This window comes from Acinetobacter sp. V102_4, from assembly GCF_031799005.1.
Classification (GTDB): domain Bacteria; phylum Pseudomonadota; class Gammaproteobacteria; order Pseudomonadales; family Moraxellaceae; genus Acinetobacter; species Acinetobacter calcoaceticus.
The window spans coordinates 57,672-115,342 of sequence record NZ_JAVQNR010000033.1 but is presented as its reverse complement, the minus strand read 5'-3'; the positions used below and the strand labels follow the sequence as shown (position 1 = coordinate 115,342).

The window sequence follows — 57,671 nt, the reverse complement described above, 5'->3', positions numbered from 1 at the left end:
CAAGGTTGGCGCGCGCTTGGGCTAATCGTGCAACATTGTCCTGATTATTCAATCTCACTAAAACTTGGCCTTTTTGTACCTTTTGGCCAACATTTGTAGTTACAGTGGTCGCCGTGGCGCCCACTTGAGCCTGAATTGAACTTTGCTGAACTGCACGAATCGTTCCTGTAAAAGCAGTTTGAGAGTCAAGCGCTCCCTCTTTAACTGCAATCAGATCTTGAGGAATGAGTTCAATTTTTGCTGGAGCTGGTGCCGTTGTTTTAGTTGTTTCTTGCTGATTACATGCAGCTAAAATCAAACATAAACTAATAATACTCAGTTTAAAAATAGTGGAAGGGGTGAGATGCATTTTGTGCATACAGCATCATCCTATAATTCAAATTTTATTTTGCCCCTATTCTTGATAAACCTTTACAGTTATTCAAGCTTTTTTAAACGTTCGATAATATTTTCATACTCGCTATTGGTACGGTTGTAGGTCTTGGAAAGTGTTTCAAGTGTTTGTTTGACCCTGTAAATATTATTTAGATTGTTTTCAATCAACGTCTTATGGCGCTCAGGAATAACTTCTCTATTTCTGAAATATTCCATTTCTTGACGTTTAAATAAAATTTTGTCTTGTTGTAACTGGTCGAGTTGTTCCTGTTGATAGTTAATTTGCTTCTTTATGGCAAGTAATGCTTGATCTCTTTTAATCGTGGCTGTCTTACTATTGCTATAGGCTTTTTTTAATTTGATATCTAGTTCTCTATGTCGTGCTGATAATGCTCTTTGACTTGATTGATTTAAATCAGCCTGCGCATTATAAGAATGGTTTCTTTTAATCACTTGCATATTTTGATCTAGAACTTCATAACCATAACGAATATGAGCAGGTGTGACTGATGTACTGATATTGGCCGTACCCTGTTGATCATAATAACGATACCAGACCACTTTAGAAGTATCGGCTATAGCAAGGGTGGAAGCCCAGAAAAAGAGTGAACCGAAGGAAATAATGCCTATAGATACAGACAAGCAGTTCCTATAAAAGGCATATTTCATCCAATCATTCATTGAAAATCCCCAGAAAAGAAAGCTAAATCGCTTATTTTTAAATAATTAATCTTTATTATATTAGTTATTATTTAGCTGAATAAAAATATAGTCATTATAAAAAAAATGATAATTTCAATTAAAGTGTGATGAGGTTAAAAGTTATTGTTTATAAATGAGAAAGTAGACAAAAATGCCTCATTGAAAATAGACCGTGAGATATGTTAAAAATGCTTATAAATGCGTAAAAACAAATTTAAGTTAAATTGCATTTATATTTTATATTTATTGGGGATGGAAGATTAAATGGAAGATGCATTCCAAAATCTGAAAGTAATGGTAATTGATGACTCAAAAACCATTCGCCGTACAGCCGAAACTTTATTACAGCGAGAAGGCTGTGAAGTGATTACTGCGGTGGATGGATTTGAAGCTTTGTCCAAAATTGCAGAAGCAAATCCAGATATTGTTTTTGTCGATATCATGATGCCTCGTTTAGATGGTTATCAAACTTGCGCTTTGATTAAAAACTCTCAAAATTATCAGAACATTCCCGTTATCATGCTCTCTAGTAAAGATGGTTTATTTGATCAGGCAAAAGGGCGTGTGGTAGGTTCAGATGAATACTTGACGAAACCTTTTAGCAAAGATGAATTGTTAAACGCGATTCGTAATCACGTAAGTTCATAATTAAGTAATTTAAGGGCAAAGAAATGACACGTATTCTCATTGTTGATGATTCACCAACAGAAACTTTTCGTTTTAAAGAAATTCTAACCAAGCATGGTTATGACGTACTTGAAGCATCTAATGGTGCAGATGGTGTAACTTTGGCAAAAGCAGAACAGCCTGACTTAGTGTTAATGGATGTTGTCATGCCTGGTGTAAATGGCTTTCAGGCAACCCGTCAGATTACCCGTGATGAAGACACTAAGCATATTCCTGTGGTAATCGTGAGTACTAAAGATCAGGCAACTGACCGAGTATGGGGCAAGCGTCAAGGTGCAATCGACTATCTGATTAAACCTATCGAAGAAAAGCAATTGATTGATGTAATTAAACAATTTCTAAAGTAACTCATCCATCCATAAAAACATAAATAACGGGGTTATATGCCCGTTTTATAGGATCGAGTATGGCAGCGAATGGATTTATCGAGTTACTTCGTTTGTCTAAACGGGGTAATAAGAATTACGCTTCAGTTCAAAATGAAGCACAGCGATGGTCAGGGATTGCTTTTGAAATGAGAGGGCAATACTTCGTCGCACCACTTGGGGAAGTGTCAGAAGTTATCTATCCACCGAAATATACGCCAGTTCCAAATGCTCAAAGTTGGGTGAAGGGTTTGGCGAACATTCGGGGGCGGTTGCTTTCGGTTTCTGATTTGGCTCATTTTATTTCAGGGCAACGAAGTACATTTTCGTCTGCCCAAAAAGTGTTATGTATTAGCCATCACGACCAGTATGTGGGGTTGGTTGTGGATCAGGTCTTGGGGATTCAGCACTTTAATAAAAAAAGTTTTTTTTCTCAAAGCTTAGACTTAGAGGAAAATCTAAAAGATTATTGCCAAGGTTATTTTCACCAACATAACCAGCATTGGCATGTCTTTTTATTTAGTCGTTTATTGCAAAACCCACATTACATGAATGCATCGACAAAATTTATAAACTAATTTTTACGCTGTGAAAAACAGAGTATTTTCTGGGGAGAAGCTATGGGCTTTAAGCTTAAAAAGAAAGGCGGCAATCGTGTTGCGTCCGAAAAATCGGGTCTCAATTTTATTGCAAAAATCCAGTCGGAAATTGATCAATACGCCAGTTTATTTGGGGAAAGTAAAAAGTCCAAGCCTATCCTTTATGTAGCGTTGTTATGTTTAGTATTTGCTTTAACTTCGCTCGTTTATTTATTTTATAGCGTACCTCGACATAACCAATTAACACGTAGTTTGGGTGAGTTGCGCTTATTGTCACAAACTATTTCTAGACAGGCTACAGAAGCAACGGCTTCTGGATCACCTAAAGCCATGAAAGACTTGGCTGAATCAAATAAACTTTTTGCAGAAAATATGAAAGATGTTGAAAATATTTATGGTACATCTTCAAAAGAATACAAAAAGGTTGCGGTCCTGTGGAAAGCTTTGTCTTATGACATTAACTTGATCTCGTCACATCAGGACGTAATTAATCAGTTATACAACATGAATATCTCGATTAGTGACTCTATTCCTGAGATTCAGGCTGAATATAACTTGATGGTCGATAAGATGGTTCGCGAAAAAGTAGCGAGCAATCAGGTGATTATTGCTAAAAACCAGGTATTTATTGCAGAACGTATTTTACGCTCTATTAACTCCGTTTTGGTTGGTACAGAAAACTCTCAGACCTCAGCACATGATTTTGGTGTCGATATTGAGACCTTTGGTGTGTATTTAAATGCACAGCTAAATGGAAATGCTGAATTGGGTGTTGCTAGAGTTGAGTCCCCAGAAGTGCGTGAGTCTTTGGAAGGTATTAAATCTGAGTATGATCAAGTTTTAAAATCTGCAGCGGCATCAGTTCTTAAACATACGGATCAGATTGTAAACGTACGTCAGTCATCAGGTGAGATCTTCTCAGAATCTGATGAGATGTTATCTGCATTGGGTAATCTTTCTGAGCAAACACACTATGGTTGGAAAGCCTTTACTTTAGTTACACTTCTTACATTGTCACTTCTTGGCTTAATTAGCTCGGTCTTAAAGCTTTTATCACTTCGTAGTAAAGCAGATAAACAACGTGTAGCTACCTTGCAAGAAGAATATGACCGTAACCAAAACGCAATTTTACGTTTACTAGATGAAATCGCCGACTTGGCAGATGGTGACTTGCGTTCATATGCAACGGTATCTGAGGACTTTACTGGAGCGATTGCCGACTCGATTAACTTCGCGATTGACCAATTACGTGATCTTGTATCCCGAATTCATGAAACTTCACAGGAAGTTGCCCGCTATACGCAGGATACACAAAATATTACTAACCAGTTGGCAGAAGCATCAGAGCATCAGGCACAAGAAATTGCTGGCGCATCAACCGCAATGAATGAAATGGCGCAATCAATTGACCAAGTATCTTCAAATGCATCTGAATCTACCGAAGTAGCAGAACGTTCGGTACAAATTGCTTCTAATGGAGCACAAGTAGTAAACCGTTCAATTGAAGGTATGGACACGATTCGTGAACAGATTCAGGAAACCTCTAAACGTATTAAACGTTTGGGTGAGTCTTCACAAGAAATTGGTAACATCGTATCGTTAATTAATGACATTGCAGACCAAACAAACATTCTTGCATTAAATGCAGCAATTCAAGCATCTATGGCAGGTGAAGCAGGGCGTGGTTTTGCCGTGGTTGCAGACGAAGTACAGCGTCTTGCAGAACGTTCTGCATCGGCAACTAAACAGATCGAAACTCTGGTTAAAACAATTCAGACCGATACGAATGAAGCTGTTATTTCAATGGAACAAACAACCACTGAGGTTGTGCGCGGAGCGAACTTGGCAAAAGATGCAGGTATTGCCTTGGACGAGATTCAAAAAGTATCTGGTGACTTGGCAAACTTGATGGCCAACATTTCTGATGCAGCAAAACTTCAGTCTGCATCTGCGAGTCACATTGCGACAACCATGACCGTCGTACAAGAAATTACTTCGCAAACGACAACTGCGACATTCGATACAGCGCGTTCTGTTTCTGAATTAGCAAATATGGCAGAGTCATTACGTGAATCGGTAACGGACTTTAAATTACCTGATTAAATTGGGGACGAGGATAGCTGTTTCTATACTAGCTATTCTTCTAAAAAGTATTAACAACACCAGATAAGTATTGGGGACACAGCTATTTATCTGGTGTTGACTCTGTCGTTTTTCTCCATTTAGGGGACAAGCAAAAGAAGCCTTTGCTATGAAAGAAATATTAAAAACTTTAACTGAAGCAATGATGCTACCGGAAGATAGCTATTCTCAACAAGATGCTGAATTTCTTGATATCTTCGTTGAAGAAATTGAAGAAATTTTTGTTGAATTGCAATCTTTGATTCATGAATGGATGCAATCTAAAAATGTTGCTACGCTGACTGAGATCCGTCGCCATTTTCATACCTTGAAAGGTTCAGGGCGAATGATTGCAGCGAAATCCTCTGCTGAGCTTGCTTGGACTGTAGAAGATACGCTTAATCGGGTAATCAATGAGAGTCTCACATTAACTCCTAACATCCAACAATATGTTCAGTTGGTATTTAAGTTCTATTTCTTTAAATTAGTAGGTGACTTTAAATCTAAAAAGGAACATGCAGTAGATTTTAGACCTCTTATTTTATTGGGACAACAATTACAACAACAGCAAAGTCTAGAGCCTGCTTTAGAAGAACTATTATTATTGTCGGATACTCTCACTGCGGAAACTAAGACTGGTTTAGAGGTGGATGATTTAGAACAGGAATCAGATAATTTAACTCTAGAAACCGCCATAGAAAGTGAACATAACCTTGCTGAAACCTTAGTTTTATTTATGGAAGAGGCGGAGGAACACTTAGCGACCATCGATCAATTCTTAGAACAAGAAATACATCAGCACGAGAGTTACAATGCGCTAATCCGTGCATTACATACGTTGCGCGGCAGCTCGGCAATGGCTCAGGTAGAAGCAATTTTTGATGCTAGTACTAAAGTTGAGCATTTATTTAAAATTCTATTACAAGAAGAGCTATCTTCTCATTCAGAAGAAATTTTACTACTCCGTGATTACCGTCAATTTATTCGAAATTGTTTAGATCTATTGGCTGCGCATTGCTCTAATGAGCAATTAGACTCTAACCTGAAACAGTTCAATCAGGTTTGGGATGCTTATATGGAGCAGCATGGGGAGCATGCGAGCCCGCTCACGCCTCCACATGGTCTAGTATCTCAGCTGTTACAGCTCGATGTTTCAGAATTACTTGATGCAGAGTTAGATTTTGAGAAAGGAATTCGTTCTGAGTTTCCTCATTATCTTGAACGTTTAATTGAACAAGCTGATTTGTTATTGCAACATACTCAGTCGCAGGCCATGGTTGGTTTATATGAATATACGAACCAGCTGAAAGATAGCTATGACGTATTGCTTGATCGACCTGATTTATTGCAATCAGATTATGTTTTTGAAATTTATCAGAAAGCGCATCAACAATTAATTCAGTTATTTGATGCATTAGCTGCGGGTCAAAGAGTTAGTATTATTGAGCAACACCAAAATATTTTGGAAGAGCTAAAACTATATACTCAATATATTCCAAGCCTTAATTCTGAACTATTAGACACTCATCAGGAAGTCGTTGAGTCACTCTTTAGTGCTGATATAGAACAAACAGCAAATGAATCTTCAGCATCTATCGAAAGTGTATTAACTGATCATGTAGTGATGAGTCAGAGTGTGCATTTAGATCGCCAGTTCATGTCTACTGAGCACGTAAACCGTTATTTTGATCCAGAACTGTTAGATATTTTTCTTGAAGAAGCCGATGAGTTGCTTGAAGGAATGGATACAGATCTTAATATTTGGGTTAATGATCAAGAGAACTTTGCTGCTCTTAATAATCTGATGCGCTATTTGCATACCTTAAAAGGTGGGGCAAATATGATTCAGGCAAATTATATTGGTTTAATTGCACATGAGTTAGAAAGTATTTATGAGCGTCTAATTCAAAGACAGTTAATTACTTCATCTGCTCTCATTGATTTTATTCGTTTGGTTCAAGATGATTTAGCTGATCGCCTACAAATAGTACGTGAACAGCACCTAGATTATGCTGCTTCTCATACTATTCAAGCGCTTAGGAATGCAGGTAAGGTATATAATTCACTCGGGTCTACTGCTAAAGAGATGCAAGCAGAGTCTGAAACAGATGTTGTACCAGAATCAAGTGTTGAAGTATTACAACAAGAAGCTATACACAATACTGCGTTAAATCTCCATGAGTTAACTTCTAATTTTGAGCAGATTGTTGAGTCTAATAATAGACTTGTTGAGTACACAGAATTACAAGTTTTTGATGCAGAAGGCTATACAGACAGTATCCAAGATCAGGATATTGACTCTGTTGTCGAGCAGACCTTTATGGAGGAAGCGGCCGAGCTGTTAGAGATGGCCGATCACCTATTAAAGCAGTGGTTTGAGCAGCGCACCAATCGTAGTATCTTGCTTCAGCTACAAAGGGCAGTGCACAGCTTGAAAGGTGGTTCCCGTATGGTGGGACTTGAAACCGTACAAGCGATTGCCTATCAACTTGAAAATGCTTTTGAAAAATTTGCGCTTTATCATTTTAGCTCAAATATTTATGACAACTTGTTAGAGAGTGCGATTGTTTGGTTAAAAGAGGCAATTTTCAAGCAAAATTATCAACATTTCGATGGTTTACAACAAAGTTTAGAAAATATTCAGTTTATTGAAACTGCAATACAAATTCCAAGTAAGTTGACTAGAACTGATCTATTTAGCACTGAACCTGTAATGAGCTTTGTGCAAGGTGATGGTGCAGAACCACCACCAATGATGGGGGCATGGGAACAAGCACAGCATCTTGAACAAAATAATGAGATGATCCGGGTTTCGGCAGATTTAATTGAGAAAATGATTGATTTGTCTGGTGAAAATTCGATTAACCGTTCACGAATTGAAATGGATCTCAGTCAATTTGGTCATACGTTAGTGGAAATGGAATTAGCCATTCAACGACTAGCAGATCAGTTACGCCGAATGGAAGGCGAATTAGAAAGTCAGATTATTGCAAAACACGGTATTGAGCACTCTCGTTATACAGAATTTGATCCTCTAGAGATGGACCAATATTCTTCATTGAATCAATTATCGAAATCACTTGCCGAATCTGCATCGGATTTAGTGGATTTTAAAAATACATTATCTGAAAAAATCAGAGACACTGAAAGTTTGCTGGTACAGCAGTCACGTATTCAGGCCGAAATTCAAGAAGGCCTCATGCGAACACGATTAGTACCATTTTCTCGATTGCTACCTCGTTTACAAAGAATTGTGAGGCAGACTTCTACTGCATTGGATCGACCAGCAGAGCTTTTTGTTAATAATACCGAAGGTGAATTAGACCGGACAATGCTAGAGCGTTTGGTTACGCCACTTGAGCACATGCTTCGAAATGCAATTGACCATGGTTTAGAAGATCGTGTGCAGCGTGAACAAGCGCGAAAACCAGAAATTGGACGTATTGAACTGAATATTCATCGTCAAGGTACGGATGTTGTTGTTACATTTAAGGATGATGGCCGAGGTATTGATATCGAGAAGGTCCGTCAAAAGGCCCTATTGTCTGGTTTGATTAATCCTGAACAAGTATTAGAACATCAAGATATTTTACAGTTGATTTTCCATCCAGGGTTAAGTACGGCCGATCAAGTCACTCAGATTTCAGGTCGTGGTGTAGGACTAGATGTTGTACAAAGTGATATTAAAGCTTTGGGCGGACATGTGAGTGTGGACTCTGTGTATGGGCAAGGAACAATCTTTACAATACGCGTTCCGACCACAGTAGCTGTTAGTGATGCCTTAATGGTTAAAGTTGCTGATCAACAATTTGCAATTCCATTGGCCCAAATTGATCGAATTGTTCGAGTTTCACCAACATCATTAGAACAGTATTTTGGAAGTGCACAAGAATTCTTTGAATTTGAAAATAAACGCTATCCATTACGTTATTTATCTGAGTTTGTTGGTAATCAACCAATTCCACGTTTAAGCGGGATGATGTATTCATTACCAGTATTAATGATTAAGACCAATAATGGACAAACAATTGCATTATTGGTTGATCAGCTTATTGGTTCACGTGCGCAGATTGTAGTCAAGCCAATCGGGCAGCAGTTCTCTAGTATTGGTGCGATTGCAGGCGCAACTATTTTAGGTGATGGTCAAGTTTGTCTAATTTTAGATGGACAAAATATTGCTCGCCAAATTCAGTCTAGCCGCCGACATAAGCAGCTGAATGAAGCTATCTATAGACAACGTGAGTCTGATGAACGCCGTCTCATTATGATTGTAGATGACTCTGTCACAGTCCGTAAGGTAACGACTCGTTTACTAGAACGTCAGGGCTATGACGTAGTCACTGCTAAAGATGGTATTGATGCAATTGAGCAGTTGGAAAATATTAAACCAGATCTGATGCTGCTTGATATCGAAATGCCGCGAATGGATGGCTTTGAGGTACTTAACCTCGTGCGACATCATGACCTACATCAAGATATGCCAGTCATTATGATTACATCTAGAACTGGCGAAAAACACCGTGAACGAGCATTTGCTTTAGGGGTGAACCAATACATGGGTAAACCTTTCCAAGAAGAAGACTTACTTCACAATATTGATGCTTTTTTCACGACACGTGAAGAGGAACTTGCCTAATGAAGAGTCATATCAGTACATCTTTAATTAATGAAATGGATCAGCAAGAACTTCAACATTTAATTACTGTTTCAACTGGTTTTATTGATGCATATATTATTGAATGCGATCAGCAAGTGCCGATGCTATTGCCACAAAACATAGTGTTATCAGCTATGGATGTTAAAAATGGTATCAAGCATATTGAATGGCATGATGTAAAACTTCCAGTCTATACAGTGCATAATGAAATTGATTCGCGAGCGGTGGCATTAGTTATTGAAAGTGAAGATATCAGCCAACGTTTTGCACTCATATGTAAATCGATGCCACTTTCAGTTCGTCTGCGTATTTCTGAAGTCGTAGATGAAAACGAAGATATACAGGATTCTTTACAGCACCCAACTGTATTTAAATATGTGCGTATGGAGAATCAACGCTACCACGTTCCTAATTTGCAATATATCCAAAATTCACTTTATTTATAAAAAAAAGGAACTCAATTTGAGTTCCTTTTTAATTTTTATTTAGCTAATAAATTTTCTAAAATTTGCTCATAAATATCAGTCAATGGATCGAGGTCATGTACGTCAACATGTTCATTAATTTGATGAATTGTTGCGTTAAGAACGCCTAACTCCAATACCTGTGCGCCAGTTGGAGCAATAAAACGTCCATCAGAAGTACCACCACTTGTTGAAAGCTCAGTTTCAGTGCCAGTTACATTTAAAATAGCAGTTTGAGCCGCATTAACGAGTTCACCAACTGGAGTCAGGAAAGGCAAACCAGAGAGATTCCAAACGATTTCATATTGTAAACTGTGTTTATCTAAAATCTCATGAACACGTTGTTTAAGTTGTTCAGCAGTCACTTCTGTTGAATAACGGAAGTTAAAAGTAACTTCTAAAGTACCTGGAATTACGTTGGTTGCACCAGTTCCAGCATGAATATTTGAAATCTGAAATGATGTTGCTGGGAAATATTCATTTCCATTATCCCAAACGCTTTGGCATAGCTCTGTTAAAGCTGGTGATGCTTCATGAATTGGGTTTAGTGCTAAATGTGGATAAGCCACATGACCTTGTTTACCTTGGACCTTTAATACTGCATTGAGTGAGCCACGACGCCCATTTTTAACAATATCACCTAATTTATGAGTACTTGAGGGTTCGCCGACCAAACACCATTTAATTTTTTCATTACGTTCTTCAAGAGTCTCAATAACCTTGACCGTACCGTTAACCGCAGGGCCTTCTTCATCAGAAGTAATCAGAAATGCGATAGATCCTTTATGGTCTGGGTGTTTTGCTACAAAACGCTCAGATGCGACAACCATAGCTGCCAAAGCTGTCTTCATATCTGCCGAACCGCGACCATATAATTTTCCATCGCGGATTTCAGGTGCAAATGGGTCTGAATTCCATGCTTCTAATTTACCTGTCGGGACTACGTCAGTATGACCTGCAAAACAAAATACAGGTTCTTCAGTTCCACGACGTGCCCAGAGATTATCTACCTCACCAAAACGCATTGGTTCAATATGAAAACCAACTTGGCTTAAACGGTCTGCCATGATGGTCTGGCAAGTATGATCAATTGGAGTAACAGAAGGTTGTTGTAAAAGTTCTAGGCTAAGCGAGAGAGTATCTGAATGGTTCATACCGGAAATTGCGTGCTGATCAGGTGAAATATAGTCCGATATAATAGGCGAATCTCTACGTGATGGGTACGTAAAAATAAAAAAACCTTATCGGAATGATAAGGTTTTTTAGTGACAACTCTAACTTACATTTTATCTTGTGTTTTTTCAGCAGTATTCGTTACAGCATCACCTGCTTTAGAAACATCTTTACCAAAACCCTTAAACGTATTACAGCCTGTTAAAACAACAGCAATCATTACAGAAGCAGCTAAAACTTTTTTCATCATTTTCTCCGTTTAAATTTAATAATGAAGTAAATTTAGATTAAAAAACAAACGGAAAAAGAAACATGACTGTTTAATAGTAAAAACGTTATAAAATGTGTCTAGAATCTTAAATTTATTGTTAATTATTTAAATTTCTGCATGTTGGACTTCAATTTTAAGTGTGAAGGGTGTCTAAACATATAAAACAGAACTTCCTGACCATTTTTACAATATAAGCCATCTGTCCACCAGTGTGCTGGGGCGGAACTAGGCTGTTTATTTGGACACAGCCATTCGTGCCTTTCTAATCGATAAAAAGAAGAATGAGGAATTGTGGTGCCCCAATAGCCCAAACGACGCTTTAAATTGATCCAGTCAGGTAGAGGCTGCTGTAAATTTAACTCTAAAGGCAGATAAAGTTGTCCCTTTAAAACTGCAAAGCGTTGATGAATTTCAAAGTTTAATGCTTCAAGAAATTGAAATTGTTTGTTGGTAAAGTGGTAAAGCTTTTTGCTTAAAGTATCCTGACGGTTCAGGCCAATCCATTGTTCTAAATGTAAATCTGCCTCACCGAGATAATATTTTAAGGCGACCTCCCAATGTTCAATTTTTTGAGTGTCTTTATTTAAAATTAAAAAATCCAGCTCGCCTAATGTTTTTGCCCCCTCAATTTTTTGAATACTATGTCCCAATAATTGGTAGGGATGGTACTGATCCTCTTGTAGCCAAAACCAGAGTAGATGCTCAAAGCGCAAACCTAAACGTGTACTTTTAAGCTGAGATAAAAACTGAATTAAAGGCTCTGGGGACTGATCGAGCTCTTTTAAACGTGGCAAATAATTTTGAAAATGACTTTCCCATACTTCGGTTGGATGTAGCTTAAAATGATGTTGTATATATAGACTTTTTGGTAGTTGGGAAAGTAAATTTGGACTAGCAATACAAAATGCCAGCTGTCGAACTATAGGGTGTTGAAATTGTAGCCATGGTTCGAAATAGGACGTTTTAACTGAGGCAATATTCATACATTTAATACTCGAAGTAATTCATCCTAATTTCATAACGGATCAACGAAAAACATTAGAAAAACACTTTATACTAACGCCAACAGCAGGTTAAGGTTTATATATGCGAACATTGTTCTGGCGCTCTTTAGTCGTGATTTTTATCACGCTAGGCATTATTGGAGCAATTTTACCAGGTATGCCGACAACAGTGTTTTTGATTCTGGCTGCTTGGGCTGCTTCAAAAGGCTGGCCACAAATGGATGATTGGTTGTTAAACCACCCTAAATATGGACCAACATTACGTGATTGGCGAGCCAATGGCACAGTACCTCGTAAAGCGAAGTGGATTGCAAGCATAATGATGGCAATTAGCGGAATTATAATGCTATTTACTTCAGCGCCACTTTTGGTCAAGGCTTTTACTGATATTACTATGTTCATCGTTGCAGTTTGGTTATGGCTACGCCCTGAGCCAAAATAAAAGATTGATAATCTTTTATTTTGGCGCAAGATAAGCAGTGAAACTGCGCGTAGAGTGAAACTGCGCGTAGATAGAAGAAGATGGATAATCTTTTATTTTCAGTGCAAGAGAAGCCCTTACAATAATTTTTTAGTTAAACTCAAAATATTTGAGTTGATATAAGAGAATAAGTTCAATGTCTCAATTTAAGTTCGAAGATGCTGATGTTCTCATCGATTTAGCAAACCAAACATTAACTTTGCCTAAACATAATAAGTTTTATGTCATTTCTACAGGAAAGAATGGAATTGGTGAGCAGGAAAACACGGGTAGAACACCACGTGGATGGCATAGAGTGGCGAAGAAAATTGGTGCAGAGTCTCCCCAAAATGCAGTTTTTATCGCGCGTAAGCCAACAGGGGAGGTTTATAGCACTGAGTTAGCTGCGCAATATCCTGAGCGAGACTGGATACTTTCTCGTATTCTCTGGTTAGATGGTCTAGAGACCGGGTTTAATAAAGGGGAAGGCCACGACACTATGCAACGTTATATCTACATTCATGGAACTCCAGACACGCAACCAATGGGGGTGCCAATGTCACATGGGTGTGTTCGAATGCGTAATGAAGAAATCATTGAGCTATTTGATTTAGTTGCCGAAGATGCATTAGTTTATTTATCTGAACAATCTTTAACCTGAGTACGAGTTTTATCTATTCTTGATTAGCGGTGTAAATGCAGAAAATATTGAAATAAGTGTTTAAATAAAATACAAAAAATTGTTTTTTACTTAATAATGACTTATTTTTAATCATTCATTCGCATTTTTTTAAAAAGAAGTCGAAAAGCGTTTGACACCTGTTAAAGATTCTCTATAATGCACCTCACAAACGATGAAGACGTTAAAGGGCGCTTAGCTCAGTTGGTAGAGCGTCTGCCTTACAAGCAGAATGTCGGCGGTTCGATCCCGTCAGCGCCCACCAAGCCTTTACGTTAAGCTCTCAAGTGCAGCGGTAGTTCAGTTGGTTAGAATACCGGCCTGTCACGCCGGGGGTCGCGGGTTCGAGCCCCGTCCGCTGCGCCACTTAAGACTTAACATCGTTTTACCCCACAATTTCGATATTGTGAAAGTGCAGCGGTAGTTCAGTTGGTTAGAATACCGGCCTGTCACGCCGGGGGTCGCGGGTTCGAGCCCCGTCCGCTGCGCCACTTTTCAGTTCGAGTTGTGTTTGGAAGATGATTTGAGATGTAAAAATCTTATATCAAAAAATTAATGAATAATTAATTTTTCTTCTTGGGGCGCTTAGCTCAGTTGGTAGAGCGTCTGCCTTACAAGCAGAATGTCGGCGGTTCGATCCCGTCAGCGCCCACCATATATGTGACCATACTTTATTTTAAAGTATTGTAGTGCAGCGGTAGTTCAGTTGGTTAGAATACCGGCCTGTCACGCCGGGGGTCGCGGGTTCGAGCCCCGTCCGCTGCGCCATTCTCTTGATTCCCTTGTCTAGAGAATGTAGAGTATAAAGATACATTCGTTATCTTTTCTCATTAAGGGCGCTTAGCTCAGTTGGTAGAGCGTCTGCCTTACAAGCAGAATGTCGGCGGTTCGATCCCGTCAGCGCCCACCATTATTTCATTCCGAAAGTTAAATTTTTCCAATATTTAAATTGCTTATTTATTTGTAATTCTTAATCTTTATTTGAATTCTTTATCTAAGTCACTCTAAATTTAGTTTTTCTATTCTAAAGCTCAATGTTTATATCTCCAATTGACTGAAAATCATTAGTTAAGTTATTTCTTATTTGGATAAATGACTTTTGTGTTATTTAATTTGGGGCTATAGGTTTAAAACCTAACTGTGTTTAAAAGTGATTGCCTGAGTTATAGACTGAAATTATTTCACATAAAATTTTCTTAAAAAATTTATTTTATATTTCTATTGGATAAACTTTTCTCATATTAAATTTGCCATGTAATGACTCAAATAGAGCTTTATATATTTCTTAACCTGCTAAATCTATTTGTAAGTAGTGACGATACTTTCTTGCGTAAAAAAAAACTGCTATTTGTTAATAGCAGTTTTGAAATAAGTTAGTCTTAATATTCGTTAAAAAACCATCCACTTGCAAAAGCGAAATATTCTCGTAACCAAGAATTGTAGCGAGTAGCTAATGGTGTTTCAGCCGCCACTGTATAAACTTGCGTATAACCTTGTTTTTTAGCAATAGCTGCTGCTCGTGGAGTGTGAAAATCGCTTGTCACAATAGCAATCGGTTGGTCGAGGGTAATGTGGTGCTGTGCTAATAGTGGTTTACTATTCATTAGATTGAGTTCAGTACTTGTACTTTTATCTTCAAGTATCATTCGTTCTTTTGCTAAATGATAATGTTGTTCTAGATAACGAGACATTACTAATGCTTCGCTTTCCTTTTCTGAAAAATCAAGACCTCCCGTTACAACAACTTTTGCTTGGAGCTGTTTTAGAGCAATAGGGGCGGCCGTATCTAAACGTTTTGCAAGAGTTTTAGAGGGCTGGCCATTTTCAACGCCACTACCTAATACAATGATTGCATTTACTGGAGGGAGATTTTGACTTGTCTCTTTATTCTCTTTAATAAAATCAAAGAAATAGCCTAAGCTAATTAACCATATCCAGAGGCATAACCATCCAAAACGCCAAAGTGTGTGTAAGCGATAGTGATAGAAGAAGAAACGCTCTAAATGATAATAAAATAAAGAATAGAGACAGAAGAAGGCGCCTAAAATTAAAGGAATAATTGTGCCAACATTAATTTTATTGAGACAAATTAGAACCAATCCATCTAGAAATAAAATCGAACCAATGATTGCTAAGAAAATACGGATCCACTTACTGACTTGCATTGTGTTTACAGTTGCAATTTAAATTGCAGACAGTTTATGCAAAATCATTCTGAATGCAATAAAAAACCGAGTAAAGCATCTGTGTCATTACTCGGTTTTCTGATTTATTGGCCTTTAATAAACATCACGGCGATAACGGCCTTGTTGTCTTAATTCATCTACCTGTTCATCACCTAGAATTTCAACCAGTGCTTGGTCGACTCCACTTGCCATACCATCAATGCTACCGCAGACATAGAGAACAGCGCCGCGTTCTATCCAGCTTACTAGTTCTTCTGCATTTTGACGGATTACATCTTGAACATACACGCGTTGTTCTTGATCTCTGGAAAATGCTAAATCTAAACGTTTTAACATTCCTGTTGTTTGCCATGCTTCAATTGTTGATGCATAGAAGAAATCACATGCTCTTTGACGTTCACCAAAGATTAACCAGTTTTCAGTGTAGTCATGACGAGTACGTGTATGTAACAGGCTCATTAGACCTGCAATACCGGTTCCGTTACCAATACAAATAATAGGGCGGTTGTCATCAATAAGATGGAATGATTCATTGGTACGAATACGCAAAGCAACGTCATCATTGACTTGCGTATGTTGAGTGAGCCAACCTGAACCTAAACCTAAGTTACCGGATGCGTCATATTGTTGACGAACAACTAAACGAAGTACTTGCTGAGAAGGAATACTCGCAATTGAATATTCGCGTGTTGGTAGAGTAGGGAGCTGTTCCAATAAATGATCTAGATTAGCAAATGGTTCAATTTCACCAGTTAAGTCTTTATTCCAAAGTGCTTTCTCAATTGAAATCTCTAATGAGTCAACTTTTGCATTTTTAAGAATATGATGCTTCTGCAAGAATGCATGAATACGTTCAGGACTATTACCAGGCTGAATTTCAGCAATATCACCCGCTTGCCATATTGCTTCGTGCTTTGCGTTAAGCTCAATATTATAAGCAGGTTGCCCTAAGCTATTTGGATTGAGTAAGTCACGTTGTTGTAACTTCCATGTATCAAAAACTTTTTCTAAATTTACAGCATGCAAATCTAATTTAGTTGCTTTCGCAAGTGATTGATTCCAATTTTGAATATCCGATAGGTTTACATTATCAACTTCAATTGTATTAAAGAGAGCATGAGCACCATTAGTTTTAAGCCAAGCATCTACTGCATGACCAAAACTACAATATGTATCAGGATATTCTTTAGAACCTAGCGCCAAAACAGCATAGTTCATGTGCTTAAGATCTAGATTTGCTTTTAAAAGCTTTTTAGCAAAGCTTGTAGCGAGGTCGGGAGCATCACCAGTGCCGTATGTACTGATTACAAATAAAACCTGCTCATGCTGCTCTAAATCAGATTGTGTTAGCTGCTGTACAGGTTTAACCAGAACTGGTTGATGAGCTTCTTGTAAACTTGTTGCTGTACTCCAAGCAAGTTGTTCTGCTACACCAGTTTGAGTTGCGTAGGTAATAAGCCAAGGCTTTGCATTTGGATCAATGTATTGCCCAGCTAAAGACTGACGAGCTGCCTGTGTTAACTTTTTCTGTTTGCGGCGTTTAAGATAAAGCATCAACCCTGTAACAAAGAATAAAGGCATTGCCAATGAGGCAAGCATCGCAACGAATTGATAAATTGGTCCAAAGAAGCTACCACGGTGTACAGGTAACATACTGCTCATGATTTTTTGATTAAGCTTTTTATCTTCGTAGAGCTCCATCTTTTCGATAGTGCCAGTTTGATAATTATAGATGGCTTGGTTGCGTGCACGTTCGTGTTGCGGGGTAGCATCGACAAAACTTAATTCAATTTTTCCATCATCTTTTTTCGGTAAGTTTAATGTTAGTGTCGAATAGTCACGCCCGACCTGACTATTGAAGCCACTCCATGTTTGATTAAGTGCTGTAATGAGCTGAGTATTATCTAATTGAGGCTCTGATTTTTTATCGTTATTATGCTCAGATCGTTTATTTTGTTGCATTCCTCGATTTTGAGGAGCGGAGCCATGACCTTGTGGTTTGGGTTGTTCAACTCCCATCACTTTGAACATGCCGCTGCGCCACCAGTCATAAGACCAATATAGACCTGTACATGCGAATAGTAGATAAAAAACAATAACCCATGTCCCAACAACAGCATGTAGATCCCAAATAAAATTTCGGCCTTTCAATTTTGGTTTAACCGCGAGCCATTGACGGGCAGAATGCTTTTTAGGCCAGCGTAAATATAATCCACTCAGTACAAAGTAAATTAGCATTAAGGCGCAAGCACCAGTAATTTGCTTACCAACTTCGCCTGCGGTTAAATTACGATGAATTTGTTGTATTAATAACAACAGTTTTCGGCCTTTAACATCCGGCAGAACCTGAGCGTTATAAGGATTCACCATCATATTATAGCCACGGCGTTCACCTTCTTTTTCAATATTGACAGTAGAAGAGGTGGTCGGATCCTTGGCAATCGTAATGCTATTAATTTTAATTTCAGGCTGAGTCGTATTGAAATGTTGATATAGCTGAGCAGGCGTTAATTTTGGAGTGCTTTCAGCTTGAACAACATAACTATCAGAATTTACCCATTTTAAAATTTGTTGGTCATAAGAATAAATTGCACCTGTTACACCCATAATGGATAAGATTAGGCCAGCAGTAATACCCAGAAACCAATGAATTTGAAATAAAATTTTTTTAAACATGGTCGAAAATGTGAATATGATGGAGATCTTGTAAAGAAGTATAGCCGAAGATTGAGTAGATAATATGGATTTTGGAGATAATATTAATTTTCATTATCATTTGTTTTTACTGCAATAAAAAACCTCCATAAGGAGGCCTTTTATGAAATCAAAACTTACAGAGTTTTCGGTTCGCCTACAGCTTCTTTTAAATGCGTGCGAATCGTATTGAACGAGAAGTTTTTAGAATCCATACGCTTAGGTAAAATATAAGCACCTTGTTGTTCTTGGCCTTTTGGATCTTTTACTTTGAAATTTACCAAGATGAAATCAGGTCCATTGTACCATTCGTAGATATTTTTCCATCCAATTGTACCAACGCCTTCTTGTTGGCCCATTTTTTGGCGCATCACAATACCATGAGGCTGCACGCCTAAACGAATACCTTTGATTTCCTGTACCGGAAATTCATTCATTTTGCGTTTAACGTACCATTCTAATCCGTATTTACGACCTAGGTAGTAAAGTACTACAGCGACAATAGCAACCCAGCAAAAAACAGTAGAGTAGTTCTTAATAAAAATAAGACCTAATATAGCTAGGGCTAAAACTACACCCATAATTGCCCAAATTTTTGTGCTGATTTTATTGGTGCTGCGCCAGATAAGAAGCTGTGCATTACGTTGTTCAGCTTCTGACACGTCATAGTGAACAGGCTGAAGCGTATAAGCGTATAAAGTTTTCGCGGTCATAGTGCAAATAACAAATTGTAAACTGTTTTAAGTTTAGCACTAATTGGCATAAGTCAGGAAAGGATATTATGCCAATTTGATACTAAATTCCGACTCAAATTTATAATGATGCAAGCTCACTGGCATCATTATCAAGATCATGACTTAGACGTTGTTTTAACATACTAAATCGGTTCAACACGCCAAGCATGAGTGAGAGCTGCTGTAAAATAATGAGTGATTTTTGGTCATTTTCATCATTTTGACTTAGACGCTGACGTATCGTTTGGAGCATATTTTGTGCTGTAAGATCAGGCATCTCATCTCTTAAGAGAGCTCCTTGAATATCATCTAGCGCTTGGTCTAATAATTTAAGAACAGCTTGATCCTGAAGGCTTTCTCGATGTGCCCCAAGTGCCGCGATATAGCTTAAAAATGTATGGTTTAAACATAAAAATTCAAAAATATCGGATTTACGAGTTGGGTCAAAGTCTGGCTCAGTCGCTAAAGTGGAAATAAGTGAAGCTACTTCAGCATCTGTATTGTGTGCAGCTCGACGTACAATTCGGTAATTGAGCGCATGATTACGGCCTTCATGATACTGTTTCACAACTTCAGCTAAATAATTACATTGAGCTTGTAATGAACGTCTGATGTTGCGAGGTAAACGACGGAACTTCCAGTCGGGCCAAATAAATGTCACGCCAAACCAAGCTAAAGCACAACCAATTAAGGTATCTAAAAATCTTGGAATGGCCGCAGCCATTGCTGAACCGTCCAGATTAAAGTTAATTAATGCAAGAATTGTGATAAAAGCGGTTGCTTGCGCATATTGCTTACTGCGTAATTCAAAAAACAGGACTCCACTTAATATCAACATGAATAGTTGCCCTTCAGTTGAAGGAATTAAGAAGATAATCGCAAGACCTACAATAATCCCAATTAATGTTCCAACAATTCGTAGACGTAAGCGGCGTTTGGTCGCGTTAAAATTAGGTTGGCTTACAAATAGAGCTGTAAGCATAATCCAATAACCATATTCAATATTGGTCATTTGGATGAGCACATATCCAATAAATAAAACAATCGATACACGAATCGCGTGGCGGAACAGCACAGATTCGGGAGTTAAATTTTGTTTTATTCGAACAACAATATCATTCCAGCCTTGTAAATCATCATCTTTAAGCTGGTTTTCGGCTTGTTTCACTTTATCAGATTGAATGTGTTGCTCTGTTTCCAGATTGAGTAACTGGGAATCGATAGATTTTAAGTTTTGGTATAAAGCGAAAAGCGCATTTACCCATAAAAGGTCATAATGTTGATCACGACGTAACTTTTCTAATGAGAGGCGTAGGTTTTCAAAGCTTTGTTTAAACCTTTTATTATGGTTATAAGGTTTACGTTGTAAAATACATTCATTTAACTCTTGGCAAGCTTTGCCTTGGATCGCCAAAATTCGCTGGAATCTAAATAAAATATCACTGTGCTGAAAAATTTTGGCTAACTTTTGATAGTCGATATGAGCGGAGTCAGCACGCTCATGAATGTCTTGAGCGACAAAATAATAATGTAAGCTACGGCGTGTATCTTTTTGCCCACGGTCGCCTTTTAAACGAGTCAATAAAGCTGTTTTTAAGTCATTAAAAATCGTAATTAACTTACCGTTTTCTAATGACAGTTCGATCATACTTTGCTGATAGCTGGCAGGAGTCATATCTACATCAAACAAATTTGATTTTGCAAAGAGAAAATCGCCTAGGGATGCATAAGACGCGGCCAGTTTGTCTTGTAGTTGTCGAACCGGAAATAGTAAAAAACTAATAGTTGCAATTAAGCCATACCATGCAGCACCTGCAACTAAAAGGGCAGGTTGGATGTACCAGTGGTCAAAGAGGTGAACGCCCAACATGGTATATACTGAAACAACCAAACATCCATAAGAGATGGTTGCGTAACGACGTCCTAATGAACCCAGTAAAATCCAGCCAATACACGAAGCAATCAATCCCAAAGCAAAAGCCATTGGGTAGGGGAAAAGTAATTGTACGGAAGCTGCAGTAATGAAGAACCCAATATAAGTATAAATCAGGTTCATGATTCGTACTGAAAAGCGATCATCAATATCGCTTAAACCGGCTGCAACCACACCTAAAGTAAGTGGAATTGTTGCTAATTGATAGCCCAGAAAATAAGGCACGAAAGCAGTTCCTGAAAAGGCTATCAGCATTCGCACGTTATACATAAATGTTGTGTTATAAGTCGCTCTTTTTAGGCGTTTAAACCAAGATTTCAAAGGAAGTCCTTGCTGATCAACCTGAGGATAAAGGATTTGTGTATTTCTACACCAATGTTGCACAAATCATACGATAGACAGTGTAAGCTTGTCTGTATGCAAATGATTGAAAAATGAAATATCGTTATGTCTGAACAAACAGCCCAGCGTCAATACTCTATTGGCTGGATTATGTTGCTCGCTTTACTTACGGCTTTAGGGCCATTATCCATCGATATGTACTTACCTGCTTTGCCACAAATGGCGCATGATTTTGGGGTAAGTACACAAATGGTGGCCAATACACTACCAGCTTACTTTTTTGGTTTAGCTGTTGGGCAGTTGGTTTATGGTCCTCTAAGCGACCGGATTGGTAGAAAAAAACCACTTTATTTTGGCCTCGCACTTTATGCGGTCGCAAGCTTATTTTGTGTATTGGCTACAAATGAATGGGGCTTGATTGCTGCTCGTATTTTGCAAGCTTTAGGTGGCTGTGTTGGTGTGGTTATGGCCCGTGCAGCCATACGCGATAAATTAGATGTTCAAGGCTCGGCACAAGCTTTTTCAAGCATGATGATTGTAATGGGACTTGCACCAATTTTGGCGCCGATGATTGGAGCATGGATTTTAATTTGGTTTCCGTGGCAAGCGATTTTTATTGCGCTTTCAATTGTGGGAGTTATATGTTGGTTGTGCGTACATTTCTTCTTTAAAGAGACCTTGGCAATCGATAAAAGACTCAAGCTGTCACCATATCAGGTAGTTACCCTCTATGGAGCTATTTTCAAAGATGCGAGTTTCCGCTTACCTATGTTTGCAGGTTGTTTAACAGGGGCTGCGCTATTTTGTTATATCAGCTCAGCACCAGCAGTTTTTATGGATCAATACGGACTGAATCAGCAAGAGTTTGCTTATGCCTTTGGACTAAATGCTTTTGGCATTATGTTGATGTCATCTTTAAATAAGCATTTAACATCACGTGTTGAAATCACTAAACGGTTAAAGGCCGGTTCACTTGTACAAGTGACTGGAGCCATTATCGTATTTATTGCGGGTTTAATTCCTGCTGCGCCTTTATGGCTTGTTATGTTAGGGCTATTTTTAGCTATTTCAGGCATTGGTTTAACAGGACCAAATGCAATGGCACTAGCAATGTCCAAACAAGGTGCCCGTGCAGGAACTGCCAGTGCAATTATGGGAAGTATGCAATTCGCTTGTGGCCTCTTGGGTGGCGTGCTGCTTAACTTCCTCATTTGGTCTGCATCGCTCAACATGGGCGTGATGATGGTGTTATTTACGCTGAGTGGGTTCGTTGTCGTTTTAAAAGCGGCGCAACAAGTAGAAACCAAGCCATTCTCATAGTTTTAAAAGAATGGCGACTTAGATCTTATTCGTCTAGAAAAACTGTGAAATTTTCGACAGGTTCTCTAGGTGTAATGAAGGTATTTACAATGTGATTAGGATCAGCATGACCTAACGCAATTGCACAAACTAGCTCTTCATCATCTGATGCACCCAAGATATCTAAAACAATAGGGTGAAAATGGTTCCAAGCTGCTTGTGGGCATGTATCTAAACCTCGTGCCTTGGCAGCAACCATCACGTTTTGGATCATCATTGCGATATCCATTTTAGACCCGATTCCCATGGTTTTATTTACTGTAAAGAAAAGGCCGGCTGGTGCATCAAACAGTTTAAAGTTACGTAACTGTTGTTCAGCCATTTTTTCTTTTTCGCCCTTTTTAATTTCGAGTAGACCATAGAGTCCCCAACCATTTTCGCGGCGGCGGTCAATAAAAGGGGATATCCATTTTTCAGGGTAATAGGCAAAAGTTTCTTTATATTGTTCTGCAAGTTCCGGGTTTTTTGAAACTTCGATTTGTGCTGCACAGACACGTTCAACCATTTCATTACGCTTGTTGCCTGTTATTACATAGACTTTCCACGGTTGAGTATTTGTTCCAGAAGGTGCTCGACTTGCGACTTGTAATATATCTTTAATAACTCCTGACTCAATTGGAGTATTTAAAAAAGCGCGGACAGAATGTCGAGAAGTGATAGCTTCATCAACGAGACGAACTTGTTCCAGATTCATGAGATACTCCTCTATATCTTTGTCTTAAATATTTTCATACTTTTTGAAGCTTAATTTCATGTTTTGAAAGTACTTCATTTATAAGCAAAAAATATTAGAAAAGAGATATTCTTACAGGTATGATAATTTAATTAGTTTAGACATATTGTCTGATTAATCATAATTCGAATATGCCACTTTAGATTTAAATAGACAAAATAGTATGATTTTGTCGGTTATAAAAATAAAAGCATAACAGTGAGTGGGTGAAAAATATTCAATTGAAAAAAAGGTATAATATGTTTAAAAACAGTACAAAACGGATAGTTTTATATAAAATATGACCATTTTTTATATAAAATTTTAATGAAAAATATACACAAAACTTTAAATTTCTGCATAATACCGACTTTTTTACGCAGGTATGATTTCTCCATACTCACGTTAGGAAATAGTGGCTGCAAACAAAATCCCTTTACAAAAAGGATTTAGGTGCAGAAATGGAGAAATACACGAGGTATAGGAGCTTTACATGAGTCTACCACTCATCAACAAGCAGTTCATGAAACAAGGATTGGCGATTACCATTGCAACCATGAAAATGAACGTAACTCACGCAGCTACTGAGCCACAAAAAATACAACAGCTTAGTACAGATCTAAACGCACTCTTCTTTGATCATGGAGAAAAGGGCGCAGATAGTCGCGTTATGGCGATCGCTTGTTACAGTCTTTGAAATTTATATCCAGTTTAGACATTTGCTCAAAAGTATATGTAAATATGCTTATTGGCTTAAATCCAGATTTTGTATAACTCGCTTAATTGATGGGAATCATTAGACGAGTTTATTTAGCGGTGGTCATTTGTTAGTTTCCAAGTTTGTAGCTGAGTCGATGCATACTGTTTTTCCAAAAGCGGAAATTTTCAGTAGTGCAATGATATTATTTTGTCTGAAGGTCGCTTTCTCTCATGCAACCTTCAAAGGCTTAGTGTTGGGCATGATGTTGCTTAAACTTGTGACGATAATTGCTATTCAATTGACATTAAAAGTTTTTTCTTGAATTTACTGAAAAGTCCCGGTTTCTAGGGGCTTTTTTGTTTATTGCAGTATTTTGGCATGTGCTTTTAGCACATTAGCAAGGAACGTAAGCGGACCGAGTATGAATGAACAACTCAATGCCACACTGATGTCGTGGGTAAAATTTTTTAATGATCCTTTATGGGACTTTTTGGTTATTTTCTTGTTGGCTGTAGGTGTTTTTTATACGGTCTTAACAGGAGCAGTGCAAATTCGCATGTTCTTGCAAAGTATCCGAGTGATGAAAAGCAGTCGTACAGAAGGCGAAGATGAGCATGGTCTTACACCTTTTCAGGCGTTTGTAACAGGCCTTGCGAGCCGTGTTGGGGTAGGTAATATTGCTGGTGTAGCAATTGCCATCGCAATTGGTGGTCCTGGTGCAGTGTTTTGGATGTGGGTAACAGCTGTTCTTGGTATGAGCTCTGCTTTTATTGAGTCTACGCTTGCTCAGCTATTTAAAGTTAGAGATAGTAAGACTAAACAGTTCCGCGGTGGACCAGCCTACTATATTACTCAAGGTTTACGCAGTAAAACCTTTGGTGTGGTCTTCGCACTTGCATTGATCTTTACCTACGGTTTTGTATTCAACTCAGTTCAAATCAATGCGATTGCTAATGCATCTTCACATGCTTGGGGTTGGGACAAAGCTAATCTTATTGCTCATTTAGGTGGCGTTGATCTAGAAATTTCATGGGTTGGCCTTGCTCTTGTAGTTTTAGTGGCATTAGCAATTTTTGGTGGTATTAAGCGTATCGCTAAATTTGCAGAGATGTTTGTACCTTTAAAAGCAGGTCTTTATCTAGCTGTTGCTCTATATATTGCAATCAGTAACTATGCAATTTTGCCTGATATTTTAAAGCTGATTGTGACTGAAGCTTTCAATTTTAATTCTGCAGCAGGTGGTTTCTTTGGTGCGGCAGTGTCAATGGCAATGATGCAAGGGATTAAGCGTGGTTTATTCTCTAACGAAGCAGGTATGGGTTCTGCACCAAACGCAGCGGCTGCGTCTGATGTAAAACATCCTGTAAACCAAGGTTTGGTACAAATGCTCGGTGTATTTGTAGATACTTTCATTGTATGTACAAGTACTGCAATCATTATTTTGGTTTCTGGCGTTTACCAAGATGCAGGTTTTGTCGGTGTTGAATTAACACAGCGTGCCTTAGAAACTCAAGTTGGACATTGGGGCTCAGACTTCCTTGCAGTTCTATTATTCTTATTCTGTTATTCAGCTGTACTAGGTAACTATGCCTATGCAGAAGGTAATGTACAGTTTATTAATAACAATCCGAAAGTCATGTTCATCTTCCGTATTTTTGTATTGGTGATGGTGTACTTCGGTGCGATTGGTAGTGTTCCACTCGTTTGGTCTATGGCTGACTTGTTTATGGGTATCATGGCAACCATTAACTTGATTGCAATCTTATTGTTAACGCCGATGGCACGTACATTATTGAAAGATTACCGTGAACAATTGAAAAAAGGCATTAAAGAGCCTGAGTTTAAAATTGATAAGTATCCAGAATTGAAGAAAAAAGTTGATTCAGATATCTGGTAAGTTAAAAAAGGCCTCTTATAAATAAGGGGCCTTTTTCATAGGGGGATAGATAAAATACTTGAGTCTAAATTTTAAACATGACAAATTAAATAAATTCGATACAGCTTTTCACAAGACTAGCAACTAAAATTGCAATCCGAACTTAAACCTCATAGTGCGAAGATAGGCCATGAAACAGCTTAAATTGTGGGTTCTCGGACTCTCTATGGTGTTGGCAGGATGCCAGACCACTACACACTTGTCTGCTGCTCTAAAACCGCAAACAGCGGAGGCTTATGCCCGCTCTGTCGATCAGCCATTTGCACGAATTAAAAAACAGCAAAAACGTCCAGTTGTTGCGCTCGTACTCGGTAGCGGTGGAGCACGAGGTTATGCTCATATAGGTGTCATTGAGGTTTTGGAACAACATGGTATTCGACCAGATTTTATTGTAGGTACCAGTGCTGGTAGTATTGTTGGAGCACTTTATGCAAGTGGTAAAAGTCCTTCTGAATTACGTGATACTGCATTAAAAATGAAAGCCGGCGATGTGCGTGATATTAGTATCGGGCTAAAAGGTTTTTTTGATGGCAAAAAAGTAGAAAACTACGTTAACGAGCAAGTAAACAACATGCCACTCGAAAAAATGAAAATCCCAATGTATGTGGTTGCAACCGAATTAAAGCATGGCACTAAAACTGTGTTTAACTATGGCAATACTGGGCAAGCCGTAAGAGCCTCGGCTTCAATTCCAAGTATGTTTGTACCAACTAAAATTGGTAAATCTGAATATGTCGATGGCGGTTTAGTGAGCCCTGTACCTGTTGAAGTCGCTCGCGATTTAGGTGCTGATGTCATTATTGCTGTTGATATTTTAGCTCAGCCTATTTACACAGAAACATCGAATGTCTGGGGGCTGTTTAACCAGAATATTAATATTATGCAAGGTCGTCTAGCGGCAGAAGAATTGCAATATGCGGATGTTGTTATTCAGCCAGATTTAAGAGAAAAAGCGCATATTTTTGATGTGAAAGGCCGTGAAGCTACTATGAAATCCGGCATAGATGCAGCTAATGCCAAACTTTCCGATATTCAATTTGCAATTGATGAAAAAATAGCTGAACAAAATCTATCTACGGATGGTTTGAGCGCACAAACACAATAATTTAACGTTAATCTTTTGAAAATTAAATAAAAAGCCTGAGCAGGGCTTTTTTTATGCGAGTTTAAATCCTTAATTTTTGGAATAAAAATTTTTGTATATTAGGTACATGTTGGATATGCTGAAAACTCTGATGACCAATATAAAATATTGATGTCATTTTTAAAAAATAATTGATTTGTAATGTATTGAGGCTGACTAGATAAATGATACAGCAACAGGTTAAAAATGGGTTTCCAACATTAGATGATGTTCATGCTGCCGCAGAGCGTTTGGAAGGTTTAGTCGTAAAAACTCCTTTTGTTTTCTCAGAAACCATTTCTAAAACCTTAGGGGCTGAAATGTGGCTGAAATTTGAAAACTTACAATTTACAGCTTCTTTTAAAGAGCGTGGGGCACTGAATAAACTGTTGTGTTTATCTGACCAAGAAAAACAACATGGTGTTATTGCAGCTTCGGCAGGCAATCATGCACAAGGCGTAGCATATCATGCTCAGCGCACAGGTGTAACAGCGACCATCGTGATGCCGAAATCTACACCTAATGTAAAAGTACAGCGAGTGCGTGAATATGGGGCACGAGTGATTTTACATGGACAAGACTTCTCAGAAGCTGCTGCTGAAATGCACCGTGTTGCACAAGAAGAATCTTTAACGATTATCCACCCATTCGATGATGCAGAAATTATTGCAGGTCAAGGAACCATTGCGCTTGAAATGCTTGCAGCTGTGCCTGATCTAGACATTTTAGTTGTGCCAATTGGTGGTGGTGGCCTAATTTCTGGTATTGCGATTGCTGCTAAAGCCATAAATCCAAAGATTAAAATTATTGGGGTGCAATCAGTTGTATACCCAAGTATGGCAAAACTACTTTGTAATTATCAACATGCGGTTTCAATGGGTTCTACTGTTGCTGAAGGTATTGCGGTAAAAACTCCAGGTGAGCTTACGACCCAAGTTGCTAAAGAATATGTTGATGACATTGTTGTTGTCACTGAAGACATGATTGAAGAGGCAATTGCGCTATTACTCAATATTGAAAAAACGGTGTGTGAAGGGGCAGGTGCAACAGGTATTGCTGCAATTATGTCTCGTCCTGATCTATTTTTAGGCCATAAATTGGGTGTGGTGCTGTCTGGTGGCAATATTGATACACGCGTTATGGTTTCAGTATTACAACGTCATTTAACGCGTACAGGTCGTATGGTCCGTATTCGTGTTGAATTGCCAGATAATCCAGGTGCTTTAGCTCGTTTAACCGCAATTATTGCTGAGCAAGGCGGTAATATTTATGAACTACGCCATGAGCGCTTTGCGGCAACAAGTCGTGCAAAAGAAAGTGCCGTGAGTGTTGACGTTGAGCTTAAAAGCGCCTCAGACCTAGATTTGCTCATTCAGGCAATGCAGTTGGAAGGTTATATTGTTCGTAAAGAAGAGATTTAATCTCTGATATTGCTGTGTTATAAAAGCCGTATATGGCTCTATCGAGGGTCATATACAAGGCAATTTAAATGGATTAAATTGCTCAAAAGGGATGAATTTACAAAAAAACGATCAAATCCTTCAATGAAACGAGAAAAACTGACAATTCTCTAAACTTTCCCCTTCACAATTTTAAGGTTTAGGTTTTAGTATTCTTCTCATTGTAAATTTGAAGAAATATAAGGATATGCACGCTTAATGTTCAAATCATTTTTTCCATCACCACGATATTTTTTTATATCTGCGGTTATTTGGATCGCATTAAATATGGTGCTCTGGTACTCAGGTGGAAACACATGGGGAACTTTTATCGGGTTTGCTAAGGGCTACCATGACGCACAACTACCTGTTGGTGTCAGCCGTTTTTGGTCTCCAACTTTCTTATGGTTTTACGTTTGGTTTTTAGTTTCTACAGCACTCTTTGCCGGCTTTTGGAAAATTATATCGAACAACCCATGGCAGCGTTGGTCTATATGGGGATCGGCATTTATTTTGTTTAATATCTGGTTTGGAGTTCAGGTCAGTGTTGCGATTAATGCTTGGTATGTACCATTTTGGGATTTAATTCAAAAAATGCTTTCTGATGGAGGTGGTGACCTCTCGGCATTATATAGTGAAACCCTAGTTTTTCTTTATATTGCAATGGTTGCAGTGACTCTAGCCGTGATTAATGCTTTTTTCACAAGCCATTATGTATTTCGTTGGCGTACGGCAATGAATGAATACTACACTGAGCATTGGGAAAAACTACGTCATGTTGAAGGTGCTTCACAGCGTGTGCAAGAAGACACCATGCGTTTTGCAACGATTATGGAAGATTTAGGTGTTGAGCTGGTAAAAGCTGTCATGATTTTAATTGCATTTTTACCTATTTTATTTCAACTATCTAAACATGTTCCTGTTTTACCCATCGTTGGTGAACTAGAGCATTCGTTAGTATGGGCCGCAATTGTGTGGGCAGCTTTTGGTACAGTTTTATTAATGGTAGTAGGTGTTAAATTACCAGGCCTTCAATTTAATAATCAGAAAGTAGAAGCAGCGTATCGTAAAGAACTCGTTTATGGCGAAGACCATGCAGATCGTGCAAGACCAGCTACTTTAAAAGAGCTTTTTACTAGAGTCCGTAAAAACTACTTCCGACTCTATTTTCATTATGCTTACTTTAACTTGGTCGCTACATGGTATAAGCAGTTAGATATTTTATATAGTCTGGTTGTTTTGTTCCCTGCGATTGCAAGTGGAAAAATGACTCTAGGTTTAATTAACCAAATTGGTGGTGTATTCGATAAGGTTCGTGAATCTTTCCAATACTTAATTAGTTCATGGAAAACAATTATTGAACTACTTTCAATTTATAAGCGTTTAAAAGCCTTTGAATCGATATTACACAAATAAAAGAAAGCCCGCGAAAGCGGGTTTTTTTATGAGTTTTGGTTTAATGAGTTGCGTTATAAAAGTTGAGAATAGGGCCAACTAAAGACTGTTGCGATTTATCTAAGGTCACTTGAATCTCTTTATAGTTAAACGTGTCTTCGTCGTAATATTTCGCAATACCATGTGTTTTATTATTGATTTGGGGAATTTGATAACTAAAAAAAGCTATTTTCTTAGAGGGATGAACAATATTGATCAGTTTTTTAGGGTCTTTATATCCACCAAACTCATTTTCAATACTTTCTTTTAACAGTTCAGGAAAGTAGAGCGTTGCATTTGGCAATCCACATCCAACACAAAATGAAGAATCATAAAGCTCTATCGCTTGTTTTTGATCTGGACTCATTATTAGAGCAAAACCACTACCGTTGGCACCTGCATTTGCTTGCACATCTTGCCAATTTCTAGGCACAAGCACTAACCCTGTTTCAGGTAATGCCAGAAGCTTAAGCTGCTTGGCATGTTGAGCATCAAGCTTAAAATTAAAGCGGCAATTTTTTAGTGTGCATTTTTCAAAATCTTTAAGCAAACCATCATCTGTTGGACTCAGCGCAGTAACACCATAAAATGGCACGGTAATACCATTTAAAAATTTTGCCTCTCCGAGAGCGTAGAACTGGTTATCTGCTTTTCGGGTTGCAGCAGAGCTATAAAACTTTGGGAAATGAGGAGTAAAGCTTTTTACTTCAGCATGTGTAATTGAAGCTGTACTCACTAACGCGACACATAGTAAAAAATATAGTTTTTTCATTTTTAAAAAGTAATCATTTAAATTTTCTATCAACCTAGCATATTCTTTTAAACTAGACGGTAACCCAAAATTTTATACTGTTTTTAACTTAATAATAAAAACAGATCTATAGAGACATGAAAAAATGAAAAAAATGCTTTCAATCTGCTGTTTAGCAGTAATGAGTTCTTATAGTTTTGCTCAAGACATAAAAGGCATTTCATTTTCACATCAAGAGTGGGAAATCTCTTGCAGTAATACGGGAGCATGTAAGGCCGCAGGGTATCAAAATGAAGAAAATGGTGATAATCCAGCGTCGCTGCTATTAGTGCGTAAAGCGGGTCCAAAGCAACCTGTACAGGCTGAATTTGCTTTATCAGACTATGAGCAAAGCTTGCCTGCAAGTCAGCTTAAAAATATCCACTTTTATGTGAATGGCAAAGATTTAGGCACTGTCACTGTGGATGGTGTCGAGCTGCCATTAATGGGGAAACTGAATAACTCACAGATCAACGCTTTACTCCAGCAGTCAAAGCAGAAAACTGAAATTATATTTAAAAATGCGCAGCATGAATGGACCATTTCCGATGCAGGAATGACTGCTGTGTTGCTAAAAATGGATGATTTTCAGAAGCGGATCGGAACTGTTGGTGCTTTAGTCAAAAAAGGGCCGGCTAATGAATCAAAAGTGCTGGTAGTCCAACCCAAATTAATTGTAAAGCATGTCAAAACAGCGGCTAAGCCATATTTGACGTTGCAACCAAAAAGTAAGTCGTATCAATCTGTTTATCATAGTTTAATGTCAGCTCAAACGAACCCAAAAGAAGAAGGATTTTGTGAAGGAATCTATGGTAGTAGTGATGGAGCTGAACCACAAAAAATCGAGTTGTATAAACTGACCAATAAGAAAGTTCTGGCGACCACTCTATGTTGGAGAGGTGCCTATAACGAAGGGTATGGTGCTTGGGTACTTGATGAGTCTTTGACTAGTAAAGCAACATTTGTAACTGAGACAGCATCGGATTTTGATAGAGGTATGATTAGTAGTGCTCAAAAGGGAAGAGGCATCGGCGATTGCTGGGCGAGTGAGGAATGGGTGTGGGATGGTCAGAAGTTTGTACATACGAAAGATATGTGGACAGGCATGTGCAAAGGTTTGGCAGCAGGGGGCGTGTGGGAGCTTGATAAAATTGAGTCTATTGTCAAATAGCTTAGTGGTCGACTAAAAATATTTTTAGGAAAAGAATAAATGATTAAAAGGAAAATAGAGATAGCTTTCTTGGTTGTAGCTGGAATGTTTGCTTGTTTTGCTAATCCTACTTTTGCTGCAACTTTAGATATTTTAGAGTTTAAAAAAGATCAATTGCCCCAAATTGAACAGAAACAACTATGTGAGCAAATAAGAGATTTATGTCTGCAAGGCGTGCAATGGCGTAGCCTAAAAACTCCAGACCAGAATTTATGGATATTATCGAGTCGTAATGATATCGCACAGTTTAAATCTACATCTACGGGTTTTAAATTGGTCCGGAAATGGAATATTGTGACAATAGCAAGCGAAGATGATCTTCATAAACAATATATATTTCCCAAGCTTTTTCCACTCACTCAACAGCGTTATGCAATTGCAATAATTGATCAGTTTTCTGAAATGTATTCAGGAGGTGGTGCAAATATTGAACGGGCTAGCTTTTATGAGTTACAGGAATCAGGCAATGAGCGTCCCTTTATTAAAAATTATCCATTTAGTTTTAGTCGGATGATCAGAGCCTGTTTTTCTGAGCAAGACTATGAAAGTTCTAAAGGGAATTGTCATGATGAGGATTCTTTAAATCTGGATATTCGTCCAATCAAACCGTTATTGTGGCAATTTCGCTATCGTTATAGTTTAGGTGTATCACCGGCCTCAGATTCAGGTGAGAAATCATATAAGGGCAGTAGAAACTTAAATATTGACTTAAATAAAGCACCAGAACAGCCAAATATTCCAGAAGCATGGAATTATGCCGGAATGGGTTAAGGATTAAATCAGTTGATAAATTTGAAGAAGTAGACGATTTACAGAGTCATAACAGGTAACTCCACTCGCTCTGTGATACAAAGAACAGATTGTTTATTGGAGCTAGACCTATGTCACGTCATGTTTATGCGATTGCCCGCCGTAAGTTTTCACATTTGAGCCGTTCAGTTTGTATGGCTGTTACTGTACTGGGTACAACACAAATTGCGATGGCTGGCCCAACGGTCGATCAGTTGAGTGACTGTTTAGTTAAGGCCACAACCACTTCAGACAAGACCACTGTACTTCAATGGACATTTACGGCTTTAGCTGCCCATCCTGATTTAAAAGCATTTAGTAATGTAACGCCTGAGCAAAAAGATCAGTTAGACCAAAAACTGGCACAGGTTTTACAGCGGGTGATTGTAGAGCAGTGTTCTGCCCAAACTAAAGCTGTGATTCAAGCGGAAGGTGTGAAGGCTGTTGGAGAGGCTTTTCAGCAGTTAGGTCAAAGTGCTGGCGAAGATATTGTGAAAGACCCCGCAGTTAAACAGCAGTTGCAGGGCACGTTGCGTTATATCGACTTAAATAAATTAGTAACGACGTTTTTAACCCCAGAGATTTGGAATAAGTTGGGAATTACGAGATAGTAATTTAGCTTTCTGCTTCTCAAATAAATGAATATAACCTGCTATTAGATGAAATTGGTCTCTAACTAATAGCAGGTTTTATTTTGAGTGGCTTTAATGGCAAGACCTGCTTAAATACTAATCGTCGCCCCTAAAACTTTTACAAACTGCGCTAACCAAGCTGGATGTGCAGGCCAAGCCGGTGCAGTCACCAAATGTCCATCTGTAACAGCTTCGGTCACAGCAATATCTGCGTATTGTCCACCAGCTAATTTTACTTCGGCAGCACATGCTGGATAAGCCGAACACAATCGGTCCTTTAGTACGTCTGCCGCAGCAAGCAACTGAGCACCATGGCATACAGCTGCAATTGGTTTTTTCACTCGATCAAACTCACGCACAATTTCGATAACACGTTCATTCATGCGTAAATATTCTGGTGCACGACCACCCGGAATGACTAAACCTACATAGTCTTCAGTATTAACCGCCTCAAAATCATAGTTAATGGCAAAATTGTGACCGCGTTTTTCGCTATAGGTTTGGTCACCTTCAAAGTCATGAATAGCAGTAGCAATATGGTCGCCGTTTTTTTTATTTGGGCAAACAGCATGTACGGTATAACTTAAACCAGTTAAAAACTGAAAAGGAACCATAGTTTCATAGTCTTCAGCGTAGTCACCGACCAACATTAAAATCTTTTTAGACATGATTTATCTCTCTTTTTAAAATATAAGTTATCTAAATTCTTAATTTAAATTAGCACAGTCACTGTGTCATTTTTTAGAAAAAAGTGCATTCTTTAGTCGAAGGATATTTCATAAGTGATGTAAAAAAGCCCCGATAAATCGAGGCTTTTTCTTGAGTTAACTAATGAAATTAACCAATCAACTTCTTCATTAATTCATTTACTTGAGCAGGGTTAGCTTTACCTTTAGAAGCTTTCATGACTTGACCAACAAGACCGTTAAAGGCTTTTTCCTTACCAGACTTGTACTCTTCAACCATTTTTTCATTGGCTGCAAGTACTTCTTTAATGATTGCTTCAATTGCCCCAGTGTCAGTTTCTTGCTTTAAGCCTTTTTCCGCAATAATGTCATCGGCAGATTTACCCTCCGATTCCCACATAAAGCCAAAGACTTGTTTCGCAATCTTACCGCTAATAGTGTTGTCAATAATACGTGCAATCATGCCACCAAGCTGTTCAGCAGAAACAGGAGAGTCAGCCAAATCTAGGTTTGCTTTGTTTAACGCGCCTGAGAATTCGCCCATCACCCAGTTTGCAGATACTTTACCTTGTACAGCACCGCCCGCAGCAGCCACAACAGCTTCATAGAAGTCCGCCATTTCGCGTGAGAGCGTAAGTACATGTGCATCGTACTCAGTTACACCAAAGTCTGCGATAAAGCGTGCACGGCGTGCAGCAGGTAGCTCTGGAAGCGCAGCACGAGCAGCTTCAATTTGCTCATCTGCAATAATCACTGGTAACAAGTCTGGATCTGGGAAGTAGCGGTAGTCATTCGCTTCTTCTTTAGAACGCATTGAACGCGTTTCCATTTTGTTTGGATCGAACAAACGTGTTTCTTGGTCGATGCTTCCGCCGTATTCCAAAATTTCCATTTGGCGTTCAATTTCAACATTGATCGCTTGCTCGATGAAACGGAATGAGTTGAGGTTTTTTAGCTCACAGCGTGTACCAAATGGCTGTCCCGGACGACGTAAGGACACGTTACAGTCCGCACGAAATGAACCTTCAGCCATGTTACCGTCGGAAATACCTAACCAACGCACAAGTGTGTGAATTGATTTGATATATGCTACAGCTTCTTCAACTGAACGCATATCTGGTTCAGACACGATTTCAAGCAAGGGTGTACCAGCACGGTTTAAGTCAATGCCAGACATGCCTTCAAATTGGTCGTGTACAGATTTACCCGCATCTTCTTCAAGGTGAGCACGAGTTACACCAATACGTTTAGTCGTGCCATCTTCAAGTTGAATGTCGATGTGACCCAAGCCCACAATCGGGTTGTCCATTTGGCTAATTTGGTAGCCTTTTGGCGAGTCAGGGTAGAAGTAGTTTTTACGAGCAAATACAGATGCTTGGTCAATGTAGGCATCGATCCCCAAACCAAAGCGAATCGCAAGATCAACTACTTTTTCATTGAGAACAGGTAAAACACCCGGCATTGCCAAGTCTACAAGGCTTGCTTGTGTGTTTGGGTCTTGACCAAATTCAGTCGATGAACCAGAGAAAATTTTAGAATTGGTTGCAAGCTGAGAGTGAATCTCGATACCAATAACGACTTCCCAACCGTCAATCAATTTCAACTTTTGAGCTTCAGCCATTATGCATTCTCCTCAGCAATTGCCGCACGTTTGGTATGCCAGTCAGTGTTTTGTTGGTATTGATGAACAATCGACAACAGTTGTGATTCTGACCAATAGTTACCAATTAACTGTAAGCCGACAGGCAAGCTGTCTTTGTCAAAACCAACTGGAGCATTAATCGCTGGTAAGCCCGCTAAGTTCACTGCAAGTGTATAGATATCGCCTAAATACATTTCAGTTGGACTTAAGTTTGCACCAATTTTATAAGCAGTCGTTGGTGCAGAAGGTGCAGCAATCACATCCACATTTTCAAATGCTTTTAAGAAGTCTTGTTGAATTAAACGACGAACTTTTTGTGCTTTCACATAGTAAGCATCGTAATAACCCGCAGAAAGAGCATAGGTACCAATTAAGATACGACGTTGAACTTCTGGACCAAAACCTTCTGAACGTGAACGCTTGTAAAGATCCATCAGGTCAGCTGGGTTTTCACAGCGATAGCCGTAGCGAACACCGTCATAACGAGACAAGTTAGAAGATGCTTCTGCTGGTGCGATGAGGTAATACGTTGGAACATAGGCTTCAGTCATATTGAGATCAATCTCAACAAGCGTTGCGCCCATTTCTTCAAGCTTTTTCAAAGACTCTTCAACGCGTGCTTTTACATCAGCATCTAAGCCTGCAACGTTAAAGTACTGTTTAGGAATACCAATACGTAAGCCTTTTACAGATGTGCCATTTAAGTTCGCAACGTAGTCATCAACTTCTTTTTTAACCGAAGTCGAGTCTTTTGCATCATGGCCTGCAATTACATTCATAAGGTAAGCACAGTCTTCAGCAGAGCGTGCCATTGGACCTGCTTGGTCTAAAGATGATGCGTAAGCAATGATACCGAAGCGAGATACACGACCATAGGTTGGTTTTAAGCCTGTTAAGCCGCAGAAAGAAGCAGGTTGGCGAATTGAACCACCTGTATCAGTACCTGTAGCGAAAGGCGCTAAATCAGCTGCTACAGCCGCAGCAGAACCACCTGATGAACCACCAGGAACATGGTCAAGTGCCCATGGGTTACTCGTTGCGCCAACATATGAGCTTTCTGAAGTTGAACCCATCGCAAACTCGTCCATGTTCACTTTACCTAAAGTGACTAGACCAGCAGCTTTCGTTTTTTCAACAACCGTTGCATCGTAAGGAGAGATAAAGTTATCAAGAATTTTTGAACCAGCAGTCGTTTTAATGCCTTTGGTACAAAAGATATCTTTATGAGCAAGAGGAATACCCGTTAAAGCTGTTGCATTACCCGCTTTTAATGCAGCATCGGCAGCATCTGCTTCTGCAAGCGCTTGTTCAGGTGTAACCGTCACATAGCTTTTAACTTGTGAATCGAGTTTCGCAATACGTTGCAAATAATGTTCAGTCAGTTCGCGAGATGAAAACTTCGCTTGGCTTAAGCCCTCAGCAAGTTCACGAATTGATAAGCGATGTAAATCAGTCATGATTAAAATTTCTTTACATTCAAAATAGGGAAGATGGGTTAATTGAGTGAAAGTTATTCAATCACGCGAGGAACAAGATACAAACCATCTTGAGTTGCTGGTGCAACTGCTTGGTAGTCATCTCGATGATTGCTTTCAGTTACCACATCAGCACGTAAAGGTTGAGGATTATCAAAAGGACTCTTTAAAGGTTCTACGCCTTCAGTATCAATGCCTTTTAAGGTTTCCATCATGCCTAAAATTTTATTTAGACTTTGAGCATATTCAGCAGATTGCGTATCATTGAGCGACAATCGAGCAAGATTGGCGATTGCTGAAACTGTTTGTGCATTTAAATCTGCTGAATGCTGTGCATCCGATGTAGACATAACATCACCTAATCAGTATTAAAAATTTTCAAAATATCGTGCGTTATAATAAGCGATTGACTTGTTCAAATCATCACATTTAGTTTAAAGTTGCCACCTTGCATCCACATGAAAGTTTAACTGAGAACGAACCGTGATTCTAAAACGACTAATTGGCTTGTTTTCGCCGGATCTAGCCATTGATTTAGGTACAGCAAATACACTTATTTATGCACCAGGCCGCGGCATTATATTAAATGAACCAACAGTTGTGGCAATTCGTCACAGTGGTTCACAAAAAATTGTTGCTGCAGTAGGGCTGGACGCGAAACAAATGTTAGGCCGTACACCTGCGAATATTTCTGCAATTCGTCCAATGAAAGACGGTGTAATTGCGGATTTTGAAGTGACTGAAACCATGTTAAATCAGTTTATTGGTAAAGTTCACGAAAAACGTTTGTTCCCACCTGCACCTCGTGTGGTTGTATGTGTACCATGTAAATCAACTTTGGTCGAGCGTCGTGCGATTCGTGAAGCAGTATTTAATGCTGGTGCACGTGATGTTCGTTTGATTGAAGAGCCTATGGCTGCTGCAATTGGCGCAGGTATGCCAGTTGAACAGGCGTGTGGTTCTATGGTTGTGGATGTTGGTGGTGGTACAACAGAAATTGCAATTATTTCATTGCAAGGTTGTGTCTATGCTGACTCTTTACGCATTGGTGGTGATGTTTTTGATGAGCAAATCATCAATTATGTTCGTAAAGCTCATGGTTGCGTGATTGGTGAAACCACAGCAGAAATTATTAAAAAAGAAGTAGGTATGGCTGTTTCTGATGGCACAACATTAGAAATCGAAGTACGTGGTCGTAACCTTGCAGAAGGTGTACCTCGTGCGATTACTGTAACTTCTGACGAAATTACTCAAGCAATCTCTGATCCGTTACAAAACATTGTAAGCGCAGTAAAATCAGCACTTGAGCAAACTCCTCCAGAGCTTTCTTCTGATATCGCCGAGCGTGGTATTGTGTTGACAGGTGGTGGTGCGTTACTTCGTAACCTCGATAAATTGTTAGCTCAAGAAACTGGTTTACCAGTTGTGGTTGCTGAAGATCCTCTTACTTGTGTTACCCGTGGTGGTGGTAAAGTATTGGAGTTCTTTGACAATCCGAACCATGACATGCTTTTTGTTGGTTAAGTTTAAGGATTAGGCGGTGCAACCGAATATTTTTTCAAGACAGCCGCCATCTTTCCGCTCGTTTATTATTGCGGTCATTACATGCTTGGTTGTGCTATTTTTTGATTGGCGCATGCCGTATGTGATTCAGCCAGCAAGGGATGTCTTGTACGCTGCATATAACCCAATTTATGCATTGGCCAGTTATCCAGTACTGTCGAGAGAATGGCTGAATCAGCAAACAAAATCTGAAGCACAACTGCGTCGTGAAAATACTGCGATGCAGGCTGAGCTTTTACAAGCTCAAGTCCGCTTACAGAAGCTTTCTGAACTATCTGCCGAAAATACCCGTTTGCGAGGTCTCCTTGATACACCATTAATTATTGATGGACGTATGGAGATTGCAGAAGTGATCGGGACAGATGCAGACCCATTGCGTCATATCATCATTGTTAACCGCGGCTCTATGGATCATTTAAAGGTCGGTCAAACGGTTCTGGATGATAAGGGGATTATGGGGCAGATCATTAATGTATATCCTCATAGCTCACGTGTAATGTTGTTATCAGATAAAGAACATTCACTTTCGGTACGTCTTGAACGCACTGGAATGCGGGCGATTGTTTCTGGTACAGGTGATTTGGGTCGCTTGAAAATGGAATATGTGCCGACTAGTGCGAATGTTCAAGTGGGCGATAAAGTGTTTAGCTCAGGTTTGGGCGAACATTTCCCAGCAGGTTATGCCGTAGGTACAGTTGCCAAAATCAAACGTCATAACTCAGGTGAGTTTGCGGAAATTGATGTAACACCAGCAGCGCAATTAGCAACAGGACACCATGTAGTTGTACTTTTTTCGGATTCATTAGCAAAGGAGCAGCCATATGCCAATCGCTAAACTGAAACGAGAAAAGCGCAAAGATCCATTATGGGGGATTATTATCTCCGTTATCGTGGGTTCTGTGCTCATGGTTTACCCGCTGTCCTACGATATTTCAGGTTGGCGCCCATTATTCATGTTGATGATTATGCTGTTTTGGGTGGTATGTCAGCCAACGTGGTGTGGGGTCTGGTTTGCATTTGGAATGGGGATTTTTACAGACTTATTGCTTGATGCACCTTTGGGCCTCAATGCCCTAAGTTTTGTAATTATGACTTTTCTTACCCGGTTTTTAATTCGTGAACGCCGTATCTTAACCTTTGGTAATTTATGGACGATTGCAACTCTGGTCATTATTGCTCATTTAGCGTTTATGTGGGTAACCCAGACCATGGGTGGAATTCATTTTTCGATTGCTAGACACTGGCAACCATTAATGACAAGTATCATCACTTGGCCAATCGTCTATTATTGTTTGGCAAAATGGCGAATATAGTTTTAGCATCTAGCTCTCCTCGTCGGAAGGAGTTGTTACAACAACTGGGTTTGGATTTTGAAATCTATAGCCCTGATATTGACGAATTTGTTCATGAGAATGAATTCGTTCATCATTATGTTGAACGTTTAGCTAGAGAAAAAGCGCAAGCTGTATTAAAACTTTTTCCAGAAGCAATTGTTATTGCTGCCGATACAAGTCTAGGGCTGGATGGCCAAATAATTGGTAAGCCTGAATCTAAAAGCCATGCTTTTGACATATGGAAACAATTATCTGGGCGTTGGCATGACGTGTTTTCTGGAATATGTGTTGCTACTCAACAACAAATGTTGAGTCAGGTTGTACAGACACAAGTTGAGTTCCAACATCTGACTACGCAAGATATGGAAGATTATTGGACCACAGGAGAGCCTGTTGGGAAGGCCGGTGGATATGCAATTCAAGGGATTGCTTCTCAATATATTCCCCAAATTCAAGGAAGTTATAGTAATGTGGTAGGACTTCCTTTATACGAATTTGCACAGTTATTAAAAAGAGTAAAGACATAAGGGGTTGTTATCATTCTTAATTGAATAGCATTGTCGATGAACACTAGACAAAGTTAAAGTTAACAGCTTCTCTGACTCTTTAATAAAAATTTTATAATGCTTTGAGTTTATGTATGTCAGAAGAATTACTTATTAATGTCACGCCTATGGAGTGTCGGGTGGCATTAATCGAAAATGGAACGGTTAATGAGCTGTATGTCGAGCGTACAGTCAAGCGCGGTCTAGTCGGCAATATTTACAAGGGTAAAGTCGTGCGAGTGCTTCCGGGCATGCAAGCTGCTTTTGTTGATATCGGTTTATCCCGAACAGCCTTTTTACATATCAATGATATGGTTTGGCCTCGTTCACAGCCCACCCCAAACGTTTTTGAACTCTTACATCCCGGTCAAACCCTGACCGTTCAAGTCATGAAAGATATGTTAGGAACGAAAGGGGCACGTCTGAGTACAGATCTCTCAATTCCTTCTCGTTATCTGGTTCTCATGCCATATGGTAACCATATTGGCGTATCGCAGCGTATTGAGTCCGAAGAAGAGCGAGATCGACTACGTAATATTATCGAAAGTATTCAATCTGAACATAATCTGCCGGGTAGCGTGATTGTACGTACAGCTGCCGAAGGTGTGGATGAGGCAGAAATTGCACGGGATATGTGCTATCTGAGTAAATTATGGGAATACATCCAACGTAAGCAGATTGATGTTGCAGTTCCTTCCTTAATTTTTGAAGAGCTTCCATTACCTCAGCGCATTATTCGAGATTTAGCAAGCGAAGAGACTGCAAAGATTTATGTCGATTCGAGAGAAATTCATGCCAAGCTTCATGAGTTTGTTGAAGAGTTTGTTCCGAATATGCAAAGTCGACTCATTCATTATCCGGGTGAGCGACCACTATTTGATCTCTATAACGTCGAAGAAGATATCCAGAAAGCCCTTCAAACACGTGTTGCTTTGAAATCGGGTGGCTATCTAATGATCGACCAGACTGAAGCCATGACGACAATTGACGTTAATACTGGCTCATATGTTGGCGGTCGTAGTCTTGAAGACACCGTTTTTAAAACCAATATGGAAGCGACTCAAGTCATTGCACGTCAACTTAGACTGCGTAATTTGGGTGGTATTCTCATTATTGATTTTATTGACATGCAAGAGGCAACTCACCGTGAAGAGGTGATGCGTCAGTTTGAAAAAATGCTTGAACGCGATCATGCCAAGACCAAAATCACTCAGGTATCAGAACTTGGTCTGGTCGAAATGACTCGTAAACGAACACGTGAATCGTTAGAACATTTGCTGTGTGAGTCGTGTCCAACGTGTCAAGGACGTGGTTTTGTCAAAACAGCAGAGACAGTGTGTTACGAAATATTTCGTGAGATATTACGATATACCCGTGCATTTGAGTCAACGAGTGGCTTTACTGTTGTTGCTCACCCTTCTGTGATTGACCGATTATTAACAGCAGAAGCACCCGCAGTGGCTGATTTAGAGCATTTTATTAACCGTGTCATTAAATTTCAGGTCGAAAATTTATATACGCAAGAGCAATACGATATCATTTTAAGTTAAAGTTGTAACAAGATATCGCTTAATCCTTGTTACAACTGAAATTTTACTTTCATTCATGAATTTTAAATACTACTTACATACAGTAGCCCTAGACGTTCTCCCTATTTAACGTCTTAGCAAACAATAAGAGGTATAACCCATGAATGTAAGTGAAAACTTAATTAGCAACGGTCTTAAACATGTTTTAGAAAGCACGCCAGTAAATAGCTGCTATATGTTGAATGACCAAGGTAAAGAAGTACCGATCACAACTGCAATGATTCGCTCAGTATGTCATCAGTTGCTTAACCAGTGCCGCACAATCAAAAAATAAGGGGCCAATTCAAAGCCCCTTAACTTTTTAACTTGCTGAATGATGTTTCAGTTGTTTCTCTGCAATAATTTCTTCAAAACGTTGAATTTCATCTTCTAAATGAGTCAAAAGGTTTTGCATTTTTGGCAAAGCATTTCGACAAGCTGTTAATCCCACTTCAAGCTTATCTAAATAACTGGTCATGGTAATATTTAAAGCTTGTCCATCCATGACAATCGAAGCAGGGTAGAGAGCGTCTAATTTCGCGCCATTCCAATAAAGTGGCTCACGTGGCCCTGGTACATTGGAAATCACTAAATTGAACGCCTGACGCTTAGGAAGCATTCCTGACATGATGTTTAATCCTGCCGGACCATAAACAACCGCGCTATAGTTTAAAATTTCATTAGCAGTCATACGGCTAAAGCGTTGCTTTGAATTCTGCATGCTGCGACGAATAATTTCTAGACGTTCTAATGGTTGGTCTTTATGAGTCCCTAAATTTGCCAGAATCATAGTAATCCGGTTACTCATATCAGAATCATCTGTGCGCAATGAAGCTGGAACCATGGCAATGAGTGGCTTTTTAGGTAAGCTATTTTGACTAATCAAATATTCACGTAAAGCACCAGAACATACTGCTAGCACAACATCGTTAATCGTTACGCCTAATGCTTTTGAAATTTTTCTAAGGCGGCTCAATTCAAAGGATTGGGCAGCAAAACGACGTGAAGCACTTACTCTTTGGTTCAAAATTGAAATTGGCGCCTGAAAGGTAGAAACATAATCAGGATTTTTGCCCATTTCTTTAAATATAGTCTGAGATAACTCTTGCATGACTTTAGGAGCTATATCCAGTTGAGACTTAATACCTCCTAAAATACTCTTAATTTTACTTGTACTTGGAGTAGGTACTTTTAGGCGTTTAGTTCTTTTGCTCTCAACACACCATAAAGGAACTACGTGTTTCTCTTCTGGTGTCTTTGAAAGTGATTTCTCGATCAAACGCATACCCGCAACGCCATCAACCATTGCATGATGGATTTTAAAATACATGGCAAAACGGTTGCCTTCGATTCCTTCAATAATGTCACAGGTCCACAGCGGCTTGGCACGGTCAATTAATGAGCTGTGTTGTTGTGAGATATAAACCAGAAGTTCACGGATGCGCCCAGGATGAGGCAAAGCAATGTGGCGAAAGTGATGATCGATATCGAACTCTTCATCCTCATCCCAAAATAGACCATTTAAACGGTTATTGAAGGGAGGAATAGGAATGCTTTTTGAGCGTTTAATATCTTCTACTAAATCATGTACAAAGGTTTCAGGTGCATTTTCAGGAATTTCAAATAAAAATAATCCACCGACATGCATGGGTTGCTGTCTTTTTTCAAGTGACAGAAAAATGAAATCAATTGGGTGTAATGGACGCATAAATCATTGTGCCTCATGCATTTTTCTAAGAAGCCCTTATCTGAGCTCTTATTAGAATTATAGAACCGTAAAATTAAGTATATAGCGTTTAGGGTAGAGAAAATATGACTTTGTGTACGGAACATGACATAAAAAAAACCACTGATTTGCCAGTGGTTTTTTGATATCAAATTACTTTTTCATGTTGCCTGCATGTAATCCGCACTCTTTTTGAGTCGCTTCTTCCCACCACCAGCGTCCTTCACGTTCATGTTGGTTCGGTAATACAGCTCGTGTACATGGTTCACAACCAATAGAAACAAAACCACGTTCGTGTAGAGGGTTATATGGAATTTCCATCATACGGATGTAACTCCATACTTCGGCACTTGTCCAGTTCGCTAGAGGATTATATTTAATAAGTTGCTTATCTGGACCAGAGAAGCCAGCATCAGCTTGTACTACTGGAATTTCTGTACGTGTACCAGGACTTTGGTCTTTACGTTGGCCAGTAATCCAGCCATCTAAAGTTGCAAGTTTTTTACGTAAAGGCTGAACTTTTCGGATACCACAACATTCCTGATGCCCATCTGTAAAAAAGCTGAATAAACCTTTTTCGTTTACCATGTTTTGAACAGCTTCAGATTCAGGAAAGCAGATTTCGATATTAATATTGTAGTGTTTACGGACAGTTTCAATAAATTGATACGTTTCAGCATGGAGTCGGCCCGTGTCGAGACTAAAGACACGGAAAGGCTTACCCAAACGTGAAGCAATATCAATTAAGACAACATCTTCTGCTCCCGAAAAAGAAATTGCAATTTCACCTTGTTGGCTTAAGGCAAGTTCTAAAATTTCCCGAGGGCTTTTGGTTGCATATTCAGCAGCAAGAGCATCTACGATATCAATAGTCGGAATAACGGTCATGTGTGTTCCTGGCAAAAGGCTTGGGCGCATTGAGTTATGAAAAATATTCTAAAGGATAGTTGATAAACTGCTTAGCACTTTAATTTCGATCCTTATGAATAAAATTGATTTGATCAATAACAACGCAAAACTGAAAATCTTAATGGTATGATACAGCAATTTTTAACCAACGTTGGAAGCATTCATGGAAATCGTATGCCTAGATCTTGAAGGGGTTTTAGTTCCTGAAATCTGGATCAATTTCGCTAAAAAAACAGGGATTAAAGAACTCGAGGCGACAACTCGTGATATTCCAGATTATGATGTTTTAATGACTCAGCGTCTTAATATTTTAAAACAACACGGTCTAGGCTTAAATGACATTCAAGAAGTCATTGCTGAGATGGGACCTTTACCAGGTGCAAAAGAATTTGTTGAATGGGTGAGTACTCATTTCCAACTCGTGATCTTGTCAGATACTTTCTATGAGTTTGCGCATCCTTTAATGAAGCAATTAGGTTGGCCAACAATTTTCTGTCATAAGCTAGAGACAGATGAAGAAGGAATGATCACCGCTTATAAATTGCGTCAACCAGATCAAAAACGTGAGTCTGTTAAGGCACTACATGGCTTAAATTTCCGTGTAATCGCTGCTGGTGATTCGTATAACGATACAACGATGCTAGGCGAAGCTGACCATGGTTTCTTGTTTGATGCACCTGCAAACGTAATTGCTGAGTTCCCGCAATTCCCTGCAATTCACGGCTATGACGCATTAAAAGAAGCAATACGTTCAGTTTCAAAGCGTAGCATTCCAGCTTAAATAGCAAGAATAAAAAAGGCGCTTTAAGCGCCTTTTTTATATGAATAGTTTTGAAACTTAGAATTTATAACCAAGTTTCAAACCATAAGCGATTGCGTTGTTGTCAGAGAACTCTGCAACATATTCATCACTACCTGCTTGCGCACCTGTTTGAGCTTTGGCATCACCCAACCAGAAGTATTTTACACCACCGGCAATAAATGTTTGTGGAGTAGGGCTATATTGAACACCTAAACCTACGTTCCAGTAACCTTCTGTTGGTCCTAATGTTGTTATAGGATTACCTGCACCAGAGTCCCAACCTACAGACACATTACCAGCCCACTTGTCGGTAAGTTTACGGCCTACACCCGCGTTCACAGACCATTGGTCATCAGCATATTCAACTAGGTTGAAGCCATTTGGACGTCCAACAAGACCACCTACAGCTTCTGAGACTTTGCCAAATTTATATGGTTGAATTGAGAAATCTTTCCAGTTCACCCAACGTACATTGGCAAACGCAACTGTATCAGCCATGACACCTGTTTGGAAATCAAGGTTAACAGACTGTGGTGTTGTAATTGTAGTTTTACCAGATGAGTTAATTGCTTGAAGTTTAGAAGCAGGAACATCTAAACCAGCAAGTACTGAAGTAAGACCAGGGAAATTTAATATAGATAAATTTTCATTAATATCCACTTTATGATCAATTTCAGAACGGTAAGTTACAGATGCTTTAAGTGCAATTTCAGGAATTTGATAAGCTGCGCCTGCTAACCAACCCGCGCCTGTTGTTTCTTTAATATTTGCATCATAACCATTATAAAGACTATAAGCTTGACCTCGTAAACTTACATTACCTTTAATTGTTTGTAATACAGGACCAGCGTAGAAATTGAAGTTTTGAGTCGGTTGGAAACCAAAAACAAAAGATAAGTTTTGTGTATCAACTTTAACTTTAGTTCCGCCCCTACCTAAATAATTATTTGCTGCATTAATAGCCGCTTGGGTGTTTTGTAGTGCTGTTAGTCCTGCACCTACAGTTGTATTTCCACCTGCAGCAACTTTTTGTAATGCGCCTAAGATCTCAGTTTGAGTTGGTTTTGTAGGATCACCGCCAGTAGTATTCGTCACATCTATAAGAGCTGGTGTAAATGCTGATCCAGATGCTTGAACTAATTTTTTAATTGAGCTGGTTGCTAACTCACCTAATGCCTTTTGACTTAAAATAGTATCAGTGCCTGGATTCGAAACGAATACATTATTACCTGAATATTCTGCATCTGCTCCAAATGGTTGATCATAGAGTAGACCGAAAGAGAATTTATCATTGAGTTGTAATTTTAATGCCGCACTTGGGAAATAATAATCATTACCCATATCGGCAATATCACGGCGAGTTGCACTTGATCCTGCTTCTTTACCCGCTACATCTGGGTCTAAAACCGAAATACCAGCTTCAAAGTAGTTACCAGGCTGCAAAAATGCAGACATTGATTGTCCAGAGCGATCCAATGCTGCTGCAAAAACCCCAGTTGCAGGCAGCGTTGCTAAAATCATTGCAGTGCTCAGATGTTTTAATTTCATTTTAATCTTTCCTTGAACTTCAAGACATTTTTTTAAAAGTAACAGAGTTAAACCGTTTAAACTGTGTTGCCTTCAAAGCCTTTAATTACAACTTATAAAAGCTTTGATAACTCCATGTAACAAAAATAGCATAATTACAATAAGAGTAAATCTGTTATATGAACTGAGGAGTACTCACTTTTTATACAAATAGTGTCAATAATGGATGAAATATGAAGGAATATTTTCATTGGTAAATTATTTTAATTGATTGATATTTATATTTTTTGCCTATTATTAATGAGGTTTGTTTTAGTGACATTTTTGTCACAAATCCAAGAAAAATGGTCAAAGATTTTTTTGTAAAATTATGAATTAATTGATTATGAAATGAGTATTAGTTGTCATTTTTACTTGATAAGTCTAGTTTCTCTACATCTGTATATTATTGATTCAGTTTTATATTCTTAATTTTATAAAAAAGTTCCCCTTTATTTTTTTACCATTTGATCTATTTTTTGAGCCAATTTAGACTTTCTATTTTAGAGGTTCAGCAAGAGAATAACCGAAAATAATAAGCTAGATTCGATTATTCATTTTTTAGAGCTAAAACACAGCGTTAGAGTGGGTATAACTTTTCATCAAATTTTTCAAGCTTAGGAAATTCTAGTGGTTCAAGTTGGTCTAGATGTGTTAGATAAGTTACATAGTCTTCGAGGAGAGTTTCTCTGGCTTCTTGGCTAATATAAGGTACATGGTAGGCAGTGAATGGAGGTAGAACTTCAAAACCAGCATATGCCAAAGTACCGCGCTGAATCGGGGATAGATAATGTTCGATTGGACCGTGAATAGCGTTTTCCCCAAACATGTGTGTTCTACCACCGAGTGTTAAACACAACATCGCTTTTTTACCAGCCATTCCACCGTGGTTATAAAAGCGTTTACCACCGTAAAAGAGCCCAGAAACAAATACACGATCAATCCAGCCTTTTAAAATTGCTGGTACAGAGGTCCAGTAAAGGGGGAAATTTAAAATGACTAAATCAGCTTTTTTTACCTTTTCAATTTCTGCCTGAATATCAGGAGCTAGAAGTTGATTTTTACTGGCATTTCTTTGTTCTAGAGCATAGTTAAAATAGTCAGGCTGATTGAGCTCTAAAAAATCCTCTTTGGATGCAATAGGGTTAAATTGTATGGCATATAAATCTGAAACTTCTACGTGATGTCCCAATTTTTCTAAGGTTTGCTTTGCTGTACTTTTTAGAGCAGTGGTAAAAGATTGTGGTTCTGGGTGAGCATGGACAATCAGGATATTCATAGGGGCACCTGTGTTTTTCAGAAATTGTGCTGTCTAGTGCAATTAAGCGGATTTTGTTTTGAATCACTATGCATCAATTTAAAAGCATGGCATAGTTCATGAACTGACAGTTTTTACCATTTCGCGCCATTTATTTTGCTCAATGGATTACTCATGAATCCAGAATTACCCGGAACTTATATTAACTTAATTGTCGAGACTGTTAAGCGGTGGGGTGTCTCTTGTGAGCAGCTTTTAGATGGAAGCGGCATAACAGTAGATCAATTAAAAAAACCATATTGGTATGTTGAGTTTAATACCTTAAATCAGCTCATTAAGCGGGCCATCGAGTTGTGCAAAGAGCCTGCATTAGCGGGGTATTTGGCTTTAGAAATGACTGCTTCATGTTATGGTTCAGTCGGAATGGCTGCCATGGTTTCTCCAAATTTAGGAGAAGCACTGAAAATACTTGAACAGTTCATTGGGTCACGTTGCGAGGTTTTTAAACCAGAAGTAAAACAAGAAAATAATTATGCATATTGGTTCATTCATCAGCCTGTAAAGGAATTTCAGTTGAGTCCAAATGCCAATATTTTTTTATTGGTAGGCTTTGTTCAAATTGCAAAAAATTTAACAGGCTTATCCAATTTAGGGAAAGTTGAATTACAAATGCCAGAACCGACAGGTTTTTCCAAAATAAGTAGTCAACTGGCAGTCACTTGTTTATTTAATCAAAAACGCAACAGTTGGATATTTTCAAAAGACTATTTAGCACAGCCTGTATTAACGGCAGACCCAATGTTGGCGCCTTTAGTAAATGCACAATGCAAGCGAGATATAGAAAAATTAAAGTTACGCAGTGGCTGGAAATGGCAAGTCAAACAAGTTGCTGAAAAATTACTTGTAAATGGTGAGATTGAGACATTAAAGGTAGGGCAAGTGGCTCAAGTCATGAATATTTCAGAGCGAACTTTGCAACGATATTTAGCCATTGAAAATACAAGTTTTACTATCTTAGTTGACTCACTTAAAAAGCAACATGCCCAGAAACTTTTAGCTCAAAATAACATGTCGATTGAAAAAGTAGCTTTAACTTTAGGTTATGCCGAGACTTCTCATTTTACCCGAGCGTTTAAGCGTTGGATGGGAGTCACACCCAAGTATTTTCAGACCCACAGCAAAATGGATGAATTGAGTTCACATTTGGGTTAGAGAGGCCACTGATTTAATTGCATGACCTCTAAATCTGATTCGAGAGCTCTAAGCTGTTTGTTCTGACTTAGATGAAAGCAACTGAATCACTTCAAAATAGCTAGGTGGTGCTGGGACATGTCCGCGGTCTCTCAATAGACGATGCATGCGTGGCAGTTTGAAGTAGGGTACCGAAGCCATTAAGTGGTGTTCCATGTGGTAATTGACGTGAATAGGGGCCACAAAGCTTCTAGCAATCCAACCTGCACGTGTTGTACGGGTATTGGTTAAAGCGGTATTGCTCGTTTGCATTCCTGCATGTTCGGCCATTGAGCGAATTCTTAAAAATAATGGAAATGGGGTCAAATAAGCTAAAGGCCATAACCAATAAAAACGTTGCTGACCAAATGCCTTTAAAACACCATAAAGAGCTGCGTTGGTTGCAATGGCTCCACTACTGTTTTTTACAATACTTTTGGCATAATCAACAAGATGTTTATTGCTGCGGTCTAGCCAGACTTGATCATTTGCAACCGTCCATTTCATTAAATCGAGATCCATTAACACTCGACCAAAGCTAAACTTTAATCCGGTCATACCCGTTAAGTCGCGTAAGAATTTACGAGTAAGAGATTTTTTACTTACAGGAAAACCAGAAACTAAAGAAAGGTCTGGGTCATCTGAAGTAGAGGTTTTTGCATGATGACGAACATGATGTAGGCGATATTTTTGTAAATCATTCCAGATTGGGCGGGCGCATAGCCATTCACCGACAAAGTCATTTATTTTTTTATTTTTGAACAAGCTTTTATGCGATGCATCATGCATTAAAATCGCTAGGCATAACTGGCGACCAGCTAATATTGCCAAGGCAAGCATACAAGCAAGTAATTTGCCCCAGCTAGGTAAGTAATCCCACATCATGATTAAGCTAGCAAATGTTCCCCCAATAACCGCCCATGTACTTGCAACAGCCCAAGCGCCGTAAGCATCTGAAGGCTCTGTGAGTTCTTGTATTTCTTCTCTGCTAAATAGATCGGTCACACTCACCTGTGTATTCATTTTTATTCTCCCAAAACAGATTTTGGTATTCATCTTTTATATTACCAATATAATCATAAAATTTTAAAAGTTGTAATATTTGTTTGTAAAAAAAATAAATCGTTCTTTAATATGTTAATTCATTTTCATAAAGTTTTTGCCACAGCTTTTGTCCAATCGAGTCTAGCTGTTGTACATTTTGAGCAAATTGATTGCGGGCATGTTCGTTAACAAAGGGAGAGGGTAGTAAAGGATCATTCATTAATAAAGTAATGGTTTCTCGCCCTAGTAACAATGCTTGAGCAGCAGCGTCATTGAGCGATAATTTTTCATATTTTAAAAGCCATTGCTGAATATCTTGGCTATAGTTTTTGTAGTTTAATTCGAGTTGTTGGGTATCCCATAAAGAAGCAATCAACTGAAGGCTTTTTGAATCAAACTGTTGAATAATAGAAATTTTGGCTTCACTTTCAAGGCCTGCTAAAACAAGTTCTTCACATGTTTTTTCGAAACTATAGGCCAAATTGTCAGGTCGAATATAAATACCGGTTTCGAGTTCTTTAAAGCCAAATTGACGTAATGCTCGTTCTCTCTTTTTTAAAGCGGTGCGATCTATGCGACCTAACGTACCTGTAAATACTGCAAGATAATGCTGTTGCCATTCTTTGGTTTGTTTAATGCCATTTTTGCGGTTCAAAATGATTTTTGCCCATTCTTTGGTTGATGGCGAAAGTTGATAAATACCGCGCTCGACACTTTCTATCATGCCTTCATTTAATAGCCGAGTCGTCGCAACTCGAATTCCATTTTCACTCATATTAAAAAGTTTAGCGGCAATCAATATTTGTTTAATGGTGAGCTGAGGATATGCTGAGGAAAGAAATAAATCGATAATAAGATGGCGTGCATTAATTTTAGTATTTTTCATTCAGATAGAATTTTTGATATGAGCTGCATTTAATCACAATAATATCATGTTTTTTTAAGAGCTTTTTAAGATGATTTTGTAGAGTAAGAGGCGGTAAAAAAGTTTTATCTATAACAAGAGAAATTTTGGCAGTTCTTTACCAAGTTTTATCTTTTTACGATAGTTAACCCAAGTTTGTCATCATGATGTGATACATTATCGCACTTTAAATAAACTGCCTTTAACTAGGGGCAATAACCACAAACGTTGGAAATGATCTGATATTGAACATGTGTTAAGTCAAATTTTAGGCTTACCAATTGCGATAAAACAAATTTTAGGTCGTTCTAATGATTAACTTTCTTTGAGCAAGTTATGGAAAATTTTGAAGTTATAAAAGCACTGTTTCTAGGCTTTGTTGAAGGCTTAACTGAGTTTTTACCCATCTCGAGTACAGGCCATCTAATTTTATTTGGTCATATTATCGATTTCCATTCAGACGGTGGACGTGTATTTGAGGTCGTAATCCAGTTAGGCGCTATTTTGGCAGTGTGCTGGTTATACCGACAAAAAATTATTAATTTGATTAAAGGTTTTTTTAGTGGAGACGTCGAGTCTCGTCATTTCGCCATCAGTGTACTTATTGCATTTTTTCCTGCAGTCATTATTGGTGTTTTGGCCGTCGACTTTATTAAAAGTGTTTTGTTCAGCCCAATTGTCGTTGCTATTGCATTGATTGTTGGTGCTCTCATTATTTTCTGGGTTGAATCTAAGCAGTTTGAACATAAGACAGACGATGCGACCAAAATTACTTTTAAACAAGCATTTTTAGTGGGGCTTGCTCAATGTGTTGCCATGATTCCGGGAACTTCACGTTCAGGTGCAACAATTGTAGGCGGAATGTTTTCGGGCTTATCACGTAAAGCTGCTACAGAATTCTCTTTCTTCCTTGCAATGCCAACCATGTTGGGTGCAGCAACTTTTGACTTGATCAAAAATGCAGACGTACTTACCGCTGATAATATGATTAATATTGGAGTTGGTTTCGTTGCAGCCTTTATTGCCGCTTTATTTGTTGTAAAAGCATTAGTGCTATTTGTAGAGCGCCATACGTTACGTGTATTTGCATGGTATCGAATCGTATTGGGTGTAATTATTCTAATCGCAGCAATGTTCTTTAATTTATCGGCTTAAAATCTGATGAAGTGAAAAAGCCTAGAATATTCTAGGCTTTTTTATGCCTAAAAATTGATTTGAATTGCCTATTTATACAAAGTAAACCTAAGACACATGTTTTCATTTTAGGTTCATTGTTATATTGATTATTAGATTACCTCTCGCAATAAAACTATGCCGCAAAATCATCTCTCGGAAAATTTGGTCGACGCATTTTTACATTTGGCTCCAGCAGAAGGTCTTTATCCTACTTTTATCTCCAACATCACCTTGATGCGTGTTGATCACTCCACATCACCTGTTGCAGTGTTGCAAGAACCTTCAATTGTTTTAGTCATACAGGGAGTAAAGCGAGGGTATATCGGCAAAGATATTTTTCAATTTCGTCAGGGGCAGTGCTTATTCATTTCAATTGCCATTCCCTTTGATTGCGATACAGTAGTTGAAAATAATGAACCAATGTTGGCTATTGCAATAAAATTTGAATCTCAAATGATGGTTGATTTAGTAACTAAACTGGATAAAGAACAACAAGTGGTTACCGAAGACTCTCAGTCAGGCGATTTAAAATTGAGCTGCGGGCTTAGAGTGATTGATATGAACGCGACTATTTCGGAAGTTACTCTACGATTGCTTAATTTACTTCGTTCTAAACAAGATACTTTTATCTTGGGTGAACAAGTAAAAAGAGAATTGGTTTATCGTGTAGTACAGGCTTGTGGAGGAGAGTTCATAAAAAATTTATCTGCCATGGCAAGTCGAAACGGTGTGATTTATACAATCTGTGAAATTATTCAGCGTGATTATTATCGTAATTTAACGGTTCAAGAGCTGGCGAAACAAGCGGGAATGAGCATATCGCTTTTTCACCAAACTTTTAAAAAAGTGACAAATTATTCTCCTTTACAGTACATCAAAATTACTCGACTGCATAAAGCACGTGAGTTGATCATGAACAAAAAAATGGGCGTAGCAGAAGCAGCCTATGAAGTCGGTTATGTCAGTGCCTCACAATTTAGTCGAGAATTTAAACGACTGTTTGGAATTCCACCTAAGTCTTCGATTATTTAACTTAGATCAGTATTTTTTAAATATAAATCAAACATGGAGCATATAAATGACCCTTCCAACCACTATGAAAATTATTGAAATTACCGCTCCAGGTGGACCTGAGGTTCTAAAAGTTCAAGAGGCTAATATTCCAGTACCTCAAGCAGATGAAGTCTTAATTAAGGTAAATGCTGCGGGAATTAATCGCCCTGACGTGTTACAGCGTATGGGGCTATATCCAATGCCTAAAGGCGTTACTCAAATACCGGGACTAGAAGTTGCTGGCGTGGTGGTTGCGGTAGGTGACCAAGTGCAACAGTTCAAAGTCGGAGATAAAGTTTGTGCTTTAACAAACGGTGGTGGTTATGCACAGTACTGTGCAGTTGCTGCGACACAAGTATTACCAATACCTGAAAATTTATCGTTTACTCAAGCCGCTGCTATTCCAGAAACGTTCTTCACAGTTTGGGCCAATCTGTTTGATATTGGTCGTTTAAAGGCAAATGAAACAGCATTGATTCACGGAGGGGCGAGTGGCATTGGCACCACTGCTTTAACCATCTGTCATGCTTTAGGGATTAAAACTTTTGCTACGGTTGGAAGCGAAGATAAAGTTGAGGCACTCTCTGATTTGACCACTGCAATTAACTATAAAACCCAAGATTTTGAGCAAGAAATTTTGAAACACACCCAAGACCAAGGTGTTGATGTTATTTTGGATATTGTGGGTGGCTCTTATTTCCAGAAAAATTTAAATCTATTAAAACGTGATGGTCGACTTGTCATTATTGGTTTTATGGGTGGTCGAATCGCAAAAGAATTTGATTTACAAAAATTGATTTTAAAGCGTGCCACGATTACGGGTTCAACGATGCGAGCGCGTACTAGTGAAGAAAAAGCACAAATTGCCCAATCTTTGCATGAGCATGTGTGGCCATTACTGGCACAAGGTAAGTGTTTACCTCAAATCTATAAAACATATGCTTTTTCAGATGTACAAAGTGCTCATGAATGTATGGAGCAGGGTGATCACATCGGAAAGATCGTTTTAGAAATGAATGCGTAAAGCTGGAATAATTAAGGTTTAGGTGAACGACAGGTTCACCTAAACTAAATTTTATAATTTAAAGCTCTGCCTATTTCTCTATAAAAATTGCCAAATTCTATTGGTAGATTGCACCAGTTCTATGACTTCACCTATACATTGAGTAAGAAATAAGAATTGGCTCTTAATTTATTATTTCTTTCCATACTGATGAAAAAGGATAGTAACAATGAATACCGCAAATATTGATGATAAAAATCCTACTCCAGATTTGGCTGAAGATAATGCCTTTTTCCCATCACTTTATTCACTGAGTCAATATACTGCTCCAAAAACAGATTATGATGGAACTACATACTCAACGCCGTATATGGGCAGTAAAAAAATCTTAGTGATTGCAACCGATGAGCGTTATATTCAAATGCAAAACGGTAAGTTTTTTTCTACTGGGAATCATCCTGTTGAAATGCTTTTACCGATGTTTCATTTAGATAATGCTGGCTTTCAAATTGATGTTGCAACACTTTCAGGTAATCCAGCTAAGCTTGAAATGTGGGCAATGCCAAAGCAAGAACAAGTTGTATTAGACACTTTTCAAAAATATGCAGACAAGTTAAAAAATCCTCTGAAACTCATAGATATTTTAGAAAAAGTAGTAGGGGAAAACTCACCTTATGCGGCTGTATTTATTCCGGGTGGGCATGGTGTATTAGCTAAGATTCCACATAGCCTTGAAGTAAAAAAAGTCCTTAAATGGGCAGTTGAACAAGATAAATTTATTATTACTTTATGTCATGGGCCTGCTGCATTATTGGCTGCGGCTGTAGACGAAGCGCCTGAAAACTATATTTTCAAAGGTTATCAAATTTGTGTATTCCCTGATGCTTTAGATGCAGGGGCGAATATCGATATTGGCTATATGCCAGGTGCTTTACCTTGGTTAGTCGGTGAAAACCTTGAAAAACTCGGTGTGGAAATTTTAAATAAGGGTATTACTGGACAATGTCATAGAGACCGTAAATTGTTAACAGGCGATAGCCCACTTGCTTCTAATAATTTAGGCAAACTTGCAGCTGAAACATTGTTGGCTGAAGTGAAGGATTAAGTATATTGTTTTATCGAAATAGGGCTTTTATTAAGTCCTATTTTTTTATAAAAAAATCAAAAAAACAGCTCTTTTATAATTTAATTAAATGTTTTTTTTGATTATTTTTATTTAAAAATCAATTGAATTATTAAGTTTAATTAAGATTTATTAATAATAAATAAAATCTATGAAGGTGAGCGAGAGTTTAAAAAATATAATTAATTCATTTGTTTAAAAAATTATTTAAAAATAGCCTATATTTATAAATGTTGATTTATTAGGCAATAGTGTTATCTTTTGTAGAAAGATCGTTCTTTCTATTTGCCTTCTGATTTATCAAAAAAATTAAAGATAAATAGGTAGAAGTTACGAAAAATAAAAATAGGAATTTTTTTATTAAGTAAAGGAGAGATTAGGATAATCAAAATTTAAAAATATTGCTTATAAGTAATTAGAGCTCTCGTAATCCAGTATTGAGAGTATTTGTATGGAATGTTGGATAATTTATAAAAGATCTTATTCAAAGTTATAAATTTCCAACTAAAAATTTGGAATTAAAAAATGAAAAAATATAGCTTGCCACTGTTAGTTGCTCTTTTGCTACTACAGAGTGGTTGTAATGATGAAAATCAGGATTTACCAGAGCAAGGTCATAATGGACCGACTATAGATGTACAACATGATATGAAGACATCACCACAAGTAAAAAGTAATAACGAGTAAGCTTGTAGTTAATAAAAATCTTAATAATCAATTTATTAAATTTATTAATAAACTGAAAATAATGGATATCTGATGAAAAAAATAATTGCCTATATTATGGGGGTATTTGTGCTCATGTGTTACACATTAGCGCATTCAGCCTCAACAACTAATGGTGATGCTGTATCTCAAGCATATGCAGTCAGCAATTCACTAAAAATTCAAGAAAATGTACCTGGTATTAGTCTAATTGGAGGGCAGATTACTCATAGCCAAAATTTAATTTCAGGGAAATTACCTTACTCCATTTCTTATGTTGGTTCAGTACGTAATAGTTTATCTGCTTCCAATGATTATTTTGATCAGTTTCTCACAACAGGGGGATGGACTGACAACTATCAAAATAGTGTGCGTTTCTTTAGTATGAACGATGCTGCACATCCAACTTATGGTTACTACGCCATTCGTTTACCTGGCTCTAGACAAGATATTTGGCTACATAATACTACCCGCTCATTTTGTTCGGGGGGTGTTATGCGAGCATACTCGTCTGATGTATTAGGGGTGCTGGCTTATCAGAATGGAGCAAATTTAGTTTGGTCGTGTGAAACACATGGTTATCAATTTACTGAAAATGCGAATGGAAGTATTACGATCAACTATCGTGGTACAACATTTACTACAACTACGAATAAAGTGACCCAATCTGGTACAACATATTTTCGTATAGCCAGTGTTCAACAACCGCAAGGGGATAAATTAACATTTGGTTATGATAGTTACCTAAATATGGTAAGTGTTGCTGATGGCCGTAATAATCAACTTACT

General features: G+C 38.4%; 53 protein-coding genes and 6 tRNA genes (2 of these 59 cut by a window edge). 38 read left to right on the top strand and 21 right to left on the bottom strand.

Going from position 1 to position 57,671, the window contains the following annotated elements; translation table 11 throughout:
* Positions 1 to 349, bottom strand: the 5' end (the start) of a protein-coding gene (locus RMB13_RS04320) for an efflux RND transporter periplasmic adaptor subunit (RefSeq protein ID WP_311084562.1). Its footprint begins 761 nt before the window's first position; 349 of the gene's 1,110 nt are visible here — the first part of the coding sequence; it begins with the start codon at positions 347 to 349; the stop codon falls past the left edge of the window.
* 68 nt (positions 350 to 417) lie between these two features.
* A complete protein-coding gene (locus tag RMB13_RS04315) occupies positions 418 to 1,056 on the bottom strand; it encodes a hypothetical protein (protein WP_281832865.1) in 639 nt (212 codons plus the stop codon).
* A gap of 285 nt (positions 1,057 to 1,341) precedes the next feature.
* Here RMB13_RS04315 and pilG point away from each other — a divergent pair, with 285 nt between their 5' ends.
* The 6 genes from pilG to RMB13_RS04285 all read left to right on the top strand — a co-directional run bounded on the left by pilG (position 1,342) and on the right by RMB13_RS04285 (position 9,952).
* Positions 1,342 to 1,725 carry a twitching motility response regulator PilG gene (gene pilG / locus RMB13_RS04310; protein ID WP_000389061.1) on the top strand — a complete coding sequence of 128 codons (384 nt, stop codon included), beginning with the start codon at positions 1,342 to 1,344 and terminating at the stop codon, positions 1,723 to 1,725.
* A gap of 23 nt (positions 1,726 to 1,748) precedes the next feature.
* The gene (locus tag RMB13_RS04305; protein WP_005036319.1) at positions 1,749 to 2,111 is read left to right on the top strand and encodes a PleD family two-component system response regulator; all 363 of its coding nucleotides are present in this window, start codon (positions 1,749 to 1,751) and stop codon (positions 2,109 to 2,111) included.
* A gap of 59 nt (positions 2,112 to 2,170) precedes the next feature.
* Positions 2,171 to 2,707 (top strand): chemotaxis protein CheW, encoded by a 537-nt coding sequence (locus RMB13_RS04300; RefSeq protein ID WP_005309806.1) that lies wholly within the window; start codon positions 2,171 to 2,173, stop codon positions 2,705 to 2,707.
* A gap of 42 nt (positions 2,708 to 2,749) precedes the next feature.
* A complete protein-coding gene (locus tag RMB13_RS04295; protein ID WP_132071634.1) occupies positions 2,750 to 4,831 on the top strand; it encodes a methyl-accepting chemotaxis protein in 2,082 nt (693 codons plus the stop codon).
* A 148-nt stretch (positions 4,832 to 4,979) separates the two neighbouring features.
* Entirely contained in the window at positions 4,980 to 9,485 is a 4,506-nt protein-coding gene (locus RMB13_RS04290; RefSeq protein WP_311084499.1) for an Hpt domain-containing protein, read from the top strand.
* Positions 9,485 to 9,952, top strand: coding sequence for a hypothetical protein (locus RMB13_RS04285; RefSeq protein WP_311084498.1), 468 nt, complete (start codon positions 9,485 to 9,487; stop codon positions 9,950 to 9,952). Before RMB13_RS04290 ends, RMB13_RS04285 begins: the two co-directional genes overlap by 1 nt.
* Before the next feature lie 35 nt (positions 9,953 to 9,987).
* Here the strand turns inward: RMB13_RS04285 and dapE are convergent, their stop codons facing one another.
* The 3 genes from dapE to RMB13_RS04270 all read right to left on the bottom strand — a co-directional run bounded on the left by dapE (position 9,988) and on the right by RMB13_RS04270 (position 12,397).
* Positions 9,988 to 11,124 (bottom strand): succinyl-diaminopimelate desuccinylase, encoded by a 1,137-nt coding sequence (gene dapE, locus RMB13_RS04280; RefSeq protein WP_133747775.1) that lies wholly within the window; start codon positions 11,122 to 11,124, stop codon positions 9,988 to 9,990.
* A 125-nt stretch (positions 11,125 to 11,249) separates the two neighbouring features.
* Positions 11,250 to 11,393, bottom strand: coding sequence for an entericidin A/B family lipoprotein (locus RMB13_RS04275; protein ID WP_003655297.1), 144 nt, complete (start codon positions 11,391 to 11,393; stop codon positions 11,250 to 11,252).
* A 122-nt stretch (positions 11,394 to 11,515) separates the two neighbouring features.
* Entirely contained in the window at positions 11,516 to 12,397 is an 882-nt protein-coding gene (locus RMB13_RS04270) for a DUF1853 family protein (RefSeq protein WP_311084497.1), read from the bottom strand.
* 103 nt (positions 12,398 to 12,500) lie between these two features.
* On the opposite strand from RMB13_RS04270, the gene RMB13_RS04265 reads away from it, so the two are divergent.
* The 8 genes from RMB13_RS04265 (at position 12,501) to RMB13_RS04230 (ending at position 14,467) form a co-directional block, all read left to right on the top strand.
* On the top strand, positions 12,501 to 12,860 hold the full coding sequence (locus RMB13_RS04265; protein ID WP_004639014.1) for a YbaN family protein: 360 nt from the start codon (positions 12,501 to 12,503) through the stop codon (positions 12,858 to 12,860).
* Between the two features lie 175 nt (positions 12,861 to 13,035).
* On the top strand, positions 13,036 to 13,539 hold the full coding sequence (elsL, locus tag RMB13_RS04260; protein WP_005050004.1) for a cell wall-recycling L,D-carboxypeptidase ElsL: 504 nt from the start codon (positions 13,036 to 13,038) through the stop codon (positions 13,537 to 13,539).
* 207 nt (positions 13,540 to 13,746) lie between these two features.
* Positions 13,747 to 13,822, top strand: a tRNA-Val gene (locus RMB13_RS04255).
* A 24-nt stretch (positions 13,823 to 13,846) separates the two neighbouring features.
* Positions 13,847 to 13,923: transfer RNA gene (locus RMB13_RS04250), tRNA-Asp, on the top strand.
* Between the two features lie 48 nt (positions 13,924 to 13,971).
* Positions 13,972 to 14,048 (top strand) — tRNA-Asp (locus RMB13_RS04245).
* An 88-nt stretch (positions 14,049 to 14,136) separates the two neighbouring features.
* A tRNA-Val gene (locus RMB13_RS04240) sits at positions 14,137 to 14,212 on the top strand.
* A 36-nt stretch (positions 14,213 to 14,248) separates the two neighbouring features.
* A tRNA-Asp gene (locus tag RMB13_RS04235) sits at positions 14,249 to 14,325 on the top strand.
* Between the two features lie 66 nt (positions 14,326 to 14,391).
* Positions 14,392 to 14,467: transfer RNA gene (locus RMB13_RS04230), tRNA-Val, on the top strand.
* 469 nt (positions 14,468 to 14,936) lie between these two features.
* Here the strand turns inward: RMB13_RS04230 and RMB13_RS04225 are convergent.
* The 4 genes from RMB13_RS04225 to yccS form a co-directional block, all read right to left on the bottom strand.
* A complete protein-coding gene (locus RMB13_RS04225) occupies positions 14,937 to 15,722 on the bottom strand; it encodes a YdcF family protein (protein WP_080027716.1) in 786 nt (261 codons plus the stop codon).
* Between the two features lie 114 nt (positions 15,723 to 15,836).
* Positions 15,837 to 18,419, bottom strand: coding sequence for a sulfite reductase flavoprotein subunit alpha (locus RMB13_RS04220; RefSeq protein ID WP_311084496.1), 2,583 nt, complete (start codon positions 18,417 to 18,419; stop codon positions 15,837 to 15,839).
* A gap of 155 nt (positions 18,420 to 18,574) precedes the next feature.
* A complete protein-coding gene (locus RMB13_RS04215) occupies positions 18,575 to 19,150 on the bottom strand; it encodes a hypothetical protein (RefSeq protein WP_311084495.1) in 576 nt (191 codons plus the stop codon).
* Positions 19,151 to 19,250: 100 nt separating this feature from the next.
* Positions 19,251 to 21,425: a YccS family putative transporter gene (gene yccS, locus RMB13_RS04210; protein ID WP_311075749.1), complete on the bottom strand. Its 2,175-nt coding sequence runs from the start codon at positions 21,423 to 21,425 to the stop codon at positions 19,251 to 19,253.
* 126 nt (positions 21,426 to 21,551) lie between these two features.
* Between yccS and RMB13_RS04205 the strand changes: the two genes are divergently transcribed.
* Positions 21,552 to 22,766: a multidrug effflux MFS transporter gene (locus tag RMB13_RS04205; RefSeq protein ID WP_311084494.1), complete on the top strand. Its 1,215-nt coding sequence runs from the start codon at positions 21,552 to 21,554 to the stop codon at positions 22,764 to 22,766.
* A gap of 25 nt (positions 22,767 to 22,791) precedes the next feature.
* Here the strand turns inward: RMB13_RS04205 and RMB13_RS04200 are convergent, their stop codons facing one another.
* Positions 22,792 to 23,499: a nitroreductase gene (locus tag RMB13_RS04200; RefSeq protein WP_045125922.1), complete on the bottom strand. Its 708-nt coding sequence runs from the start codon at positions 23,497 to 23,499 to the stop codon at positions 22,792 to 22,794.
* Between the two features lie 511 nt (positions 23,500 to 24,010).
* Here RMB13_RS04200 and RMB13_RS04195 point away from each other — a divergent pair.
* The 6 genes from RMB13_RS04195 to sbmA all read left to right on the top strand — a co-directional run bounded on the left by RMB13_RS04195 (position 24,011) and on the right by sbmA (position 30,131).
* A complete protein-coding gene (locus tag RMB13_RS04195) occupies positions 24,011 to 24,214 on the top strand; it encodes a hypothetical protein (protein WP_005036353.1) in 204 nt (67 codons plus the stop codon).
* Between the two features lie 184 nt (positions 24,215 to 24,398).
* Positions 24,399 to 24,539, top strand: coding sequence for a hypothetical protein (locus RMB13_RS04190; RefSeq protein WP_132071758.1), 141 nt, complete (start codon positions 24,399 to 24,401; stop codon positions 24,537 to 24,539).
* A gap of 99 nt (positions 24,540 to 24,638) precedes the next feature.
* Positions 24,639 to 26,114, top strand: coding sequence for a sodium:alanine symporter family protein (locus RMB13_RS04185; RefSeq protein ID WP_005036356.1), 1,476 nt, complete (start codon positions 24,639 to 24,641; stop codon positions 26,112 to 26,114).
* A gap of 169 nt (positions 26,115 to 26,283) precedes the next feature.
* A complete protein-coding gene (locus RMB13_RS04180) occupies positions 26,284 to 27,258 on the top strand; it encodes a patatin-like phospholipase family protein (RefSeq protein ID WP_003655311.1) in 975 nt (324 codons plus the stop codon).
* Positions 27,259 to 27,461: 203 nt separating this feature from the next.
* Complete coding sequence (locus RMB13_RS04175; RefSeq protein WP_045435365.1) at positions 27,462 to 28,697, top strand: threonine ammonia-lyase; 1,236 nt, start codon at positions 27,462 to 27,464, stop codon at positions 28,695 to 28,697.
* Between the two features lie 237 nt (positions 28,698 to 28,934).
* On the top strand, positions 28,935 to 30,131 hold the full coding sequence (sbmA, locus tag RMB13_RS04170; RefSeq protein WP_080027712.1) for a peptide antibiotic transporter SbmA: 1,197 nt from the start codon (positions 28,935 to 28,937) through the stop codon (positions 30,129 to 30,131).
* 40 nt (positions 30,132 to 30,171) lie between these two features.
* Here sbmA and RMB13_RS04165 read toward each other — a convergent pair whose 3' ends face one another.
* Positions 30,172 to 30,921, bottom strand: a complete 750-nt coding sequence (locus RMB13_RS04165) for a DUF4850 domain-containing protein (RefSeq protein ID WP_311075739.1) — start codon at positions 30,919 to 30,921, stop codon at positions 30,172 to 30,174.
* Positions 30,922 to 31,045: 124 nt separating this feature from the next.
* Here RMB13_RS04165 and RMB13_RS04160 point away from each other — a divergent pair, with 124 nt between their 5' ends.
* The 3 genes from RMB13_RS04160 to RMB13_RS04150 all read left to right on the top strand — a co-directional run bounded on the left by RMB13_RS04160 (position 31,046) and on the right by RMB13_RS04150 (position 33,549).
* Complete coding sequence (locus RMB13_RS04160) at positions 31,046 to 32,110, top strand: DUF1176 domain-containing protein (RefSeq protein WP_311084493.1); 1,065 nt, start codon at positions 31,046 to 31,048, stop codon at positions 32,108 to 32,110.
* A gap of 39 nt (positions 32,111 to 32,149) precedes the next feature.
* The gene (locus RMB13_RS04155) at positions 32,150 to 32,920 is read left to right on the top strand and encodes a hypothetical protein (RefSeq protein WP_311075735.1); all 771 of its coding nucleotides are present in this window, start codon (positions 32,150 to 32,152) and stop codon (positions 32,918 to 32,920) included.
* A gap of 110 nt (positions 32,921 to 33,030) precedes the next feature.
* Positions 33,031 to 33,549: a hypothetical protein gene (locus RMB13_RS04150; RefSeq protein ID WP_311084492.1), complete on the top strand. Its 519-nt coding sequence runs from the start codon at positions 33,031 to 33,033 to the stop codon at positions 33,547 to 33,549.
* Between the two features lie 110 nt (positions 33,550 to 33,659).
* Here RMB13_RS04150 and RMB13_RS04145 read toward each other — a convergent pair whose 3' ends face one another.
* The 4 genes from RMB13_RS04145 to gatC form a co-directional block, all read right to left on the bottom strand.
* On the bottom strand, positions 33,660 to 34,238 hold the full coding sequence (locus RMB13_RS04145) for a DJ-1/PfpI family protein (protein ID WP_311075732.1): 579 nt from the start codon (positions 34,236 to 34,238) through the stop codon (positions 33,660 to 33,662).
* A 169-nt stretch (positions 34,239 to 34,407) separates the two neighbouring features.
* The gene (gatB, locus tag RMB13_RS04140) at positions 34,408 to 35,877 is read right to left on the bottom strand and encodes an Asp-tRNA(Asn)/Glu-tRNA(Gln) amidotransferase subunit GatB (RefSeq protein ID WP_311084491.1); all 1,470 of its coding nucleotides are present in this window, start codon (positions 35,875 to 35,877) and stop codon (positions 34,408 to 34,410) included.
* Entirely contained in the window at positions 35,877 to 37,355 is a 1,479-nt protein-coding gene (gatA, locus tag RMB13_RS04135) for an Asp-tRNA(Asn)/Glu-tRNA(Gln) amidotransferase subunit GatA (RefSeq protein ID WP_017392508.1), read from the bottom strand. Before gatA ends, gatB begins: the two co-directional genes overlap by 1 nt.
* A 53-nt stretch (positions 37,356 to 37,408) precedes the next feature.
* Positions 37,409 to 37,723, bottom strand: coding sequence for an Asp-tRNA(Asn)/Glu-tRNA(Gln) amidotransferase subunit GatC (gene gatC, locus RMB13_RS04130; RefSeq protein ID WP_017392509.1), 315 nt, complete (start codon positions 37,721 to 37,723; stop codon positions 37,409 to 37,411).
* A gap of 133 nt (positions 37,724 to 37,856) precedes the next feature.
* On the opposite strand from gatC, the gene RMB13_RS04125 reads away from it, so the two are divergent.
* From RMB13_RS04125 to RMB13_RS04100, 6 genes are all read left to right on the top strand, one after another.
* The gene (locus tag RMB13_RS04125) at positions 37,857 to 38,897 is read left to right on the top strand and encodes a rod shape-determining protein (protein WP_004789315.1); all 1,041 of its coding nucleotides are present in this window, start codon (positions 37,857 to 37,859) and stop codon (positions 38,895 to 38,897) included.
* A gap of 16 nt (positions 38,898 to 38,913) precedes the next feature.
* Positions 38,914 to 39,771, top strand: coding sequence for a rod shape-determining protein MreC (gene mreC / locus RMB13_RS04120; protein WP_311084490.1), 858 nt, complete (start codon positions 38,914 to 38,916; stop codon positions 39,769 to 39,771).
* Positions 39,758 to 40,249: a rod shape-determining protein MreD gene (mreD, locus tag RMB13_RS04115; RefSeq protein WP_003655328.1), complete on the top strand. Its 492-nt coding sequence runs from the start codon at positions 39,758 to 39,760 to the stop codon at positions 40,247 to 40,249. The genes mreC and mreD overlap by 14 nt, the downstream gene beginning before the upstream one ends.
* Positions 40,237 to 40,797 (top strand): Maf-like protein, encoded by a 561-nt coding sequence (locus tag RMB13_RS04110; RefSeq protein ID WP_311084489.1) that lies wholly within the window; start codon positions 40,237 to 40,239, stop codon positions 40,795 to 40,797. Before mreD ends, RMB13_RS04110 begins: the two co-directional genes overlap by 13 nt.
* A gap of 113 nt (positions 40,798 to 40,910) precedes the next feature.
* Positions 40,911 to 42,365, top strand: a complete 1,455-nt coding sequence (rng, locus tag RMB13_RS04105; RefSeq protein WP_311084488.1) for a ribonuclease G — start codon at positions 40,911 to 40,913, stop codon at positions 42,363 to 42,365.
* A gap of 139 nt (positions 42,366 to 42,504) precedes the next feature.
* A complete protein-coding gene (locus tag RMB13_RS04100) occupies positions 42,505 to 42,678 on the top strand; it encodes a PA1571 family protein (RefSeq protein ID WP_002116397.1) in 174 nt (57 codons plus the stop codon).
* Between the two features lie 27 nt (positions 42,679 to 42,705).
* Here the strand turns inward: RMB13_RS04100 and RMB13_RS04095 are convergent, their stop codons facing one another.
* Positions 42,706 to 44,091, bottom strand: a complete 1,386-nt coding sequence (locus RMB13_RS04095) for a wax ester/triacylglycerol synthase family O-acyltransferase (RefSeq protein WP_132071658.1) — start codon at positions 44,089 to 44,091, stop codon at positions 42,706 to 42,708.
* Between the two features lie 171 nt (positions 44,092 to 44,262).
* Positions 44,263 to 44,997 (bottom strand): phosphoadenylyl-sulfate reductase, encoded by a 735-nt coding sequence (locus RMB13_RS04090; RefSeq protein ID WP_004639063.1) that lies wholly within the window; start codon positions 44,995 to 44,997, stop codon positions 44,263 to 44,265.
* A gap of 184 nt (positions 44,998 to 45,181) precedes the next feature.
* Here RMB13_RS04090 and thrH point away from each other — a divergent pair, with 184 nt between their 5' ends.
* Positions 45,182 to 45,799 (top strand): bifunctional phosphoserine phosphatase/homoserine phosphotransferase ThrH, encoded by a 618-nt coding sequence (thrH, locus tag RMB13_RS04085; protein ID WP_003655338.1) that lies wholly within the window; start codon positions 45,182 to 45,184, stop codon positions 45,797 to 45,799.
* A 57-nt stretch (positions 45,800 to 45,856) separates the two neighbouring features.
* On the opposite strand, the gene RMB13_RS04080 is transcribed toward thrH, so the two are convergent.
* Both RMB13_RS04080 and RMB13_RS04075 read right to left on the bottom strand, forming a co-directional pair.
* On the bottom strand, positions 45,857 to 47,368 hold the full coding sequence (locus RMB13_RS04080; RefSeq protein WP_132071660.1) for an OmpP1/FadL family transporter: 1,512 nt from the start codon (positions 47,366 to 47,368) through the stop codon (positions 45,857 to 45,859).
* A gap of 598 nt (positions 47,369 to 47,966) precedes the next feature.
* Positions 47,967 to 48,665 carry an NAD(P)H-dependent oxidoreductase gene (locus RMB13_RS04075; protein ID WP_311084487.1) on the bottom strand — a complete coding sequence of 233 codons (699 nt, stop codon included), beginning with the start codon at positions 48,663 to 48,665 and terminating at the stop codon, positions 47,967 to 47,969.
* Positions 48,666 to 48,818: 153 nt separating this feature from the next.
* On the opposite strand from RMB13_RS04075, the gene RMB13_RS04070 reads away from it, so the two are divergent.
* Positions 48,819 to 49,856 carry an AraC family transcriptional regulator ligand-binding domain-containing protein gene (locus RMB13_RS04070; RefSeq protein ID WP_311084486.1) on the top strand — a complete coding sequence of 346 codons (1,038 nt, stop codon included), beginning with the start codon at positions 48,819 to 48,821 and terminating at the stop codon, positions 49,854 to 49,856.
* Between the two features lie 48 nt (positions 49,857 to 49,904).
* Here RMB13_RS04070 and RMB13_RS04065 read toward each other — a convergent pair whose 3' ends face one another.
* Positions 49,905 to 50,897 carry a fatty acid desaturase family protein gene (locus RMB13_RS04065; protein WP_311084485.1) on the bottom strand — a complete coding sequence of 331 codons (993 nt, stop codon included), beginning with the start codon at positions 50,895 to 50,897 and terminating at the stop codon, positions 49,905 to 49,907.
* A 106-nt stretch (positions 50,898 to 51,003) separates the two neighbouring features.
* Entirely contained in the window at positions 51,004 to 51,804 is an 801-nt protein-coding gene (locus RMB13_RS04060) for a PaaX family transcriptional regulator C-terminal domain-containing protein (protein WP_311084484.1), read from the bottom strand.
* A gap of 354 nt (positions 51,805 to 52,158) precedes the next feature.
* Here RMB13_RS04060 and RMB13_RS04055 point away from each other — a divergent pair, with 354 nt between their 5' ends.
* The 6 genes from RMB13_RS04055 to RMB13_RS04030 all read left to right on the top strand — a co-directional run.
* Positions 52,159 to 52,977, top strand: coding sequence for an undecaprenyl-diphosphate phosphatase (locus RMB13_RS04055; RefSeq protein ID WP_311084483.1), 819 nt, complete (start codon positions 52,159 to 52,161; stop codon positions 52,975 to 52,977).
* A 156-nt stretch (positions 52,978 to 53,133) separates the two neighbouring features.
* Positions 53,134 to 54,030, top strand: coding sequence for an AraC family transcriptional regulator (locus tag RMB13_RS04050; RefSeq protein ID WP_311084482.1), 897 nt, complete (start codon positions 53,134 to 53,136; stop codon positions 54,028 to 54,030).
* Positions 54,031 to 54,076: 46 nt separating this feature from the next.
* Positions 54,077 to 55,075 (top strand): NAD(P)H-quinone oxidoreductase, encoded by a 999-nt coding sequence (locus RMB13_RS04045; protein ID WP_311084481.1) that lies wholly within the window; start codon positions 54,077 to 54,079, stop codon positions 55,073 to 55,075.
* 208 nt (positions 55,076 to 55,283) lie between these two features.
* A complete protein-coding gene (gene hchA, locus RMB13_RS04040; protein ID WP_005036398.1) occupies positions 55,284 to 56,159 on the top strand; it encodes a glyoxalase III HchA in 876 nt (291 codons plus the stop codon).
* Between the two features lie 543 nt (positions 56,160 to 56,702).
* A complete protein-coding gene (locus tag RMB13_RS04035) occupies positions 56,703 to 56,864 on the top strand; it encodes a hypothetical protein (protein ID WP_165874548.1) in 162 nt (53 codons plus the stop codon).
* A 72-nt stretch (positions 56,865 to 56,936) separates the two neighbouring features.
* On the top strand, positions 56,937 to 57,671 hold the 5' end (the start) of the coding sequence (locus RMB13_RS04030; protein ID WP_311084480.1) for an RHS repeat-associated core domain-containing protein. The gene runs 3,906 nt beyond the window's last position; 735 of the gene's 4,641 nt are visible here — the first part of the coding sequence; the start codon lies at positions 56,937 to 56,939; the stop codon falls past the right edge of the window.

Bases quoted from the DNA above. Each gene is read 5' to 3' on its own strand.
- RMB13_RS04285 (WP_311084498.1), top strand. From the start codon at position 9,485: ATGAAGAGTCATATCAGTACATCTTTAATTAATGAAATGGATCAGCAA.
- RMB13_RS04305 (WP_005036319.1), top strand. From the start codon at position 1,749: ATGACACGTATTCTCATTGTTGATGATTCACCAACAGAAACTTTTCGT.
- RMB13_RS04195 (WP_005036353.1), top strand. From the start codon at position 24,011: ATGAGTCTACCACTCATCAACAAGCAGTTCATGAAACAAGGATTGGCG.
- RMB13_RS04265 (WP_004639014.1), top strand. From the start codon at position 12,501: ATGCGAACATTGTTCTGGCGCTCTTTAGTCGTGATTTTTATCACGCTA.
- RMB13_RS04300 (WP_005309806.1), top strand. From the start codon at position 2,171: ATGGCAGCGAATGGATTTATCGAGTTACTTCGTTTGTCTAAACGGGGT.
- RMB13_RS04070 (WP_311084486.1), top strand. From the start codon at position 48,819: ATGAATCCAGAATTACCCGGAACTTATATTAACTTAATTGTCGAGACT.
- gatC (WP_017392509.1), bottom strand. From the start codon at position 37,723: ATGTCTACATCGGATGCACAGCATTCAGCAGATTTAAATGCACAAACA.
- mreD (WP_003655328.1), top strand. From the start codon at position 39,758: ATGCCAATCGCTAAACTGAAACGAGAAAAGCGCAAAGATCCATTATGG.
- pilG (WP_000389061.1), top strand. From the start codon at position 1,342: ATGGAAGATGCATTCCAAAATCTGAAAGTAATGGTAATTGATGACTCA.
- thrH (WP_003655338.1), top strand. From the start codon at position 45,182: ATGGAAATCGTATGCCTAGATCTTGAAGGGGTTTTAGTTCCTGAAATC.
- RMB13_RS04090 (WP_004639063.1), bottom strand. From the start codon at position 44,997: ATGACCGTTATTCCGACTATTGATATCGTAGATGCTCTTGCTGCTGAA.
- gatA (WP_017392508.1), bottom strand. From the start codon at position 37,355: ATGACTGATTTACATCGCTTATCAATTCGTGAACTTGCTGAGGGCTTA.
- RMB13_RS04315 (WP_281832865.1), bottom strand. From the start codon at position 1,056: ATGAATGATTGGATGAAATATGCCTTTTATAGGAACTGCTTGTCTGTA.
- sbmA (WP_080027712.1), top strand. From the start codon at position 28,935: ATGTTCAAATCATTTTTTCCATCACCACGATATTTTTTTATATCTGCG.
- RMB13_RS04275 (WP_003655297.1), bottom strand. From the start codon at position 11,393: ATGATGAAAAAAGTTTTAGCTGCTTCTGTAATGATTGCTGTTGTTTTA.
- RMB13_RS04080 (WP_132071660.1), bottom strand. From the start codon at position 47,368: ATGAAATTAAAACATCTGAGCACTGCAATGATTTTAGCAACGCTGCCT.
- RMB13_RS04200 (WP_045125922.1), bottom strand. From the start codon at position 23,499: ATGAATCTGGAACAAGTTCGTCTCGTTGATGAAGCTATCACTTCTCGA.
- RMB13_RS04225 (WP_080027716.1), bottom strand. From the start codon at position 15,722: ATGCAAGTCAGTAAGTGGATCCGTATTTTCTTAGCAATCATTGGTTCG.
- RMB13_RS04035 (WP_165874548.1), top strand. From the start codon at position 56,703: ATGAAAAAATATAGCTTGCCACTGTTAGTTGCTCTTTTGCTACTACAG.
- RMB13_RS04295 (WP_132071634.1), top strand. From the start codon at position 2,750: ATGGGCTTTAAGCTTAAAAAGAAAGGCGGCAATCGTGTTGCGTCCGAA.
- rng (WP_311084488.1), top strand. From the start codon at position 40,911: ATGTCAGAAGAATTACTTATTAATGTCACGCCTATGGAGTGTCGGGTG.
- gatB (WP_311084491.1), bottom strand. From the start codon at position 35,877: ATGGCTGAAGCTCAAAAGTTGAAATTGATTGACGGTTGGGAAGTCGTT.
- RMB13_RS04155 (WP_311075735.1), top strand. From the start codon at position 32,150: ATGATTAAAAGGAAAATAGAGATAGCTTTCTTGGTTGTAGCTGGAATG.
- RMB13_RS04205 (WP_311084494.1), top strand. From the start codon at position 21,552: ATGTCTGAACAAACAGCCCAGCGTCAATACTCTATTGGCTGGATTATG.
- RMB13_RS04110 (WP_311084489.1), top strand. From the start codon at position 40,237: ATGGCGAATATAGTTTTAGCATCTAGCTCTCCTCGTCGGAAGGAGTTG.
- RMB13_RS04185 (WP_005036356.1), top strand. From the start codon at position 24,639: ATGAATGAACAACTCAATGCCACACTGATGTCGTGGGTAAAATTTTTT.
- RMB13_RS04065 (WP_311084485.1), bottom strand. From the start codon at position 50,897: ATGAATACACAGGTGAGTGTGACCGATCTATTTAGCAGAGAAGAAATA.
- RMB13_RS04215 (WP_311084495.1), bottom strand. From the start codon at position 19,150: ATGACCGCGAAAACTTTATACGCTTATACGCTTCAGCCTGTTCACTAT.
- elsL (WP_005050004.1), top strand. From the start codon at position 13,036: ATGTCTCAATTTAAGTTCGAAGATGCTGATGTTCTCATCGATTTAGCA.
- RMB13_RS04055 (WP_311084483.1), top strand. From the start codon at position 52,159: ATGGAAAATTTTGAAGTTATAAAAGCACTGTTTCTAGGCTTTGTTGAA.
- RMB13_RS04270 (WP_311084497.1), bottom strand. From the start codon at position 12,397: ATGAATATTGCCTCAGTTAAAACGTCCTATTTCGAACCATGGCTACAA.
- RMB13_RS04045 (WP_311084481.1), top strand. From the start codon at position 54,077: ATGACCCTTCCAACCACTATGAAAATTATTGAAATTACCGCTCCAGGT.
- RMB13_RS04290 (WP_311084499.1), top strand. From the start codon at position 4,980: ATGAAAGAAATATTAAAAACTTTAACTGAAGCAATGATGCTACCGGAA.
- dapE (WP_133747775.1), bottom strand. From the start codon at position 11,124: ATGAACCATTCAGATACTCTCTCGCTTAGCCTAGAACTTTTACAACAA.
- hchA (WP_005036398.1), top strand. From the start codon at position 55,284: ATGAATACCGCAAATATTGATGATAAAAATCCTACTCCAGATTTGGCT.
- RMB13_RS04150 (WP_311084492.1), top strand. From the start codon at position 33,031: ATGTCACGTCATGTTTATGCGATTGCCCGCCGTAAGTTTTCACATTTG.
- RMB13_RS04175 (WP_045435365.1), top strand. From the start codon at position 27,462: ATGATACAGCAACAGGTTAAAAATGGGTTTCCAACATTAGATGATGTT.
- RMB13_RS04050 (WP_311084482.1), top strand. From the start codon at position 53,134: ATGCCGCAAAATCATCTCTCGGAAAATTTGGTCGACGCATTTTTACAT.
- RMB13_RS04180 (WP_003655311.1), top strand. From the start codon at position 26,284: ATGAAACAGCTTAAATTGTGGGTTCTCGGACTCTCTATGGTGTTGGCA.
- RMB13_RS04160 (WP_311084493.1), top strand. From the start codon at position 31,046: ATGAAAAAAATGCTTTCAATCTGCTGTTTAGCAGTAATGAGTTCTTAT.
- RMB13_RS04060 (WP_311084484.1), bottom strand. From the start codon at position 51,804: ATGAAAAATACTAAAATTAATGCACGCCATCTTATTATCGATTTATTT.
- RMB13_RS04095 (WP_132071658.1), bottom strand. From the start codon at position 44,091: ATGCGTCCATTACACCCAATTGATTTCATTTTTCTGTCACTTGAAAAA.
- RMB13_RS04145 (WP_311075732.1), bottom strand. From the start codon at position 34,238: ATGTCTAAAAAGATTTTAATGTTGGTCGGTGACTACGCTGAAGACTAT.
- RMB13_RS04220 (WP_311084496.1), bottom strand. From the start codon at position 18,419: ATGTTTAAAAAAATTTTATTTCAAATTCATTGGTTTCTGGGTATTACT.
- RMB13_RS04100 (WP_002116397.1), top strand. From the start codon at position 42,505: ATGAATGTAAGTGAAAACTTAATTAGCAACGGTCTTAAACATGTTTTA.
- RMB13_RS04075 (WP_311084487.1), bottom strand. From the start codon at position 48,665: ATGAATATCCTGATTGTCCATGCTCACCCAGAACCACAATCTTTTACC.
- RMB13_RS04165 (WP_311075739.1), bottom strand. From the start codon at position 30,921: ATGAAAAAACTATATTTTTTACTATGTGTCGCGTTAGTGAGTACAGCT.